The sequence below is a fragment of the Legionella jamestowniensis genome (assembly GCF_001467745.1).
Taxonomy (GTDB): Bacteria; Pseudomonadota; Gammaproteobacteria; order Legionellales; family Legionellaceae; genus Tatlockia; species Tatlockia jamestowniensis.
On sequence record NZ_LNYG01000013.1, the window covers coordinates 1,705,144 to 1,762,814 of the forward strand.

Consider the following 57,671-nt stretch of genomic DNA (forward strand, 5'->3'; position numbering starts at 1 on the left):
GTAGTGAGGATCTGCTTTGTATCAGGAGATGTCTCACTTCGTTTCATATGACGTATGTCTTTGGGAGCGTCCCAGTCCCTGTGGAGCAAACCTCAGGAAAGACTTACGTCATCCCGAACATAGTGAGGGATCTGCTTTGTATCAGGAAAAGAGGATCATTCGCCTTGTTGTTTATCATTTAGATAAAGTATGATTTTGCTTGAGTATAACCATTTAATTCTTTTTAAATTACCGTGTTCACGGTTATAATAATCCATCTTTTTTGCGTCATGTGAAGATTGTGTTGAATTTACAACGGTTTTTGCCCCCTTTAATAGTGTTTTTTTTAACAGCATGCCAGCATCCTGCAATAATAAAGACAGAATATAGCGGTTCTAATAAACTGAAACATCAAGAAGCAGCTGCTTATAATACACAATTAGGAATGGCTTATTTAAAGCAAGGTGACATGCCCAGGGCAAAACGGAAATTATTGAATGCGCTAAGTTTAGACCCGAATTCTGCTGATGTTAACGTGGCGATGGCGTATTATCTGGAAAGCACAGGCGACCTCAAGGAAGCAAAGGCTTATTATCAAAAAGCGCTAGCATTAGCACCAAAAAGTGGTGCGCAGTTGAATAATTATGGTACATTTTTGTGTCGCCTGGGTAAATACACTGAGGCTGAACAATATTTTCTTCGCGCAGTAAGTGATGTGCAATATATTCATACCGCTGCTGCCTACGAAAACGCGGGACTCTGTGCTCAAGCTATCCCTGATTATGCTAAAGCGAAAAAATATTTTGTCAGAGCGTTAGAACAAGACCCCAAGCGTCAACAATCGTTATATGAACTAGCTACAATCGAGCTTAAACAAAAACATGCTGGTAAAGCATTAATGTATCTGCAAAAATACCAGGATCAAGTCAGCCAGGATCCTGCTCTAGTCGCTTTGACTGTTGATGCAGCTCATCAGGCAGGTAAAAGAAACGTTGAGTTAGATTATAAGCAGCGTCTAAATCAGTTAAGTAAATTTACGGACTATACCGGAGCTAAAAATGAATACAACAATCGCAATGGATGAGGTTCATGAGGACAATTATGAAAAACCAGGCATGCAACTAGCGCGCGTGCGTGAAAAGAAAGGCTATAGTCAGGAATATGTAGCTGGTAAATTACATTTAAGAGTTAGAGTAATTGAATTATTAGAAGAAGACAATTATCAGCAAATGCCTGAACCTGTATTCATTAAGGGATACTTACGAGCCTATGCAAAATTATTGGGTATCCCAGCAGAACCTTTGCTCGCCACTTTTAATAGCCTGCATACCACTGAAAGAAAACCAGAAAAAGCGTTGTGGCAAAGCAAACGTGAATCTAACAAGGGTGAGCGTGCAGTTCGCTGGTTGACTGGAATAATAGCTATCGCAGCTTTAGTGGCTGTAGGCATATGGTGGCAAAAAAATAGAGATATTCAACAGGTAGTCACCTCCAAAAGCTCACAAAATGAAGCGCTAGCAAAGCAAACTGATCCTGATCTTCGATTAACTGATCTTTCTAAAATGCAAGCGATGTTTTCATCAAACAGCAGTACAGGTCAGCTAACGCCTTTGGAGAAACAAGGTGGCTGAAAAAATCCAAGCAGTGCGGGGGATGAATGATGTATTGCCCCATGAAACTCCTTTGTGGAGAGAGGTTGAAAGGCTATTTACGCAATGTATGCAACAATATGGCTATCAGGAAATCCGTTTTCCTCTTGTAGAGAGTACACAACTTTTTAAACGCTCAATTGGCGAAGTTACTGATATTGTCGAAAAGGAAATGTATACCTTTACCGATTTAAACGGCGATAGTTTAACGTTAAGACCAGAAGGAACGGCAAGCTGTTTACGTGCCTGTTTGGAGCATGGTTTGCTCCACAACCAACAACAGAAGCTTTGGTACAGGGGGCCTATGTTTCGCCATGAAAAACCCCAAAAGGGCAGGTACCGGCAGTTTCATCAATTTGGTGTAGAAGCATTAGGCATTAACGGTGTGGCTATTGAACTGGAATTAATTGCTCTTTGTTTACGCTTATGGAAGGTGTTAAAAATAGACAACCATGTCCTTTTGCAAGTTAATACGCTGGGTGAATCGGCTGAGCGTCAAAATTATCGAAATAAGCTCATTACGTATTTTAAGACTCATTATGATAAATTGGATGAGGATAGCAAACGACGCCTGGAAAGAAATCCCTTAAGGATACTAGACAGCAAAAATCCAGAAATGCAATCCCTGCTTCAAGATGCCCCTCGATTAATTGATTCCCTGGGGGAAGAGAGTAAAAAGCGTTTTACAGATCTTTGTGATGGATTGGACCGACTGGGGATTCCCTATACTGTCAATCCATTTTTAGTAAGAGGTTTAGATTACTATGGTCATGTGGTATTTGAGTGGGTAACTGACAAGTTAGGTAGCCAGGCAACTGTTTGTGCTGGTGGTCGTTATGATGTGCTTGTTGAACAATTAGGTGGCAGCCCAACACCTGCCGTAGGGTTCGCAATGGGTATAGAACGATTGCTGCTATTGTTAGAAACCTTGCAACTGGTTTCAAACCCTGTCAAATCGTCTTCTTTATTTATTATTGCTACTGGTGAAGAAGGTATGCAGCAGGCTCTTTTAATTGCAGAAAGACTACGCGATATGAATGCCAGTTGGGAAGTCATCACCAATACGGTAGGCGGAAGCTTTAAGAGCCAATTTAAAAAGGCTGATAAAAGTGGTGCGGATTTCGCGTTAATTCTTGGAGATGAAGAAGCAAAAACTCAAACAATAGGCATAAAAAACTTGCGCAAAGAAGAAGAACAAGTAACTATTCCGCAACAGGAATTAGCCAGGTTCATACAAAATTCTCTTGGAATGTAGTAGGAGATTAATAAATGTCAGTATATATGACAGAAGAAGAACAGTTGCAGGCAATAAAAAAATGGTGGCAGAAGTATAATTCTTTAATTACTGTCATTCTTTCCATAGTGCTGCTTGCCGTTGCCGGTTATAAATATTGGTCATGGCACCAATATAAAGTAAGCATGCAAGCCTCAAGCACCTATGAGCGAATGATGATTGCATTCTCAAATCAGGATAATAAAAGTGTACGGGCTTATGCCAACCAACTTATTCATGATTATGATCAGACGGTATATGCAGACGCAGCGCGTTTGACTTTAGCCAAGCTTTATATTGGCTTTGATAAATATGCGAAAGCTCGTGAAAGTCTGGAATACGTGGTCAATCATTCAAAAATGCCAGCACTAAAACAAGTGGCTAAGCTTCGTATCGCCCGCCTTTTTGCCGCTGAAAAAGCTTATGATAAAGCACTTGCCGAACTGTCGATAGTTAGCGATGAAGCGTATATGCCTGTCATTAACGAATTAAAAGGCGATATTTATGCGGCAACAGGCAAGTATCAACAAGCTATTAATTCCTATAAGGAAGCCATTACTGAGGTACGTACTCATGGGATGGGTAATCTTTTCCTTGAAATGAAAACGAATGAATTAGCTGCTCTTGCTCAATCAATGAGAAAAGAGGAAGGTAATCTCCAAGCTGCTTAAGAGGTTAATGATGACTATGAATAAGAAACTATTACTGCTCACTTTATCTGTGGTTTTGCAAGCCTGTAATCATCTGGATAATTATATGTTAGGCAAAGATAATACTCCGGCCCCGGCTGCATTGGAGCCTATAAAGACTAAAGTTGCCTTAAAGGAAAAATGGTCAGTACCCGTTAGTGCAAAAACAACCAATGCTAATCTTAAACTTAAACCTGCCATTGTAGGTAATGTCGTTTATACAGCAGATACCAGCGGCTCAATAGAGGCTGTTGAGAAAGCAAGTGGCCAGTTGCTTTGGAGTAAGAAACTACCACACAGTATAGTAAGTGGCCCGAGTGTGGCAGCAGGTTCTATCGCACTTGGAACGGATTCTTCTTCAGTGGTACTGCTAAAACAAACTGATGGCAGTGAGCTTTGGACAGCAAAAGTTTCCAGTGAAGTTCTTTCCAAACCAGTCATTACCGGCAGTAAAGTAATTGCGAAAACAATTGATGGTAATTTGTATGCCTTGGATTTAGTTACGGGGAAAACCCTTTGGGTTTCTGAACATGGTGCTCCAAGCTTAATTTTAAAAGCAAGTTCGTCCCCAGTAGTAGTTGGCAATAAACTTGTTTTAGTGGGCTATTCAGACGGTAAAATGGATGCGGTTGATCTTGAGACCGGCCGTTTGGTTTGGCAACGTAGTATTGCTTATGCGAGTGGGGCTAGTGACGTTGAACGCTTGGTCGATATCGATGCTGATCCTATCATCCGCGGTAACGTGGCCTATTTAGCAAGTTATCAGGGCTATGTAGGTGCTTTATCGTTAGTGGATGGTCAATTCTTGTGGCGTAAACCAGCATCTGTTTATAAGAACATGGCGATTGATGATAATACGCTTTATCTCACTGACAGTGATGATGTCGTTTGGGCTATTAATAGACAAAATGGTCAAGTGAACTGGAAGCAAGTTGCATTAAAAGCTCGTGGATTAACCGAGCCTGTTTTAATGGGAAATCGAGTAGTGGTGGGTGATAAAACAGGGCTTTTGCATGTACTTGCAAAAAGCAATGGGAATTTAATTTCTCGCGCACAGTTAGGGGGGGCTATCACAACTGCTCCATCTATTTCCAGTAATAATATTTATGTCATGACTAATAATGGCAAGTTAAACCGATTTTCTGTGAGCTAATGAATGATTCCTGTTATTGCCCTTGTTGGTCGCCCGAATGTAGGCAAGTCGACCTTATTTAATCGACTGACGCGTACGCAAGACGCCTTGGTTGCGGATTTCCCTGGACTAACACGCGATAGACAGTATGGACAGGCTGAGTTTGATGAAAAATCATTTATTGTCATCGACACGGGAGGGGTGGGTGTCGATGATCTAGCCGTAGATGCCTTGATGTCCAAGCAATCGGCAGTTGCTTTGGAAGAGGCTGATATTGTTTTATTCCTAGTGGATGCCCGTGCAGGTCTAACAGGAATTGATGAAAGTATTGCTCATCAGCTAAGGAAATCAAATAAACCAGTCTATCTTATCGTTAACAAAGTAGATGGTCTTCAGGAAGAAATGGCTTGTGCTGAATTTCAGGCATTAGGATTTAATGAAATTCATCCTATTTCAGCAACGCATGGCCGTGGAATGCATACTTTATTAAGCCAATTAACTGCGACATTTGAACCGATTGTCGAAGAAGAACAAACTGACAATAAAGCAATTAAAATCGCTTTTGTAGGTCGACCTAATGTAGGAAAATCGACATTGATTAACCGAATATTAGGTGAGGAGCGTGTTGTCGTTTACGACATGCCAGGCACTACTCGAGATAGTATAGCGATTCCTTTTACCAGGGAAGAAAAACCTTACGTTCTTATTGATACAGCCGGTATTCGACGTCGTGCACGCGTTGATGAGAAAATTGAAAAATTTTCTGTAATCAAAACCTTACAATCGATTAAGGAATCTCATGTTTGTATGATGCTCTTGGATGCCAGGGAAGGTCTAACTGAGCAAGATATGCATTTGCTAGGATTTATCATTGAAGCGGGTAAAGCGTTAGTCATTGCCGTGAACAAATGGGATGGGCTTACTGACGAACACAAGGAACATGTTCGCCAAGAGTTGGAGCGCCGTCTGCATTTTGTTCATTTTGCTAAAATCCGATTTATTTCCGCCTTGCATGGGAGTGGTGTAGGTTTATTGTTTAAAGATATTGAACAAGCCTATGCTTCAGCAATGCAATCATTTTCTACACCAAAATTAACTCGATTATTACAAGATTTTGTAAGCCAACACACACCGCCTTTGGTGCAGGGGCGCAGAATAAAATTGCGCTATGCACATGCGGGTGGACATAATCCACCAATTATTGTGATTCATGGAAATCAGTTAGAATCGTTACCAGATAGTTATAAACGTTATCTTACCAATGCTTTTGTTTCGCAGTTAGGTTTAATAGGGACTCCCTTAAAATTGGAATTTAAAGGGAGTGTTAACCCGTTTAAAGATAAAAAAAATAAGCTATCTGAGCGACAAATCAAGAGAAAGCGACGTTTAATGAAACATGTCAAAAAGAAATAACGTTATTTGAAGTAAGTACAGGTTTAAGCCATACAATACCACACTGTGGCAAACATCAAAAAAGACGACCGTCATCCCGAACGTCGTGAGGGGCTCTCTTTTGTATCACTACGTTCGACATGACGCACGTCTTTGGTAGCAAGAGAGAAATTTCCTCGTTTTAAGATCGAAATTTATGTGCAGGAGATCCTGAAAGCAGCGATGCTGAATTCAGGATGACGAAAATGTACACTCTCAGCGCGTCATTCTCAACCATGTTGTATACGTCATTCTGAACATAGTGAAGATCCTCCTGAATGCGGCACCAAGAATGTCTTCTTCTTTCCGATATGTGCCTAGAGGCTGGCGCGGAAGAGGCCTATTCTCATTCTGCCATGAAGGATGTCCGCAAAGTCAATACATCACAGGGAGCATGGTGAAGCATGGCATAGGCTGTACTGCCTAAAAAGGCAGGGACAGCGCTCGGTGCATGGCTGCCAAGGATAATCAAACCGCATCCCAGGGTTTTAACCTTTTCCAGAAGGTGGGTTTTAAGCGATCCAATTTCTACGTGTTGTTGCGCTGATGGAATAGTTAAGGCATCGCCCAGAAGACTCATTACTGTTTGAGCATCATCTTTAACGGGATTAGCAAGCTCAGCAAACCCAAGGCTTTGTGCTAATTGCAAACTTGCAGGAGGTTCAATCACATGAAGCAAGTGCAATTTAGCGCCAAAACTGTTAGCAATTTCAGCTGCTTTTTTACAAATATCAAAATGTTGCTCGCTTAAATCAGTGGCATGCAAAATAGAGGTATACACGATTTTCCTCGCTTAACGACAGTCCATTACGCATAATTTTAGTTGATTTTTTACAAAAAAGTGTTCGGTTTCAATAATTAATTGGTTTGATGTAGAGATTATGAAGGGGAGCTAATATAAAAGAATCATCGGAAATTAATTCAGGAGAGGCATGTGGCGAATAGCAAACACGCTACCTAGCGATTTTCTTTCCAAAAAGTTACTAACGATTTAGCTGCAGGTTTTTCATTGTTTAAGAAATATAATCTGATGCAATATGATCCGAAATGGCTATCACCCAGCCACCTTAATTATATGTTCGATAATGCTTATGCTCGAGATACATATGAACATAGTAAATAGTGAGCAATTCAAGAAACGTGGTGTAAAGCTTAAAAAAGATTGAGCATCGAGTAAGTATGTTATTTTGACGTTATATCTCTCGTGAACTATCTTTCAATTATACAGTTAGAATAAATTTTATAGCCTTGAAATATCCCAACTCAATCACCCAGCAGAATATGAATACAGTTCATGATCAATTAGGCCGTAAATTATCAACGGTTCGTATCTCGGTCACTAACCGTTGTAATTTTCGTTGTCATTATTGCATGCCACCTGATATCAAATATCATTTTTGTAATAAAAAATCACTTATGAGCTTTGATGAAATCATTTATCTCGTAAAGACTCTTGTTAACATGGGAGTGCATAAATTAAAACTCACCGGTGGTGAACCCTTGTTAAGACCAAACCTTGCGGAATTAATAGCCAAACTACAATCAATTGATGGATTAGCAGATATTTCATTAATAACCAATGGTTACCTGCTCAGTAAGTTGGCTTCTGAACTTTATGCCGCTGGATTACGACGAATTACGATTAGTATTGATGCGATTGATGATGGGCTTTATCGACAAATGAATGGTCTAAACATACCTATTGATAAAGTATTAGCGGGTATTGAAGCAGTTAAAATTGCTGGTTTTACTGAGATTAAGTTAAACGCTGTTATACAAAAGGGAGTAAACCATCAACAAATTCTTCCTTTGATAAGATTTACCCGCTCCCAAGGCCTCACTATGCGTTTTATTGAGTTTATGGATGTAGGGACACAAAATAATTGGGATATGTCAAAAGTCTACAGTGAAGAGCAAATTTTAAAAGATATCGCAGAAGAGTTTGAGTTTGCACCTCATCCCGCAAATCGAGGTAGTGACACTGCCAAGCGTTTTGAGTTTAAAGATGGTCAAGGGGAATTTGGAATTATTTCCTCAGTTAGTAATCCCTTCTGCAAACGTTGTGATCGTCTAAGAGTTTCCGCAGAGGGGGAATTTTTTACCTGTTTATTTGCAACCCATGGCCTCAAATTACTACCTACTCTTAGGGAGCATCCAGAGGAGATTGAAGAACTAATACGATCCCTGTGGAAAGCTAGAACTGATGCTTATTCAGAGCACCGTATTCAATGGATAAGGAAAAATCCGGTTAAAAGCCGTATTGAAATGTTTAAGATCGGAGGATAAGAGCGATGATGATTATTAATGTTCACTTACATGGCCCCTGGCGTGACTATTCAGAGCAGGCGGTAATGGCTATCGAAATGGACGACGGCGCTCAAATTAGTACCCTACGTAAACGACTACTTGCGGAAGTGCAAAAGCAGCATTCAGCCTTTAATCCTGAGTTAATGTCTGTTTCTGCATTTGCTGTTGATGAATCCTTAGTGACAGAGCAGTTTATTTTAAGCAATGGTATGAGCGTGCATATTTTACCCCCAGTGAATGGAGGATAAGTTATGATGACAGAGGAGGATAGTTATATTGCTATTCATGATAATTCGCCCGTATCCATTGAAGCTGCCTGGAAATTTATCAATAAGGCTGAATATGGTGGGAATGCCTTTTTGGTCGGTTCAATCCGCAATCAGAATCAAGGTAAAGAAGTAGCCAGCGTGGAATACGATGTATACGATGCACTTTTTGTTAAAACCCTAAAGGAACTGTATGTCAGCTTGCTCAATAAACACCAATGTCTATTAAAAATGTATGTTGCACACAGTAAAGGCTTAGTTCATGTAGGAGAAGCCAGTATCGTTATTGCTTTTAGTTCCCCTAAACTAAAAGAAGCACAGCTTGCCTGTAAAGAAACCTTTGAATTTATCAAGTATAAAAGTCCAGTTTGGAAAAAAGAGTTTTATGTCAAAGAGGGTGAAACCGGCTGGGTTCAGGGACATGCACTATGTCAATCTCTCTAACTAATGCCGAAATTGAGCGTTATAAACGACAGCTAGGTCTTAAGACCTTCGGACTTGAAGGCCAGAAAGCCCTAAAAAAAGCCCGCATACTTTGTATTGGGATGGGGGGCTTGGGCTGTCCACTTAGTTATTATTTAACTGCCATGGGGCTGGGAAGACTTGGTATAGTCGATGGTGACATAGTGGATTCTAGCAACTTGCCTAGGCAGATTCTTTATAAAGAACAGGATATTGGTCGTTTAAAAGTTGAAGTGGCTCAACAAAGCCTTCATGCCATCAATCATTATGTCGAGATCAAGGCTATAGCACAGAAGTTGGATTTGAAGCTTGCTTTAACCCTGTTCCCAGATTATGACTTGATCATTGATGGTACAGACAATTTTGAGGCCAAGTATCTGATTAATGATGTTTGTTCAGAACTACAAAAAACCTTTATCTACACGAGTGTTTATCAATTTGAGGGGCAACTCTCCCTTTTTTCGCCCGGACCGCAATCTCCTTGCTTAAGATGTCTATATCCTAATCCTCCAACTACTGGTCTCATTGCAAACTGTGCTGAAAATGGGATTATTGCTGTGGTCCCTGGGATTTTTGCAATGCTTCAAGTTCTTGAAATTGTTAAATGGTTAACGGGAATGAAGAATAGTTTAATAAATCAACTGCTAAATATTGATTTATTAAGTTTACATATTTCCAAATTCCATATTCGACAAGACAGGTATTGTCAATCTTGTGCCGGTCAGATGAAAGCCGATGAACTTACACGCCCTCAAAATACATCGATTGGTATTGAGTTAGAATCTGAGGGTCTGATACAAATAGCTGAACTGAAGCAATGGATGGAAGAAAAAAACTTGTTGATACTAGATGTGCGTGAACCTTGGGAATTTCAAATTGATAATTTAAAGGGAAGCCTGAATATTCCAATGAACGAGGTACAAACAAGAATGGAGCAACTGCCAAGGGATAAAAGAATTGTTGTCTTATGTCAAACGGGTAGGCGAAGTTACGTAATAATGAATTTGCTTAAAAAATATGGCTTTGTAGAAGTCAAATCCTTGGATGGTGGTTTAGTCGCTTATAGAAATAACGCATCTATTTGATTGCAATAGATAACAAGGCCTTCGCCGCTAATATGGCGGTATTTATTTTCCCTGGCATGTGAATAAGAAATTGATTTGAATCAATTGCATAAACACAGTAAGTCTCTAACCAAGCAGATGGATCTGATTTACCTAACTCTAAATGAAGAAATTGGCTAAGGCCTTCCATCCTTTTCCAAGTCAAGTGTTCTTCTGGAAGTTGATTTGAACCTTTTAGCCAGAAAATATAGTCATATTGATCATCCAACTTGGTTAGATATGACGATAAAAACTCGGCCTCTGTGATGATCTCTTCTGCTATTTTTAAATTTCTCTGGAATGCTTCTTGCAGAGCCTCCTTATCCTTATCCATCAATACTTGAGAGAATATAAACAATAGTTTTTTTTCAGAAGAGGCAGGGGGGACAATGCTAAGCTGCCTAAGAATGGGGTCCTCTTTTGACTCTGGATTGATCCACTGACCTTTTTTACCACCCGATTTATAAATCAAGTGAATATTTTCAATTCTTAATACAGGCTGCACGATTTTAGATAAATCATAAATCGCCAAGCAGGCAGCATTAACGCCTGATAAAGCTTCCATTTCTACACCTGTTTTTGCTTCAGCGCTTGCCAAACAATAGACATGTAAACAAGAGTTTTTCTCATCTATGTTTATTTGAATAGCGACATGATCTAGCATTAATGGATGGCATAAGGGTATATGTTCAAAAGTGGTCTTAGCACCATTAATCCCTGCAATTTCAGCAATTTTTAATACATCTCCTTTGATCATTGTGCCAGCTTGAATATGCTGGAGGACTAAAGGCCCTACCACCACAGTGCCTTTTGCTATAGCTGTACGAGCCGTGATTAACTTATGGCTAATATCAATCATTTTATAATAGCTTTTTTCAAACTTTTTAGCTTTATCCATGTTGATCCTTAATGAATTGCTTGATGAGAGGGGCAATATGGTACAAAATCTCTTTGATTGCAGGCGTCGAACCGGGAAGACTTATAATAAAAGTTTGACTGACCCGCACTGCTTTACATCGGCTATACCAGGCAAAGGGTGTATATTGTGATGATAGTACACGAATATACTCACCAATTTGCGGATAGTGGACTTCACCGATTTCATCTAAGGTTTCTGGCGTCATGTCATCGTTACTGCTGCCTGTTCCCCCATGTAAGACTAACAAGGTAGGTTTGGCTCTTAGTATACAATTTGAAATCGTCTGTTTTAACATACATATATCATCAGGGATCAAAGTATACTCGGAAATATGGGCACCAAGTTGTTCAAGGTACTCAACAACCAATGGACCAGTATCCTCATATTGACCATGATAAGCTCGGGTACTTAGATTTATCACCGCTGTTGCTATACCTTCTAGACTGGTCGCGATAGCTGACTTAGGCGAAGAGCTTAAAAAAACTGGTTCGGATATGCCGAAGATTTGATGTTTGGTGATCTGATAAGACAGGTTTAAAGATTGTTCAGATGGTAGGCTCTTGTATAAGGCAAGAGCAGCATGCGACAATCCTTGAAGCAGACAGAGCTCAGTTTTTTCAACGGAAGAAATGAGACTAAGACTTCCTTCAATTTGTAAGCTATTTTGTCCTCCCTTGAGTGTGAAGTTGCTATATAAATACTGCCCCTTAGAGGAAGGGTTTGTACGGATGAAGGTCGCTTTAGATTGCTGGCTGGCAATGCTAATAATCATTCCCTGCAAGATTAACATTTGGTCATGATTGATTTCTGCTAATGAAGATAATCGCAGGCTTGCAAACCCAGAAATAAGTTGATGAGTCATTTTTTTTGAATGAGGAATGAACAACATGGTTTTGCATCCCGTCAAAACATGTTACTTTTAGTATACTCAAGAAACCTAGAAATGCATAAGTTTAAGATAGTACACTGCTTCAGTCATCTCTGAGTAGCCTTGCTGCTGTAAATGTCGTGGTAACTCCTTTTGCGTAATTGAAGCAATTTTCTTAACTTGGAAAGCTTGTCCAAAGAGTTTTTCAATTTCTTTTTTGCTGACATAAAATGGAGGCTTATTACTCTCAAAGACTGTTTCAAAGGCTATGATTATCAACTGAGCTTTTGGACTATTGGCTAATAGCTTTTTCATATGGTTTACATATTTTTTACGCATCATTTCAGGGAGAGCCACTAAGGCTTTAGAGTCAAAGACTAAATCAATAGTTAGAAGCAACTCTTTACTCAAATTAAAAAAATCACCACAGTATAGGTGAAGCTGTTTGTTTTCATATATTTCAAAGCCTGATTTCTTGCTGAACTTTGGATGTATATTATGCTCTTTGAAAAAATCGTGGCAGGCTATTGTGCTTAGTTCAACCCCAAGGACCTGATAGCCCTGCTCAGCTAACCACCACATATCTATACTTTTACCAGATAAGGGAACGAAAATCCGACTTCCAATCGGCAGATTAAGAGATTCAATGCAATGTTTAAGTAAGGGGTTCACTTCTTGGGAATGGAAGCCTATATTACTTGTCTGCCATCGCTGGAGCCAAAAATTTTGATCCATACAAACTCCTAGAATTTTCTTTTTCCTGAGATATTGAACTCTTTTTATCAGAACCCCTGAGATTTTACTCTCACCTAATCAGTGGGATCAGATTGAATATGAAACAGCAGTTTTTTAAAAGGCTCATTGGTAACAGAAATAACGCCCGAAAAAGGGTAGCTCACCACGGTGACAGCTGCGACATAGAATGCAAGAAAGACGCAAAGAAAAAGATGCATTAAGAAATTAATAAAATTATCCCTAATGATATAAATCCCCATAATAATCACTGAGAATGCCCCTAAAAAAATCATAATATACCAGGCAGTAGGTATCGACAGATTTAACATGTTAAGTCGATGGTTACGATCTTCAATGGCCGCATTAAGCGCTAAAAGCGCCTCTTGATAATAAATCCTGGAAACGCTATCTTCAGGCCGATAATTTATTAAATCGTTATAAAGCTTATTTATTGCCTGATGTCCTTTGAGATTTTCTTTACCCTCTCTCATTGCCGGCCACTCATCGTTAAGAACAATGGAGATATAATTGACAAGATCATGATGAATAGTTTGGGCAACTTGTGGTGGGAAATCTTTACTGCTCTCAAAAAGAACATATAGCTTTGTAGTTTCATCAACCACAATAACCTGGGCATTTTGATAGTCGCTCCATAGTAAATAAATTACAAAACCTAAAAAAATACTATAAAACCCCGTAAGGGTGCCGACCAAAAGGCTACTTATATTTTGAGTTTTGTGCGCTTTAAATTTTCTTTTTAAATAAAAAAATACCCCGCTGATCACAAGAAAAGTGATTAGCATGATCAAGAATACGAAAGAGGGGAGAATACCATCTACTAATGTACGCATCTTAATCTCATAGTCTTTCTTTGTATAATCAGTTTAGTTTAGATTTAATTCAAGCAGCAATAAATATGTATATTTATTGCGCACCATTGCTTTGTGCATTAAAATAGTGCAATTTAAATTTTAGGTTTTTTATGAAAACGGTTTTTTACTGGCGCGGCATTGTTGGGGATGTTGATTTACTTTCAAATTACAAGCGACAAATCGACAGGTTGCTGTCGGGTGATTACAAAGGGTTATCACTTGAGAAGCTGCATGGAGTAAAAGGACCTTCTATCTTTAGTATCCGGGTCAATGATGCGACTCGTTTATTGTTCACCACTTACAAGGGCAATATTTGCTTACTGTCAGAGGTGTTAAACCACAAATATGAATCCAATCCTTTCTTAAAGGATCCTCAGGTACTCAAAGCATTTTTAGCCAAAGTAGGTGCCAGTTTTGATATCAAAATTGAAGAAAAACTGGTGTCATCTTCTTCTTCAAAGGAAGAGTTGGAAAATGAGCTGGGTAAACCGGATGGTACAGACGTTAATTTCATGCCTGTAGACTACTATAAACAACAGTTTATCACTCTCAATACACATCAAAATCAAGCCTTGCATGCCAAATTACCGGCAATAGTCTATGGTTCTGCGGGTTCAGGTAAAACGTTAGTCGCTCTGGCAATGTTGCAGGATTATCTTCTAGCTCAGGGGCATTCACTTAAAGACCCCATACTTTATGTTAGCCAATCACCACAACTCGTTAAGGAGATGCGTGATCTTTGGCAAAATACGGTGTCCCCAGGAAATGAGCATAAAGTCGTTTTTATGACCTATGAGGATATTCTAAAAAAGCAATTACCGAAAGATTATGCGTTAGCACAAGACAGTCAAACGTTTAAAAAGTGGTTTGCCCAGATTATCAAGCAGGCCAAATATAAACACGAAGCGAATATGCCCGCTTCGGAAGAGGTATGGCGTGAATTTAGGATTCTGTCAGGGTATGGCGATGAACAGGCTTATATAAAACTCGGTGGCCGCCAAAGTTCACTCATCAAAGAACAGCGATTAATAGTCTGCGAGTTATATCGTAAATATTTGGATGAATTAAAAGCAGGGCATCTGATTTCAGCTGAGTTAAGTTCTTTGCTTGCACAGGATAAATATTCTTTAGTGGTTGCCGATGAGGCGCAAGATTTTTCCTATGGGCAATTAAAAAACTTGCATGGTTTGGCTCACCACGAACAAATTGTTTACTTGCTAGGTGATCATCAGATCTTGTTTGACGGGAAATCTCGATTGTCTTATTTGCGTTATCTATTGAATACTCGGGGCAAGAAGGCACAAGAGGTGGAACTTCCCAGTACCTACCGCTGTCCACAATTGGTAGTCGAGGTAGCCAATCGATTAATTGCTTTAAAATATGCTGTCACTGGTGGCAAGGCTGATGATGTCGAAGCTTCTGAAATGAGAGTTAGCGAAGAGGTAAAAGAAAAAAAGGGTGAAATTCAATGGATAGATCCCAAAGATCTCAACTTAAAAGCACTAAGGGATGAAGCTAAAAGCGTACATTTGGCTGTCGTAACGCATCCTGAGTATGTCGAACAAGCCAAGAAGGAATTAGGCACTGCATTAGTATTTACGCCTGAAGAGATTAAAGGGCTAGAGTATGAGACCATCGTTGTATGGCGTCCTTTGGATAATCTAGATTGTGAGCGTGCTGCAAATCTTTTAAAAGATCTTGAGGAAAGGGATTTAACTACCAAGAATAATCGTCCCAAAGCAGGTCAGGGGGATGAATCCTTTCTACCTTATTTTAACCGATTGATTACTGCTGTTACTCGAACGTGTGGTAATTTGAAATGGGTGCAAGAGGAGAGGCACAATATCAAACCCATAAGTCAACCATTGCGAAAAGTGTTTAATTTAAACTTGAAAAAAGAAAAAACGCCAATGGTCAATTATGGTTCAAGTACAGAGGAATGGGAAAAAGAAGCGCGGAAATTATTGCAGCAAGGCAAGGAAACGCAAGCACGTGCTATCTTTATCGAGACCCTTAAACGCTCTGAAAAAGATTTTCAGGCCTTTTTCCAGGAAAATGTACCAGCCTCGCCCTTAGAGAATGAAACGCTACGCAAGGCCATGCCTCTAACGCCTGAAGTAAAAAAAGCTAAACAAGAGGGCAAAGCGACAAAAGCTGTTGAAGTTAGGAAAGACACCAATAAAACCCAGCCAAAAAATACACCGGTTTCCATATCGCAAGAAGAACGACAGGTCATAAAGCTCCTTGATGATTTTACCGAAAAGCGACTTACCCTTCTTTTAAAATTGTATAACACAGGAAGTATACTTTTTACGCCTATGACACTTCAAAACGGTTCAGCATTATCATTGTTTGAATATATTTTAAATGACAAAAGTAAAACAGAGGTTTTTCTACGTTGTTTAGCTAATAACGTAGTTTTGTTAAAGACAATACCTGTAGTGGCACATCTTCATCTTTCTGTCCTCAATAAACTTCCTATAAATACCGAATTGCTTGAATTGCTAAAAAAATTAGCCAAGATAGGCGTTGTATTTAAAAATTGCCCTGAAGGTGAAATACCTGTTCATCTTGCTATTGCAAAGAAAGATTTGGAGATTCTAGAAACGCTTCATAGTGCTGGCGCAGATTTCAATCAAATTTCTCCCAAAGGATCAACTCCCGCATCAGTTGCAGCGAGTCTTGAACCTGAAAAAGAATGTGTCTCCACATTAACCAAACTTCATGAATTGGGTACTAATCTTGCGCTACCAAATAGACATGGCTGGAGCTCAATTTTTATGGTAATTGACCATGGCTATTTGGATGCTGTTAAATTTTTGTTAACCCATTACAAAAAGTCTGCAGTAACAGTCTTTATGTCCAGTAAAGATAATTTATTGAAACATTATGATCGCTATGGAGAAGAAGTTAGAAACAGGCTTACAAAAAAAATCGCCCAGCGTATGAGTTTGGGAGATAAAGAGAATGAAATCAGCTTACTCCCTATTGATGTTGCTGAGGTGATGGGTTTTCAAGCGATTGTAGAGGTTTTGAAAACTGAGATGACAAAAGAAATGGTTCCTCCAGCGATGCCATTTTTTAAAAAACCTGCACTCAAGCCAATACCAGAACGACAAGAGAAGAAAGAAACCCAAAACACACTTAAGATAGTTCTAGAAGCATTTAGGGATTTCTCTGAGGAAAAATTATTACTCATTTTAAAACAGGCTCCTTCACTCCTGCACTTATCAATCAACAAAGGCAATGAATCATTATCTCTGTTTGATCACATTAAACGCGATGAATATAAAGTATCCCTGTTTATTCGTTGTTTGGTGAACGATGCAATTCTACTAAGAGAACTAGCCAAACCGCTCATTGAACTTCTTTCAAAGGGTAATTGTTCTTCTCTTGAAAAGAGATTTCTTTCTTCCCTGCAGGATTTAGTTGAAATAGATCAAAAATTTCGAACTGTAAAATATATTAACGGTGATTCCGTTGTGCACCATGCTGCTGTGAGGGGCGATATAGAGGCATTAAATATACTTATTAAATATGGGGCCGATCTTGATAAGGCTTCTTTCGGCGGCCCTCCGTCATCCATAGCAACTTTAAGCGGGCATATAGAAGTATTAGTTGCGCTTGCCAACCATGGTGTTAACCTTAAAAAGGAGATTGGCAACGGTGCTAACCTTCTTTATGCGGCGGCAGAAGGCGGTCATGATAAAGTCATTCACTTTCTTCTTGACCAAGGCCTTGAGATTAACCAAGCGAATGCACGTGGAGCGACACCTGTCTATATTGCTTGTCAAAATGGCAATCTTGCCGCACTCATGGCATTGGCTGATCGAGGTGCCGACCTTAATAAAGTTAATCAAAATGGTACAGCGCCAGCGCATATTGCCGCGTTTGGAGGTCATGTTGATATATTAGCTGAGCTTTATAAACGAGGCGCTGATTTTAAAGCACATAATAATAAAGACATGACACCACTACTTGTCGCTGCTGAAAAAAATCAAATTGCTGTTTTTGATCTCTTTAGTTCTCTTGGATTGGATCTTAATGAACGCAATAAACATGGTGATACAGCCGCTTATATCGCAGCGGAATATAATCGGGTTGAGGCTATAGAAAAGCTCTATGCTCTCAAAGCTGATCTCAATATTCCAAATATCGACGGCGATACGCCATTACATGTAGCGGTAGAAGAGGATAATGTCCTAGTCGTAAGTAAGCTTCTTCAGCTTGGCGCTCAACATTGTCAAAATGAATATGGGGAAACTCCTGCCTATCTTGCTGCCCGCCATGGTAAGGTATCTTCATTGCTTGAATTGATTAAATCAGAAGTCGACTTGAATGTACCCAACAACTTTGGGGCAACACCTATCTTTATTGCCGCACAGAATGGACATGTAGAAGCAGTCAAGATTTTGCTAAGTGGTAATGCAATACAACAGAAAGCCTATATTTCCAAGCAAGAGGATTTGCTCAAATTCTGTGATTCTCGTGATGAAAAAATAAGGGAAAGAATGCAGTTAAAGATAAACGAACGTCTGCAATGTGGGGAAAATGACGACGCAATTTCGTTGTTTCCTGTAGATATTGCTGAAGTGATGGGGTATGCAGCCATTGTTGATCTTCTAAAATCAAAAGCTGCCGAACTACTTGCCTATTCACCCTCAACATTTTTCAAACGGAATGTCATGCCAGATAGTAATACAGTGATTAGTTCCAAAGGACCTGGCGGGCTTTAAAATGTCAATTCTGGACGCAGTGAAGAGCCGCTCACATTTTTGCCAGGATCCTTCAAGCAGTTTGGACTGCTTGAAGGATGTTGTGATAAGTCAAGAAGAATCTGCCTATGCTTTATCACATTCAGTACTCCTTTTTCGAGAACCCTTTATAGTCACGCAACTTTCGTTTTTTTGAATTAACTCTGCTAGAAACTTACCATGTAATTGTATAGGCTTAGTGGCAATCTCAATTAAAGGAACAAAAACAAAATCCCTTAAGTGAAGCCGTGGATGTGGGAGTCTGAGTTCTTTTGAATTTATTTTTAAAGAGCCATAGAGTAATATATCTACATCAAGTGTTCTACTTCCCCAATGCACAGTGCGAACTCTCCCATGTTTTTTTTCTAATTTTTGACATTCTTTCAATAATTGTTGGGGTGTTAGGGACGTTTGTAACATTGCTACAGTGTTTACAAAATCCGGTTGTCTTTTCCTCCCCCATGCTTCACTTCTGTAAAGCGTGGCTACTTGCAGTAAATGAGTTGAAGGAAGCGTACGTAATGTTTGCAAGGCTTTTCGCAGCTGTCTCTCAGGGGAGTTTAGGTTACTGCCAAGGCTTAGGTAACAAAGGTTCATTGAGATGAAGTAGTAGTCGTTTTAGGTTTACGCCTTCTGCGATTTTTTTTTGGTAACGATTGTGGTGCTAAAGCTTTGACCATGATTACTTGCTCTTTTTCATCGCACTCCTGAAAAGTGGCCCACCATTGAGCAAGCTCAATGGATTCATCACCTGCCAGAGCACGGAGTGCCATAAAATCATAAGCTGCACGAAATCTTGGGTGCTGCAATAAGTTAAATGCACGTCCACCATAACGTTTCGAGAAACGAAATTGCAGCAGCCAAATTTCCCGTATAACCTGGCTGAAGCGTTTGGGAATAGTAACAACCCTGTTTTGTTCTACAATAACTTCTGACATCGCCTTTTCAAGGGCAGGAAGTGGATCCATTCCTTCCTGTGCTTGTAGGCAAACAGCGCGTGCCTTTAAGGGAAACCAAAGAAGAACAGCGAATAAAAAAGCCGGAGTGATTGGTTTATTATCACGAACCCTGGCATCCGTATTTTCCAGAGCGATACCAAGTAGAGCATTAACAGGGTATTCATTATTGGATAATAAGCTCGCTGTTTGTGCAAAAAGATGAGGGAATAACCCATGCTCTACTAGCAGGCGTTGTACGGATTCTCCTTCCCCACACTGATATAATTTAGTCATTTCATCGAACAGACGGGAACCAGAGACGTCTTTAATTAAAGGGGCTAGTTTTTGTAATGGTGCTGCTGTTTCCTTTGCAAGTTCAAAGTGCAATTTTGCACTAAAGCGAATAGCACGCAACATGCGCACTGGATCTTCCTGATATCGTGTGACGGGATCACCAATAACACGCAACAGGCGCTGTTGAACGTCAGCAACGCCTCCTGTAAAGTCAACAATAGATGAATCATCAATATTGTAATAAAGGGAGTTAACTGTAAAGTCGCGACGCCAGGCATCTTCATCTAATGTCCCATAGACATTATCACGAACCAACATTCCTCTCTCATTGATTAATTGATTCGCTTCGACAGTTTCGTTTTCCGATTCACTTGCTTTGCGAAAAGTAGCCACTTCAATAATGTCACGATGAAAAATAATATGAACCAATTTAAAGCGTCGTCCAATAATTCGTGCATTTCTAAAAAGTTTTTTAATTTGGCTAGGCGTCGCATTGGTAGCGATATCAAAGTCTTTAGGCGCCTTACCTAATAATAAATCACGGACACTGCCTCCTACCAAATAAGCTTGAAAGCCAGCACTGTTCAAACGATTTAATACTTTAAGGGCATTGATACTAATGTCTGTTTTTGAAACATTATGCTGTGTGCGTGGGATGATGTAGCTGGCATCCACAGGTAGATGGTTAGCCCTGGATTTACGTAACAGCTTTTTGATTAACTTAATGATGGTGGTCACCCTAATAGTAGCCTTCCTAAACGCCGCATTATTATAGCTCAGATCCGGGGAAATGTGAATTATTTACCTTTCACCAATTAAAGTAGACAATAGCGTTTTTAATTGAAAATAAAAGCAGAAAAATGGATATTTTAGATATTGTTGTAAGTCTTTTAGCGTTGACAATCCTGGAAGTTGTTTTGGGGATAGACAACTTAGTATTCCTGTCAATCCTTACCGAAAAACTGCCTAAAGAGCAGCGGAAAAAAGCGCGTCGATGGGGTTTGGCTTTTGCATGGATAACTCGTCTTTTATTATTAGCTTCCGCAGTATGGTTAGTAAGATTGACAACACCTTTGTTTAGTATTGCCGATTTTCATTTTTCAGGCCGTGATTTGTTCCTTTTAGCGGGTGGTGCTTTTTTAATAGCCAAGGCAACACAAGAAATCCATCTTGAGGTGGGTGAAGGACATATTGATGATTTTACCGCTTCTCGTGGTAATAAAACAGTCACATTTAAGGGAGTAGTCATTCAAGTTGCTTTAATGGATATTATTTTTTCTTTGGATAGTGTGCTTACAGCAATTGGTTTGACAAAGCATTTTTGGGTAATGGCAACGGCAATTACTTGTGCCATTTTAGTGATGATTTATGCCAGTGAGCCAGTAAGTCGTTTTATTGATAAACATCCAACCGTTAAAATGTTAGCATTAAGCTTTTTAATCCTCATTGGAATGGTTTTAGTGGCTGATGGTTTTGCTTTTCATATTCCTCGCGGTTATATCTATTTTGCAATGGGTTTTTCTTTAGGGGTAGAAATGCTTAATCTATTGAGACACTCTCGGCAGCACAAGCGTAAAAAACAGTAGGGTGTAATGATGTTAACCATAAAAGCTTTTCATATCATTGCCATGGTGGCCTGGTTCGCGGGTCTGTTTTATCTTCCGCGTCTTTTTGTTTATCATGCCCAGGCGACTGATACTATCAGTATTGAACGTTTTAAAGTAATGGAAAGGCGATTATATTACGGGATTACCTGGCCGGCTGCGATTATTACTACCATCCTGGGTTTAACGTTAATTCTCTTTAACCCTTCCTATTATTTAAAAGCAGGTTGGATGCATGCCAAACTGGGTTTGGTTGCCTTATTATGGGTTTATCATTTGACTTGTGGTCACTTCAGGAGGCTGTTTGCAAGAGAAAAAAATACAAACTCATCAAAATTTTATAGAGTATTTAATGAGTTACCTACATTATTCCTCATGGCAATCGTTTTATTGGTGGTACTTAAACCTTTTTAATCCAATAGTCTTTTAAGCGGTGATCTCCCGAGGGTACCCTGTGTAACATTTGGAGATTTCTTCACTACGTTCAGACGTTTTTTTTGCGTTATCCTGAAAGCAGAGCAGCTGCATAAGGATCCCTGAGGGTAAAGCGCAGTGTAAAAATCTGGGGATTCTTCACTGCGTTCAGAATGACGTTTGTGCGCTCAGAATGACGGTTGTACATAAAAATGACTTGGGTTAATTGATCTACTCCATTTCAACCATTTCAAAATCCTCTTTTCCGGCACCACAGTCAGGACAGAACCAGTTTTCTGGTACATCTTCCCAGCGAGTTCCAGGTTCTATACCATCTTCAGGCCATCCTTCCGCTTCATCATAAATAAAGCCACAGATGACGCAAATGTAACGTTTATACTCTTGCATGCTGTTTACTCAAATAACTAAATGGGCTAATTTAGCGATTGCTTCCCTTAATGTAAAGTCGCTTTGCCATAATTTTTGTCAGTACTGCTAAAAAACGGTAGAATATTAACATTTTCAGACGATGGAGTAGTCATGACGTATTCTCAAGAATTATTTACTCAGGCACAAACGGTAATCCCAGGCGGGGTCAATTCCCCGGTACGTGCATTTAAAGGCGTGGGTGGTAATCCTCTTTTTTTTAAACAAGGAAAGGGGGCTTATTTAGTTGATGCCGATAATAAACATTATATTGATTATGTTGGTTCTTGGGGGCCTTTAATTCTTGGTCATTGCCACCCCAATGTTGTCCAGGCTGTAAGTGAGGTCTTACAGAGTGGGATGAGTTTTGGTGCACCCACTGAACTCGAAGTAAGACTGGCGCAAAAAATAACACAACTTATGCCTGCTATTGAAAAAGTGCGTATGGTTAATTCAGGGACTGAAGCAACAATGACAGCCATACGGCTGGCGCGGGGTTTTACTGGGAAAAATAAAATAATAAAATTCAATGGCTGCTATCACGGTCATAATGATAGTTTATTGGTCAAGGCGGGATCGGGATTATTAACGTTGGGAATTCCTTCAACACCGGGCATTCCTGCCAGTATTACTGAACACACCTTAATTGCTGATTTTAACAATCTGGAACAAACAGCGACCTTATTTACTCAATATTCTGATGATATCGCTGCAATTATTTTAGAACCTGTCGCAGGTAATATGGGGTTTGTACCGCCTCAACCCGGATTTTTGGAAGGTTTACGTGATTTATGCACCGCGCATGATGCCTTATTAATTTTTGATGAAGTAATGACAGGATTTCGTGTGGCCCTAGGTGGTGCCCAAGCGTTATTTAATATAACCCCTGATATTACAACACTCGGTAAAGTTATCGGTGGAGGTATGCCTGTAGGGGCTGTGGGTGGAAAAGCCGAAATCATGAATTATTTGGCACCAGAGGGTAATGTATACCAGGCAGGGACATTATCAGGTAACCCCCTTGCTATGGCCGCTGGCTTGGCAACATTAACTGAAATAGAAAAGCCAGGTTTTTATGACAATCTTGGTAAGTTTACGAATGCTTTGGTAAAAGGACTGGCAGAGGTTGTTGAATCTTTTCAAATTCCTTTTTGCTATGACTCCATCGGGGGAATGTTTGGATTTTGCTTTAATGCCAAGAAGCAAGTAGCTGATTATAATGATGTAGCTTCTTCAGATGAACAGTTATTTAAGCAGTTTTTTCATGGTATGCTGGAAAAGGGAGTTTATTTTGCCCCTTCGATGTATGAAGCAGGTTTTGTTTCCAGTGCTCACCAGCAAGAAGAAATTCGTTTAACAATTGAAGCGGCAGAAGCAGTCTTGACCACTATCACAAAGGTTCGTGTCTAATGAAAAAATATCATGTCTACGGAATCGGTAATGCATTACTTGATAGGGATGCAAAAGTTGATGAAGCCTTGTTAAATGCTTTAAATATCGAAAAAGGGGTCATGACATTAACGGATACGGCCACCCATCAGCATTTATTAGGAGCCCTGAAAGATACTTTTTGCCACAGTGGCTGTGGTGGTTCCGCGGCCAATAGCATGATTGCCTTGAGTCAATTTGGTGGTCAAGGATTTTATAGCTGTAAGGTGGCAGATGATGAGGCGGGCCACTTATTTATAAAGGAGTTAACTGTCCTTGGCATTGATTGCAATTTAAACATTCATAATTTGCCGCAAGGAGTTACTGGACAATGTCTTGTTTTAGTTACTGACGATGCGCAACGAACGATGAACACCCATTTAGGAGTTTCTGAAACCTTATGTCCGGAAGTCCTTAACTTCGAGGCAATAGCAGCGGCTAAATACCTTTATCTTGAAGGCTATTTGGTAACTTCGCCCTCTGCGCGCCAAGCGCTGTTAATGGCAAAACGACATGCAAAACAGTCAGGAACAAAGGTAGCACTGACCTTGTCAGATCCCAATATAGTTCGCTATTTTAAAAATGAATTGTTAAGGGTAATCGATGGCCGCATTGATCTTTTATTTTGTAATGAGGAAGAAGCCCTTTTATTCACAGAAACTCACAATTTGGAAGCAGCTATCGCTTTGTTACAACCATTAACCAATCATTTAATTGTTACTTGTGGCAAATTGGGTGCTATCGTAGCTGTGGATGGCGAAATTCTTTCTGTTCCTACCATGCCTATGAACGCAGTAGATACTGTCGGTGCAGGGGATATGTTTGCCGGGGCTTATTTATATGCCATCACCCACGGTTATGCACCACAATTGGCTACTGTGCTAGCCAATAGGGCTGCGTCAGAAGTAGTAGGGCAATACGGTGCTCGCCTTAAAGTTGAACAGGTTTTGGCCATAAAAGAGGAATTTATAACCAACCATTATGGTATTATCACCCATCAACCGTTCCATACGATTAAAAATAAAATGGAAACCATTAATTAAGTTAGAGTAGATTAAGAACCATTTTTTCTACTTCCTGAGCAATTAATGCTTCTTCATCACCACGGATAACCAAGATTGGCTTGCCCTGAAGAGAAATATCCTGGCAATTTGCCTCTATTTTATTCTTATTGGCGACAAGATTTATTTCAAAGTTCATGTGCTTTAGAGGTAAGAGCACTTTTTCACGAATTAAAGACGCATTTTCACCGATACCACCTGTAAAAATAAGGGCATCAAGGTTAGCAAGCTGGGTACTATAGGCTCCTATTATTTTTTGCAATGAATAAACATACATGTCAATCGCAAGATTTGCAGATTGGTCACCCCCCAACGCACGCTCGATGAGGTGGCGCATGTCATTTTCCTGAGCAATTCCTTTAAGCCCGCTTTGTTTATTTAACAGCGTGTCAACTTCTTCCGCTGTCATGCCCTGATGTTGTAAATATAAGGGGATAGCCGGGTCAATATCACCACAGCGAGTCCCCATAATAAGGCCGGCAAGAGGGGTCATGCCCATGGTAGTATCAAAGGATTTGCCTTGTTTTATCAGGCAAGCACTTGCCCCATTCCCTAAGTGAAGGGTGATAAAATTACATTTTTCCAAAGGTTTTCCTAAATAGGCTGCTGCAGCTCGGGCAACGTACTCATGGTTAATACCGTGAAACCCATAGCGCTTTATTTGGTATTTGATACTAACCTCACTATTAATCGCATATTGGTTAATATGCGGAGGAATACTATGATGGAATCCGCTGTCAAACACAGCAACATGCAAAGCATGCTGGTAATGTTGTTGCGCAAACTGAATACCAAGGGCATTAACCGGATTGTGAATAGGTGCCAACTGAGACAAACGGGTTATTTTTTCCAATACATCAGGGGTTACAATCGTAGGTAAGTAATAATCATTCCCTCCATGTACCACACGATGGCCGACACCTTGAATGGGATATTTACCCAAATCTTTCTTGAGTTTGGCAGCCAAAGTATTAAAAGCATCTTCATGATTCTTAAATACCTGGTGCTGGGATTCTTTAATTCCCATATTGTTGGTGTGGTGCCATTGGCCTTTAGCTTCACCAATTCCCTCAATTAACCCAAATACTAGAGGGGATATTTGCTGATTATCAACCTTTAAGGCTTTATATTTAATAGAAGAACTACCGGCATTAATCGTTAAAACATGCATTCTTAATCCCCTTGTGCCTGGATCGCTGTAACAAGAATTGTATTAATAATATCTTGTGGTGTGCAGCCTCTACTCAAATCATTAACTGGCTTATTCAAACCTAATAAAACAGGTCCAATCGCTAAAGCCCCACTTTCTCGTTGCACAGCCTTGTAGGTGTTATTACCCGTGTTAAGATCAGGAAAAATGAGTACATTGGCATCTCCCTGTAACTTGGAATGGGGTAGTTTTTTAGCTGCTACCTCAGGATCCACCGCTGCATCATATTGTATAGGGCCTTCAACCAGTAAATCAGGTTGCAATTGTCTAACGATTTCTATGGCTTTAGCCACTTTTTCAACACTTTCACCCTTACCAGAATCCCCTGAGGAATAAGAGAGCAAAGCCACTTTAGCATCAATTCCTAACTTTTTAGCAATCTGAGCAGCTTGCGTTGCAATTTCTGCCAGCGTTTGACTATCTGGTTCGGGATTAATTGCACAATCACCATAAATTAATACACGAGAGGGTAAGCACATAATAAAAATAGAGGAAACCTTGTTAACTCCTGGCTTGGTTTTAATAATTTCCAGGGCTGGCCGTACGGTATCGGCGGTTGTGTGTGCTGCGCCGGAAACCATACCATCGGCATCGCCACAGTAAACCATCATGGCCGCAAAATAGTTAATGTCAGACATGCGCTCAAGAGCAATAGGGAAATTAACATTTTTATGTTGTCTTAATTCGAAATATTTTTTTGCATACAGTTCCCTGTGTTTGGATTTTTCAATATCAATAATATTCACATTAGGTAATTCAAGATCGAGGCGCTTGGCCAAAAGGTGGATTTTTTCAGGTTGGCCTAGCAATGTAATCTGGACGATATTGCGTTTTAGTAGATAATCAGCAGCAGTTAGTATGCGTGCATCATCACCCTCGGGAAGAATAATATGCTGCCGTGGTTTTTTGGCCTTATTACTGATTTCATAAAGAAAAACGGCTGGGCTTAATCGGGGTTGTTGCGGTTTATCGCTTAATAATTTCAGCACCGATTTGGCCAGATAAGGGCGCATTGCATCAATTGCTTTGGTGACCTTTGTAGGGTTTGCCGTGGTGAGGCTAAATTTGGCCGAAAATAAAACGGTTGCTGTTTCATAGGTTTTAAGGCGTGTTAAAAGGACAGGGAAGGGATGTTCAAGACCGGCAAGGATTTCCCGAATAATAGGACCTGGCATTTCACCGCCTGTTAAAATAATGCCTGCGATTTTGGGATAATAAGCAGACTGATCAGCAAGAAGGGAACCTAAAAGAATATCAATGCGATCGTCCGGCGTTATAATGAGCATCCCGTTTCTATCGAGGCGCGATTCCAAAAAATTGCTAATTGTTTTGGCAGCAATAGTGAATTGCCTAACCGGTCGGTGTAATTCTTTTTCACCACAAATAATCTCTGCACGCAATTTGGTTGCCACGTCTCGCACTGAAGGATTAGCCAGGGGTTCAAATTCAGGCATAACAGCTACAAAAGCAAGATGTGGCAACTGCTTATGAAATAATTCCAGTGCCTCTGTTTCTTGTAGACTGGCAACACGATTAATAATTACCCCTACAACACGCGCATGATTTTTTCTGCTTATCTCAAGTGCGTTTTTCAATAAAGAGAGAGTATGCTCCAAGGTTCTGTCTTTGGCAGAAACTACGAGTACCACGTCACAATTTAATTGATAAGCCAACATTAAATTAAATTGATATTCGAAAACATCGTTATCACTTTCAAAATCTGTTCCTTCAAAATAAGTAAGTGTGCTGGTAGTTGTTGTTTGAGTTGACTCAAGTACAGCTGAAACCAAATCGGCAGGTTGTGTACGCATCATTGCGATCGCCTGGTTAACATTCATTAGAGGCCTTAAAGATTCATTAGTGATTGCCTCAAGCAAAGGGATTTGTGATGCATCAGATTCGGAAAAAAGCTTAAAGCATCGAAGTGATGTTTGTTGCTCCTTGAGAAAAGACAGAAATCCCAAAGAAATAAACGATTTTCCTGGTCTTTTTTCAATCCCTGTCAAGTATATTTTTTTGTGCATCATTAACCCCTGTTTTACATGCTGTCATCCCAGCAGTTATAAGGTTGAATTTATCAATTTTAGTTCGTAATTAATTATTTGTTCAGGAATCTAAAATTTGAACATTTTCGCTTTGTAAAAAAAAAAGTCAATAACTGTTTAAAAAAGGGACCAAGAAAATGTAAAGAAAATGCATGTAGTGTAAAGAAAATGAAGGTTTTTGTAAGAAGATTATTTATTCTAAGAATTTCTCCAAAATGAGCATAGACAGGTAAAAAATAGCATGTCATAGTCAAAGAATCTTCGCTAACAAAGGATGACATCTAATGTCTACAGTTGATAGCAAAAATGCAGTTTGGAGTGGTTTGCCGCAGGCTACTATTGCACTCTTTTTCATTCAGATTTTTTCAACTTTAAGCTTTAGTGTGCTTTATTCAACGTTAGTTTTGTACATGACAAAAAAATTAGGGATATCTACTGTTTCTGCTAACAGTATTACTGGAATTTTTGTTGCCGCTAATTTTGCTTTACATCTGCTGGGTGGTTATTGCGGTGGAAGATTTCTATCAAATCGATCGCTATTTTGTTTTGGAATGATAGCGCAGATTATTGGTTGTATTTTACTAGCATTGGAGAGTGAAGTTTATCTCTATTGCGCTCTGGGATTTTTTTTAACAGGCAGTGGCCTTAATGTCACCTGTATTAACTGCATGTTAACGCAACGTTTTAATCCGAAGGATCATCGTCGTGAGATGGCATTTTTATGGAATTATGCAGGGATGAATATTGGGTTTTTAGTGGGGTTTACCTTAAGCGGATACTTTCAGTTATCCCATAATTATCAGCGACTGTTTTTACTTAGCAGTTTGGGAAACCTGATTGCTCTTTTTGTCTGTTTATATTTTTGGCATATTCTGGATGATAAAGAAACAGTCTATAGTCGTCTTTCTTCAGAGGAGAAAAAACGGGGTATTCTCGCTGGCACTGTTCTTGTCCTTACTCTGCCATTTTTGTTGAGTCGATTAATCCATTATGCGGATTGGGCCAATAAACTGATTTTAGTGATTGGTGCTTTGATGTTAGTGACAACTATTGGACTTGCAATACAACAACAATCTCGAGACGTACGTGAGAAACTACTAGCTTTTGCTGTTTTGATGATTGTAAGCACTGTATTTTGGGTGCTTTATCAGACAGGACCGATGGGTTTAACTCATTTTATTGAAAACAATGTAGAACGCCATTGGGGTAACATGATTATCGCCCCACAATGGTTTCAAAACGTTAACACCATTTGCATCATTTTGGGTGGGCCTCTGTTAAGTTATGTTCTAAACCGTATGCGTTCGCATGGGATCCAAGTGAATATACCCACTCAATTTGCTTTCGCGCTATTGTTAATTGGCTTGGCTTTTGTGTTTTTGCCTGTTGGAATTGCCAGGGCAAGCACGTCCGGTATGGTTTCTCCCGGCTGGATTATATTAAGTTATACATTGCAAAGCGTAGGGGAGTTACTTATCTCACCAATTGGCTATGCGATGGTAGGTGCTTTAGTACCCAATAGCCTGCAAGGTGTTATGATGGGTATGTGGATGTTGGCAACAGGGGTAGGTGCGACCTTATCAAGCTATAGTTCAAATTGGATGACGTCAGGCCAGGAAACCAGCTTGCCTTTGGCAACGAATAGCGGCTATAGTGATGTTTTTTTAAACTTGGGTTTATTTGCTCTTGCAGCCTCTTTATTGCTTTTCTTATTGGTACCAAAATTACGCCAATGGATTACTGACAAGAAAAATCCTTTAAACAATGAAGTGGTTTCAGCAACAGCGTAAGAGTATGATGTGAGTAGTCCTTTTATTCCTATTGAAACAGCAAAGCTATCGTGGTGTAACGGCTTGCCTGTTTCTGTTGAGTTTGACGATATTTATTTTTCGACGGAAGGCGGTTTACAAGAAACTGAACATGTTTTTATTAAAGGAAACCGCTTGCTCGAGCGTTGGCAGGTTTTGCCAGATGATAGATTTGTGATTGCTGAAACCGGCTTTGGTAGTGGGTTAAACTTTCTTTTAACCTGGTCTTTATGGATGCAACATGCTCCTGCATCTGCACGTTTATATTTTATCAGCTGTGAAAAATTTCCTTTAACAAAAGAGGATTTGGGACGTTGTCTGGATTTATGGCCTCAATTAAAAAATGAAGCCCAGGCATTGCTTGCCGAATACCCTGTATTAACCCCTGGCTTTCATCATTTAAGTTTTAACAATGGACGTATCAATTTAACATTGATGCTTGGAGAAGCCACATCCTGTTTCAATGAACTTCTCATTTGTGGGGTTGAGCCTTTAGAGAGTCAATTAAGAACGCAATACATTGATGCCTGGTTTTTAGATGGATTTGCCCCTGCTAAAAATGCTGCGATGTGGAGCGAGGATTTATTTCGTTGCATTGGCTTACTGTCCAGGTTAGGAACAACTTTGGCCACTTTTTCTGCCGCAGGGGAGGTTAAAAAGAAATTACAACAGGTGGGTTTTAATGTCCAAAAGTTAAAGGGTTTTGGACGAAAGCGGGATATGATTACTGCAGAGTATATCCATCAGCCTGATCATGTTATGGGTCCATTCCGAGTAACGCCATGGCATGCGGCTATTCCTCAAAGAATAATCAGAAAAAAAGCGATCGTTATCGGAGCCGGACTTGCAGGTTGTTACATGGCCTACGCGTTAAGCAAGCGTCAATGGGATGTGATATTAATCGATGGTCAGAATGAGGTTGGTCGGGGTGCTTCTGGAAATCAAAACGCTGTCATTTATCCCAAATTATCCTCCTATCAATCTCCTCTTACACTTTTTATGTTAATGGCCTTTTTATTTGCTACTCGGGAATATAAGAAATTACTAGGGGAACATCCTATAGGGGAATTGTGTGGAATATTACAACTGGCTTTTAATGACAAAGAACGTTTAGCACAAGCGAGCTTGGACTCATGGCTGTCCATTTACCCAGAATTGGGGTCATTGGTTGATTCTAAACAAGCCTCAAATCTTGCCGGAATTAGTCTAGATACAAATGGATTATTTATTCCTCTATCTGGATGGATAGATTCCAGGGCTTTATGTCAACTGTTAATAAATCAGCCAGGAATTCAATTTATTCCCAATACCGTAATAGATAGATTAAATCTAGAGGGAAACAGGTGGCACGCGGATAGTTATTCCGCTGAGGTCTTAGTGATTGCCAATGGCTATCAAGCGGCCCAGTTTCCAGAAACTAATTTTTTGCCACTAAAGGCAATTCGCGGGCAAATGAGTGACATAGAAAGTAACCAACATAGCCAGTGCTTAAAAATACCTGTTTGTGGTGATGGACATATTTTGCCGGCAAGAAATGGCATGCACGCGGTGGGAGCAACTTATCATCTTGGTGTAGCCCATGATCACTATGATGCAATGGATGATTTGGCCAATTTGTTACGCTTGCAAAAGATTGCTCCTCATCTAAACTGGCCTAAACAAACAAAAAATAGTTGGTGTGGGATTAGGGGAGCTATGACCGACTATTTACCTGCAGTAGGTCTTGTACCCAATGCGCTGGAATTTAACCAACAATTTGCAACTTTAAAAACAAATGCTAAACGATGGCTACCCATCGCGGGCTCTTATTATCCCGGGTTATACCTTTGTGCGGGTTTTGGCTCTAGAGGTTTAACCACGATCCCACTTGCTGCCGAATGGTTGGCTGCTTCAATCAATCAAGAGGCTTTTTTCTTGCCGAGAACACTGATTCAAGCATTATCGCCAGCACGTTTCTTGCGAAAGGCTATCATTCGAAAGAAATAAAGACTCTTCTGAAATCGTGCATGAAATATGCTTTATACCCAAGAACAAAAAATCATAACCTATACTTTTTGTGTCGAATCTAAACTACTTTTAATAAAAGAATGAGTTATAACTGTTAAGGAGAACCTATGAGTGCTATAGAAAAAATTAATCTAAGCCACCGAGCTTCCCTTTGGTATAAAACCGCCAATACAAGGATGACTGTGCCTAGCCAAGATAAAAAAAATAATCTTGATCCAATGATTAAGCATTGCTCAATTATTATGAAAACTATTAATGAGTTAGAACCTATTAAACAAGCGTTCTTGGCTCAAGAGGTTTTAAATTCATTGAGAGAAATGCAATTTTTTCAAGATAGCCTGACTAGCCAAAGAGCATTGCAACATGTTGATAATAAATTTGAAGATGCCTTGACATTGTTAGCAAAAACATTACTCGCTAATGAGTGTTTATCCAAACCGATGACGTTAGGATCTGGTTTTAAACCTATCTCTGTTAATTAAGCTGATTTTCCCTATATAGAATCAAGGGATTCCTTATAGGGCTTTCATTTTTTGCAATCTATTTTTGAAATAAACTTGTAGTTGACCTTATCTGTCTATATCCTTGATTGTTATTAAATTATTAAACGCAATATTTGCCTAGAGGTTGTCATGATAGTAGAACTATTATCACGCGCACAATTTGGCTTTAGTATTGGTTTTCATATTTTATTCCCAACGCTGAATCTTGGATTGGCACTTTTTTTGGTTTTGATGGAAATATTATGGCTAAAAACAAAGGATGAAACTTATTTAGTCATATGTAAATTCTGGACTAAAATTTTTGCACTTACATTTGGAATGGGGGTTGTCTCAGGCATTGTCCTTGCCTATCAGATAGGTACGAATTTTGGACCATTTATTGTTCAATTTGGCAATGTACTTGGTGCCTTATTTGCCTATGAAACATTGACTGCTTTCTTTTTAGAGGCGGGTTTTCTAGGGATCATGCTCTTTGGTTGGAAGCGTGTCCCACCGGTATTACATTTTACCGCGACATTACTCGTTACAATAGGTACAACCATCTCTGCTTTCTGGATTTTATCAGCTAACTCCTGGATGCAAACACCCAATGGCTATCAAATTGTTAATGCAAAATATATTGTTGATAACTGGTGGGAAGTTGTTTTTAACCCTTCTTTTGTTCCCCGTTTTATCCATATGATCCTGGCTTCTTATGTCACAACCTCTTTTGTTGTGATGGCGGTTTCGAGTTACTACTTATTGAAGAATACATCCTTACGTATCGCCAAAACGTGTTTGTCTTTTGCCTTATGGTCAGCATTAATTGTGGTACCTTTGCAAATTTATATGGGGGATGTTGTCGGTTTACGTGTCCATCAACAACAACCTTTAAAAACTGCGGCTATGGAGGGGGTTTGGGAAACTCAAAGAGGAGCTCCTTTTTTGATATTTGCCTTGCCATCCCAAACATTGCAGCAAAATAATTATGTAATTGCCATTCCCAAACTTGCAAGTCTTCTCAATACGCATAGCTGGGATGGAGAAATGTTGGGATTAAAATCAGTGCCTCCAAGTGATCAGCCGCGGGTTGCCCCTGTATTCTTTTCATTTAGGATAATGGTGGGAATTGGCTTGATAATGTTGCTTACGGCGTTTGTTGGTTTTTTTCTTAGGATAAAGGGGACTGTTTATTCGTCAACTTGGTTCCACCGTTGGTGTATCATTATATCTCCACTCGGTTTTTTAGCCACCATAGCAGGATGGTTAACTGCCGAACTTGGACGACAACCATGGGTTGTTTACAATTTGATGAAAACCCGTGATGCGGTTTCAGCAATAGGAATGGAAGAAGTCATTTTATCGTTTATTTTGCTCATTATTGCCTATGGCATTATCTTCGGATTTTATCTGTATTATCTTTTAAAATTGATACGTACAGGGCCCGTTGAAAAAGATAAAGTTGAGCATCAACATAATGCCTTCCAATACATGAAAGACTTGCCCAGGGAGAAGGAATAATGCTGCCTTTTGTCTTTGCGGTACTTTTAGCATTCATTGTAATCATGTACGTTATTCTTGATGGATTTGATTTAGGAATTGGTATTTTATTTCCTTTCTCCGGCAATGAAATCGAGCGCGACCGAATGATGAATTCTATTGCGCCGGTTTGGGACGGAAATGAAACCTGGCTTGTTTTTGGTGGTGCCATGCTTTACGGTGCTTTTCCACAAGTTTATGGGTTACTGCTGCCAATTCTGTACATGCCTTTAATGTTAATGCTTATTTCATTAATCTTTCGTGGGGTAAGTTTTGAGTTTCGGTTTAAAGCGAATAAAACCAAGGCTATATGGAATTGGCTATTTTCTATAAGTTCCTTTGCCGCGGCCTTTTTTCAGGGTGTTGTGCTTGGCTGTTTCGTGCAGGGATTCCCGATTGATGAATCAGCTATGACAATCAATGACACAGACTGGCTAACTCCATTCAGTTTACTGACCGGTGTTGCCCTGGTTAGCGGTTATGGTTTATTGGGTGCTACCTGGATGATTTTTAAAAGTGAAGGGCGCTTGCAACGAAAAATGATTCATTATGCCAAAGGGCTATTAATCATAGTTAGTTTCTTTTTGTTGATGATTAGTATATGGACGCCACTTCATGAGAGCGAAATTTTTCAGCGTTGGTACAGTTTTCCTAATGTGATTTTACTAAGTCCATTGCCTTTAATCACTTTAATCGTAATTTATTTCACCTGGAAAAATTTGTCAGCTATTCATGGAAAAGATTTGCCTTTATTGCATGAAATAAAGCCTTTTGTAGGAAGCATTATTATCTTTCTTTGTTCTTATATTGGCATAGCTATAAGTGTCTATCCTTATCTTATTCCTCATCAGGTCACTATTTGGGAAGCAGCAGCACCAAACTCGACGTTAATTTTTATTTTAATCGGTGTGATTATTCTTCTGCCGGTCTTAATCACGTATACGGGTTACGCTTATTACATATTCCGAGGTAAATCTGACGAATATTATCATCATTAACTCTTGCTTATCCTTCCCGAGATCGTTACTCTTCGCGAACCATTAGCGACTTAATGAGGAAACCGTGGACAGTATCGAAATTTTTCAAATAGATGCCTTTACTGATAAAATTTTTCACGGTAATCCGGCAGCTGTTTGTTTATTAAACGAATGGTTAAATGATGAACTTATGCAGGCCATTGCTGTTGAAAATAATCTCTCTGAAACTGCATTTGTTATTGAAGATCAAAAAGGTTTTCATATTCGGTGGTTTACCCCGCGTGGCGAAATTAATCTCTGTGGACATGCCACTTTAGCAGCAGGGTTTGTTTTGCATGAGCTTGAAAAATGCCGCGGAGATAATGTCAATTTTTCCAGTCTGAGTGGGCCATTGGCTGTTCGGCAAAAAGGCAATCGTTATACGCTCGATTTCCCTCGTCTCACTTATCAATTGCTTAAGTCTCCGGAAGCAATTATATCTTTGGTTGATCAATCTTGCCTTGAGATTTATGAGAGTGAACTCGATTACATGGCTTTAATGCCTAGTGAAGGAATCGTGTTGCAGGCACAAGTAGATATCAAAGCCTTGGCAAAACTTCCTAAAAGAGGACTTATCTTGACCGCTGCAAGCAGCGAAGCCGATTTTTATTCCCGATGTTTTTATCCGAAGCATAATATCCCTGAAGATCCCGTGACTGGCTCGGCTCACTGTGTTTTAGCGCCTTTTTGGGCTAACCGACTTAATAAAGATACGTTGAAAGCCATACAAGGCTCTTTTCGAAGAGGGGAAGTTTTGTGTGAAGTATCGGAAGAGCGCGTTTATCTTTCAGGACATTGCAAATGGTATTCAAAAGGATATCTGGTCATTTGATTAGTACTATGGTTCATTCGGTAGTGTAATTTGAGCATATAAAGAAATGACATGGCTTGCTTGCCTTGGGTTGGAAAATACATACTGATAAAGGTATCCGGCACCCAGCGTAAGCGATTTTGATGCTTGCTGATCAAGACTGATTAACATCCGATTTTGGTCGATTGTTTTTGTGTTGACCCAATCGGCTTGAGTTACATTTATAAAAAACTCGTCAAACCAAACCAGACTTAAGCTATCGGTGAGTGTTTTTTTTAGTATTAACCTCTCACGCAGACGATAACTCCATTGATTCGAATCTTCACGCGTTCTTTGTTCAAGACGTGAACGTAGCGTTAACCAGGGGGCTTGCTCGGGCGTCAATAAAATTTGCTCCCATACTCTGGATTCTTGGAGATTGGAACCTTGATTAGTTTTTGTAGTTACAGTTGTCCCCCCTAGTGACAGTGTCCATCTGGGCGAGACTTGATAGCCACCACTAAAATTAGTGAGCAATTGATCAAATAAGTAAGGCCTATTCCGGACACGCAATTGTGGTTCAATTTGAAAAACATAGTTTCCAATTTGAGTATTAAATCCTAGCGTTGACCATACTTTTTCGTTAATGATGACAGCCCCAGCTGTTTGCGAGAATAAGGATTCCAAGAAAAATAAAATAAAAAGCAAAAACCTCATTACGCTAACAACTAGTTGGTTAAAAATATAATTTACTCGTAAATCAATACATTTGTCGACCCGAATTAAGAATATTTCCGGGCAAATTATAGTAAGTGGGATGTAATTGTTTTATGCTGTTATGGCTTTGATTATTAATTTCATTTAACTAAGGATGGTAAAAAAATGAATACCTGGAACAGTGTAATTTTTATGAAAACCAATAAGTCCTGGTCTGAATTGAGCTCTATGGCCAAATGGGATGGTGTAGAAAAAATGTGGTCTACAACAGGTGATTGGGACTGGTGCATCAAGTTAAATAAAGAATCTTCTTCTCCAGAAAAAACACACGATTTCGTTAGCCGTATGCGTGACGGTCATTGGGCTACAGAAACTCAAACAAATTGGTGGAAAGAAATTTCTGCGAAGTAATTCAATTAGCCCCAATTAAAATAGGCTAAATGAGTTCTGCACGAGGTTCGTTGACAACGGTTTATAGTCTTGATGACCCACGGCGTAGGCTTCGGTTGTCATTTCACTCTTAATTCTCAATATTCCTAAATGTCTGCGCGCCGGGGGCTTATTTAGCCTTTTCTACCTACCGTGACTCGGTTCGCGGTACCCAGAATTCGAAGCCAGAAACTGGAGTTTTATGGATCTTACGGACAAGCCGCAGTGCGTAGAGATAGGAAATTTTTTTTATTATCAAAAACTTTTTATTACACTAGCTTGCCATTGGTGTAGGAGCATGATAAAAAAGCGGTTCACAATGTCAAGGAGTGAGTATTGATGTCTACTTCCATGGGAAAACACTTCCGCACCCTGGTACAAAATCATTCACCTTTACAAGTGGTAGGTACTATTAATGCTTATACGGCTATGCTCGCCGAATATGCAGGATGTGAAGCAATTTACTTGTCAGGTGCGGGGGTTGCCAATGCTTCTTATGGCCTTCCTGATTTAGGAATGACAGGGCTTGCCGAAGTCTTAGAAGATGCTCGTCGTATAACAGAAGCTTCCTCCTTGCCACTTTTAGTGGATGTTGATACAGGTTGGGGACATGCATTCAATATTGCCAGAACGCTAAAGCTTATGGAAAAAACAGGAGTCGCGGCAATTCATATAGAAGATCAGGTGCTGGCCAAACGATGTGGACATCGACCTAATAAGGCTATTGTGTCGATGCAAGAGATGGGTGATAGAATCAAGACGGCTGTGGATGCACGTACGGATGACAATTTTGTTATTATGGCGCGCACTGACGCTTATGCCGTTGAAGGAATGGAGGCTGCAATTGAAAGAGCTCAATTATGTGTTGAATTGGGTGCTGATATGCTATTCCCAGAGGCAATGACCACCATTACTGAGTACAAGGAATTTTGTAGACATTTTAAAGTCCCCGTATTAGCTAACATTACTGAATTCGGCAAAACGCCTCTCTTTACAAAAGAAGAATTAAAAGAAGCGGGGGTTCAATTAATTTTATACCCTCTAAGCGCGTTTAGAGCCATGTCTAAAGCTGCGCTTACTGTTTATCAAACAATAAAACAACAAGGAACACAACGGGACTTACTTGAGAGTATGCAAACGCGTAGCGATTTATATCAAGTTCTTGGCTACCATGAGTATGAAAAAAAATTAGACCAATTAATGGAGGGTGAGGATGGTCAATAAATCAGGAGCAGGATTGGCTGGGGTTGTTGCCGGGCAATCAGCAATAGCGACGGTAGGGCAGGAAGGTAAGGGTTTAAATTATCGTGGCTATTCCATTTATGATTTGGCAGAGCATGCAACATTTGAGGAAGTCGCTTATTTGCTCCACTACGGGGAGTTACCCACGCGGTCTGAGCTTAATGATTATACAAGAAAATTAACTGGGTTACGCCATATTCCAGAAGCTTTAAAAACGGTATTAAAATTAACTCCCAAAAACACACACCCTATGGATGTATTAAGGACAGGTTGTTCCATGCTTGGAACATTGGAACCTGAGAATGATTTCTCGCAGCAATATGACATCGCTGATCGCTTATTAGCTTTATTTCCTGGAATGATGTGTTATTGGTACGCTTATCATTTCCAAGGTAAAGAGATTTCAGGTGAGAGCGATGAGCAAACAATCGGCGGTCATTTTCTAGCCCTATTACATAACCGTAAACCCACCAAGCTTGAATCTGATATGATGAATGTCTCACTAATTCTTTATGCAGAGCACGAGTTCAATGCATCGACTTTCGCTGCTAGAGTGACGGCTGCCACTCTATCTGATTTTTATTCCGCCATTACAACCGCGATCGGTACTTTACGCGGACCTTTACATGGTGGCGCCAATGAAGCAGCAATGGAATTAATCGCAAGATTCAAAAGTCCTGACGAGGCTGAAAATGAATTGATGACGATGCTTGCACAAAAAGCAAAAATCATGGGGTTTGGGCATCGAGTTTATAAAGATTCTGATCCACGTTCAGACGTCATTAAGGCTTGGTCCCTCAAATTGGCTGAAACAAAAAATAATATGCTTTTATACAATGTATCCGAGAGGATAGAGGCTGTGATGCGTCGCGAAAAGAAGTTATTCCCTAATCTGGACTTCTATAGTGCATCTGCCTATCATTTTTGCGGTATTCCGACATCGTTGTTTACACCCATTTTTGTGATGTCGCGTACTACAGGATGGGCAGCGCACATCTTTGAACAGCGTGCTGATAATCGACTTATTAGACCTACTTCAGAATACACAGGCCCTGAACCCAGAAAGTTTACTGCTATTGAGGCAAGAGGTTAGTATGCATTCCTACGTAGAAGATAATGTTAAACCTGATTATGATTCAGTAATGATTGATATTGCTGATTATGTGTTAAATACGTCAATTGAAAGTGTTGATGCGTATGAAACGGCACGTCTGTGCTTAATGGACACACTTGGCTGTGGCATGCTGGCTTTAAATTTTCCAGAATGTACAAAGCTATTGGGTCCTGTAGTGCCTGGAGCAGTACTCTCAGGAGGTGCACGTGTCCCAGGCACCTCTTATGAACTAGATCCTGTTCAAGCAGCATTTAATATTGGCACTATGATAAGATGGCTGGACTTTAATGATACCTGGCTGGCAGCAGAGTGGGGACATCCCTCAGATAATTTAGGCGCCATTTTAGCTGTAGCTGATTACATTAGCCGCCAAAACCTTAAAAATGGGAAGGCAGCATTGACCATGCATGATGTGTTAACTGCAATGATTAAAGCCCATGAAATTCAAGGTTGTTTGGCTCTCGAAAATAGCTTCAATCGCGTTGGTCTGGATCATGTCTTTTTGGTAAAGATTGCCAGCGCTGCTGTTGCTGCCCAATTATTTGGGGCAGACAGGGACATGATGTTGCGTACCTTATCGCAGGTGTTTGTTGACGGTCAAAGTCTTAGAACCTATCGACATGCTCCGAATGCCGGTTCTCGTAAATCCTGGGCTGCGGGTGATGCAACGGCACGGGCTGTGCGTTTGGCATTAATTGCTGTGGCCGGTGAAATGGGATATCCAAGTGCATTAAGTGCACCCAAATGGGGCTTTTATGATGTTCTTTTTGGCGGAAACGCTTTTAAATTTCAGCGTCCCTATGGCAGTTATGTCATGGAAAATATTTTATTCAAATTATCTTACCCTGCTGAATTTCATGCCCAAACTGCAGTAGAATGTGCTGTGGCATTACATCCTATGGTCAAAGAACGCTTTGATGACATCGCAACGATTGAGCTGGTTACACACGAGTCCGCTATCCGTATTATCAGCAAGCAGGGGACCTTGCATAATCCTGCTGACAGAGATCATTGTCTACAATACATGGTAGCAGTCGCTTTGTTACATGGCGATTTACGTGCTGAGCATTATGAAGCTATGTCAGCAGCTGATCCACGGATTGATCAATTACGAGCAAAAATGATTGTGACTGAAAATAAACAATTTTCTAAAGACTACCATGACCCAGAAAAACGCTCTATTGCTAATAGCATTAAATTACTATTCAAGGATGGAACAGAGTCAAGACTAGTAACCGTTGAATATCCTATTGGACATAAACGGCGCCGTGAAGAAGGCATTCCTGTTCTACTTGCAAAATTTAAACATAATTTAGCTACTCGCTTTACCCCTGCAAAAGTAGACGCTATTGTTCGGGCAATGAATGATACCAGCACCTTAGCGACGATGTCCGTAGTTGACTTCATGGCAATGTGGCAGGAATGATAGAAATGGTGCAGACTTGGTCTGCACTTCATTAAAATTTTCGTTTGAGCGCGGCTGCTGCCAACACTTTGGTAGCGATTTCTTCAATAGAATAGCGGGTTGAGTTCAAATAAGGAATTTTTTCCCGTTTGTACATCGCTTCCACTTCACTGACTTCAAGTCGACATTGTTCTGCAGAGGCATATTTGCTATTCGGGCGCCTCTCTGTACGAATATGTTGTAGCCGCTCAGCATCTATTGTTAACCCAAAAAGTTTGTGTTTATAAGGCCTTAATGAATCGGGTAAGTGAAAAAAAGTTAAATCTTCTTCAGTGAATGGATAATTAGCAGCTAATACCCCAAAATGTAAAGCCATGTAAATGCAGCTTGGTGTTTTACCACAGCGCGAAACGCCAATTAAAACAATGTCCGCTTTGTCATAATCACGGATTTTAATCCCATCGTCATGAGCTAACGCATAATCCACAGCCTCAATGCGTTGCCGGTAAGATTGTGAATTAGCTACACCATGTGTTCGACCCACAGTATAGGATGATTTTGTTTGGAGTGCTTGTTCAAGGGGGCCTAAAAACGTATTAAACAAATCAAAAATACTGGCGTTTGCCTGTTGAATTGTCTTGGCAATCTCTGAATTCACCAAAGTTATAAAAACAAGTGGTTTAATACCAGTCTCTTCATAACAGTTGTTAATCCGTTGCACTGCTGCTTCTGCTTTCTTAACAGAGTCAATATAGGGAAGGGTTAGTTTTTCAAATTCAATATTTTCAAATTGGGTGATTAAGCTATTACCCAAATTTTCAGCAGTAATACCTGTACCATCGGACAACATAAAGACGTGCTGCTTCATAAAAATTCTCTATAGAGCTCTCATATAAAAGATTCTAATAGATTCGTTATCGTGCTTCCAGAAAAAGAAATAGGGCTTATCCACAATAACTTGGAAATTGTAACCTCTTCTGTTATGTTGCTTTATAGGCGATAGAATACGCTATGATTAAAGCGTAGGACCCTACTAGCAAAATAGGATTGTTAATTTGATCACGCTATTTAAAGCAGCTTAGGAAAATATAATATAAATATGCTATGTCTATTTCTTATAAAAATGCAGGATAAACGCTATGGAACGTAGTCGTTTTCAACAGAATAGCGCCCTTTTTATCATTGGTATTATTGCCTTGGTAATGAGTATCGTTTTATTTGTGTTTAGCATTTATATTATACCTTTTTTATTTTGGGACTGGATTTATGATGTGCCTGAATTTATTTCAATCTGGCGAGAATGGTTAAAAGAAGAATACAATTTTACCCATCTCGGTGCTACTTGGTCCATTTTAATAATGCTTTTAGCGCCTGCCTTTGTATGCGGTTATCTTTCTTATTTAGCATCAAATTATATTGATAATCGCATTTATAATATCTTACCTGAGAAAGTTGAAGGCGAAATGCAAGGGGAGATTAGAAGAGATTTACGAGAAACTCTGCTTGCAATTATTAAGGTACTTGGCGCAATTATTTTAGTTTTAATCATTGTTTCAATGGTTCAATGGTTCCTTGCTGTTCCTGCACCTATTGAATAAAAGGAGTTAATATGTTTTTCAAACGCTATAAAATCAGAAGATTGACAAAAAAACTAAAGGCAATGCAGCAAAACCGCATACACAACCAACCACCCGATGAAATATTAGCTAAAGAAATTGGTTATTACCATGAACTAGCAACAATCTATAAAAATTTAATAGGTCACAAAAAATATCCGTATGCGGCTGATATGGTCATTGCTTGCCTACGTGGGGCAGGAAATCTTGATGATGCAAATGCCCAGTATGAAATTGCCAAAACACAGCTTGATGAAGCTAAATTTAGAGAGCGGTTACAATTGGAAGGACTTTTTGCAAACCCAAGTAATGAGCGCCAAATGAAACAACTTTATGAAGAGGCACTGGTCTATTTGCAATCTGCCGAAAAACTTGGGCATGTCCTGGCCAAACGTCTTCATGGTCTTTGCTATATTAATGGCTGGGGTGTTAGCGCTGATAAAGAGAAAGGCTTTGAATTAGTTGTAGAGAGCATAGAACAAGAAAATAGTTGGGATCGCGTTCCACAAATATTTGCTTCGATTGGCCTTAATAAGCCAGAATTTTTTGCAGCCATTATGAAGCATCGCAAGACATCGTAATCTAATCTAATTGCGTGTATTGATAATTACTCAAAAACTTGCAATAGCGTCTTTGCGAGCGCCAGCGAAGCAATCCAATGCGATTTTATAGAGATCTATTCTTGATTACTTCACGTTGTTCGCAACGCCCCAAAAGAGATCTTAATTTTCTTTCTAATTTATTTTCTCACTGACTCACATGTCCAAAACAAAAGTGTTTAAATTATTAGCTGAACTTAATGTCGGCTCGGCTGGCATAAATAAGGTATGTCGATTACAAAATTGATGATAGCCGGTTGAGTTTTGAAGATTTCTTTTTAGCTCTTTTAAATCTTCCAACTTTGTTTTTACTCCTGACGCAACTAAATTCTGAAATTCTTGATCATTTTGACTATCGTATAACTCGCCTATTTCACTCCAAAGCTTCTCTGAAACTAAAGGCTTTAAGTCATCCCAAACATAACTCAAGTCAAATTTTAGGGAAGAAAAAAGCTGCTTTGATCTCTGAAATTCATCAGCCGTTTTAGGTTGGAGAAATTGAGCTAAATACTCATGGGCAACTTGTTCGACAACTTGATTTTTTCTATCTTCAATAGATGTTTTTAAAGCTTGTTCCAAAATAATAAAATCTTGGTGAGTCTCCTGATAAATAAAAATTTCACCTGACTCAAATTTATAAAACCACCCATGAATGGTTAATTCTTTGGATTTTAGTTTTTCGGCAATAGCGGGGTAGGTTTTTAAATGCTCTATTTGAACAAGGACATTTTGTTTAACGATATCGTCTAGCGTTAACACATCCTTTCTTTCTTTCAGTGTTGTAATTACTGTTGAGGAATGTGATAACCACGAAGCGACTGAAGGTAATTGTTGTTTTAAATCAGGCACAAGCAAGCCTTTCATAGCACCGCAGTCTGAATGCCCGCAAAGAATAATATTTTTAATCTTAAGGACATTTAACGCATACTCAATTGCTACCTCTTCGCTTGAAACCGTGGAAGTTTCCTTAGGAGGAATAATATTACCTACATTACGTACAGCAAATAAATCCCCTGGATTTGAGTGGGTAAACAAATTTGGATCTACTCGGGAATCTGAGCACGTAATAAATAAAGCATCAGGATATTGTCCATTACTTAGTATCTGAAATAGCGATTGCATCTCTTTAAATTTTTCATGACAAAATTTACGAATACCTGACATAAGCTTGATGAGCATTTTTTTCCTTGTGCATTAATTCCTGTCAAAAAATATCTTATTATTGCTAAATCATCAAGTAATATTTCAAAGTTGTTAAGATTTAATTAAAAATCAGTGTCAGGCAAAATGATCAGATTACCCCATTTCCAATAATCTTGACTGCAATGCCTACACTGTTGACGCTACTCTACAACGCAGAGTATGGACTTTTTTATTCTTTCTATGATAGGGGAGATGATTTTTTGTTGTATGTTAGGAACCCTTGCAGAACCAGCTATGCTTGGCTAATTTGAGAAAAAATTCCTATTATAACTCTATTGGACTATAAATTTGCCATAAAACACGAGTACTAAAATGTATATAACAAAATTAATTATTTATTTTTTAACTGCATTGCGATGGATTAAAAATTTAATATTAACCTTGTTAATTATTTCATTTTTATCTCAATTTTTAAATAATTTAGAGCGATATCCTACACTTAATAGATTAAATATAACGGTAAATAATTCGGCATCATTTATTACTAAAGAGATAAAAAAAATCATTCCATACCGTTATAAAAATATCGACTTTTCTATGCTTATTTTGGCCATATTGATACAAATAATCGCTTCTCAAATTTATACGCTTGAACAAAATTTAAGAAGAAAGTCATATTTAAAAGAAAACCCAGTATCCCCTAAAATGTCGACCGATACTAGAATCCCGGAACATCCAATAAGAGTAGGTAGTAAAGAAATGAATGCAACGTTGATGAATCCCTCTATTGGAGAGTCAGGTGATAGGAGGAAAATGCTCAAACAATTTGCTTCATTAAAATCAAAATTAGATGAAATGGGAAAACAATTGGCATTTTTGGCAATTGACGTGGTTGATTCAACAGGCATGAAAAAGGACGAAGATAAACACATCATTGCTTTTGCATTTGAGCGTTACAACGAACTAGTTAATGAAAGTTTGCGAGAACACGGTGTACTTAAATATTCAATGACACCAGATGGCATTATGAGCTGTTTTCGCACCGTTGATGATGCTGTTAGTGCAGCGTCCAGTTTATTAAAAAAATTAGAAAAATTTAATCAGGAAGAAAAAGTAATAAAACGAGACTTTCAAATTAGATGTGGAATTAATGCTGGATTTGTTTATTTTGACGAGGATACACCACTTGAGCAAGTAAGCGATCGTGTTATAGATATAGCAGGACACATGCAAAAATATGCAAAACCCAACTCAATTAATATTGCAGCATCAGCGATAGAACCGTTAAAAAATAGTCAGGGTTTCAAAGAAACTACGGATGTTATTGATGGAGAAAAGGTGTACCAATTTGTGAAATGAAATAAAATTCATAAACTTTTAAGTAATTTGAAAATAAATGATTTTTTATAGGTAAAAAATCATTTATTTCACTATTTCTTATTTGCATGCCTATACTCTTATATTGATATTGTAACAATCCCTTGATCAAGGATAAATTTTTATATTAATGCAGGAAACTGAATGCTTATTATTGAAAAAGTATTTCTTTTGAAATCAGTTGATCTGTTCGCTGAACTTTCTGAAGAGCGACTAGTGAGCATAGCAGAGGTAATTCAAGAAGAATTTATTAATAAAGGGCACGAAATTTTCCATAAAGGAGATAAAGGCGATAATTTGTATCTCATAAAAGAAGGGTTAATTTCTATTCATGATGGTGACAATGAATTAACACGACTAACATCAGAAGAATTTTTTGGAGAAATGTCCTTGCTTTCCAGTGAAAAAAGAACAGCATCGGCCACTGCAATAGAAGACAGTATATTATTGACGCTCAACCAGTGGCAATTTTATGAACTCCTGGAGACAGATGTTTCTATCCTAAAAGGAATTATTCAAACTCTATGTACAAGATTAATAAAACAAAATCAGTTAATTATTCAGCTAAAAAATAGTATCAACAATCAGTGTAATTATGAAGATTAGAAAGCACTTCAATACTTTATTTGAAATTGAAGATCACGAATTATCGAGGGTTTTTTATATTGTCATAATTCAATTTTTTTCTGGTGTTGCACTATCAATGTTCTTTATTGCAATAAGCGCTATATTTCTTCATGAAGTTTCTGTTTTTAATTTGTATATTGTTTTTATCGTGGCAAGTATCTTTGTGATGATTGCTAATTATTTTTATACCAATATTGAGCATCATTTTGGTGTTGCAAAAACTTATTACATCACGTTAATATTTTCTTCTCTCATCCTTGGCAGCTCTTACTTTGTACTTCATTCCCATTACGATACATTAATAGTTATTGTTTTTGCCAGTTATTATATTATTTATTTTTCAAACAACATGAGTTTCTGGGGTGTGGCGTCACAGATTTTCAATGTACGAGAAAGCAAGCGACTTTTCCCTTTAATGAGTAGTGGTGACTTGATTTCAAAATTGGTAGGGTATGCACTTGCAGGATTACTCGCCGGCATTGTCCAGTTAGAGTCGCTACTTTTTTTTAGCATGCTTTTATTTGGTTGTTCGAATGTATTTCTACACCTGATGCTAAAGAAAAATAATGACAGAATAGTAGTCAATCAAACTCATGCTCCTCAACATATTGCCCATATAGAAAATAATATTGCCAAAGATGAAAAAAAACTAATATCTTCTATTTGCAAGTTGGGTTTTTTCTGTGCTATGGCTGTAGGGTTTAGTGAGTTTTTCTTTTTAGGAGAAATTAAAGCAAGTAATAGATACAGCGAGCACTTAGCTCAGTTTTTAGGGGCGATATTCTTTGTCGGAAGATTAGTAGCTTTATTATTTAAGTTAATCTTAAGCGCCAAGATAGAAAAAAAATTAGGCTTACAAAAGATTCTATCCATTCTACCCGCATTCATTTTCATTAGCATGGTTCTTTTCTTTTTTATTAGCCCAGCTGATCATTATCTTTATGCTCTTTGTGTTTACGTCGTACTTTTTGAAGGAATAAAATTATCAACCTATGATCCATTTTATTTTGCAATGATTCAGGTGGTAAATCCTGAAAAACGGTTAAAAATACATGCAAAATCAAAAGGTTTGTTTGCGCCTTTAGGCCAGTTATTCGTGGGGGTTTCTATATTTATTTACTTTGTAATACCTCATGAATTTATTGTCAAATATTTGGCAAGTACTTTGGGGGTATTATCACTCTTTTGGATAATATATATTGTGGATGCTAATAAAAAATATTATTCATATATTCATAAGCTATTGGTTAAGTATTCGCTTTTTAATGAGAAATCCTCTTACATAATAAGTAATGAGTGTATTGAGAAATCGATAAAAGAAAAAATTGAACTTTTAAATGAAAAGGATTCTTTTTTTTCAGTGCAATATCTTTACCAAGTAAACCCAGAGTTCTCACGTCAATATTTCCTAAAATTATTAAGAAAAAATACGCCAAAGAATATTCTTTTATTTATTATGGAAAAAGCACGTGAAAATTCTTGGAATGAGTATGTTTCCCAAATAAAACCTTTCTTTAGTGAAAGTGATAGAATTCTTCAAAATAGTGCAGTAATGTTGTTGTCAAAATTTAATAAGAATGAATTTTTAAATTGTCTTTATTATTGTAGGAGCACTAATCGTCATGATTTATTAACCTCTTGTATCCATGGGGGGGTAGATAATCAGGATTATAGTGTTGTGCATATATGTCTTAATTTAATTCCCCAAAAATTACGTTCATTTTCGCCTGAGGAAAAAATAGAAGGGTTAACTCTAATTACCAAATTAGCTAATCGTGCTCTAAACAGTCGAATAATTGCAAGTATGACTCCTCTTTTAGGCACAAAAGACCCTGTAATAAAACGACATCTTATCAAGGCTATCAAATCACTTAAATCACCCTCTTATTTACCTTATTTATTCTATGAATTGCGTAATAATAAATATGCAAGCGACATTCGGGAATGTCTGGCAAACTACAGTGATTATTGGTTAGAGAAAATCCATTCAATTGGTAGCATTCATTATTCTGTTTTAATTCATATATTAACTAAATCAAACTCTAACAAGTCAAGAGAATATTTGATTGGAGTATTTTATGAGAATAATAAACTCCATGAGATAATTGTCCCTTTTTTAATAAAAATTAATTTTTTAAGTCGAGATAAAAAATTAATTCATGAGATGATAATTGCAAGAGCAAATAAACTCAATAATCTCCGTGAACTAATAAACGCTTGTAGGAATACTTGCTTAATTTCTGCTTTAGTTAATGAAAAACATAAAGACTTGTTTTTAATTATTTGTTATCTACATTTTCTTGATCCCATTCCCAACATTTATGATTTACTACGAATAGTTCAACAAAAACAAACTGAATACTATCTTTATTTGATAGAGAAAATTGAGTTTTTATTACAGAAAAACCGATTAAATAGAATTACATCTATTTTTGAAAAATCATTAATCATTAATGACAATACAATATACCCTAAAGAATCCGATGAAGTGATCGTTAAAAAAATATTATCTGAAAAACAGTATGTATATTCTCCGTGGATCATTGCGGTGGCTGTGTATTTTTATCCCAATAATAAAGACTTACTCAATGCTACTCATTATAGAGAAGAGACTTTGGTTATTGAGCTATTGCAAAAGGATGCTTCGCGCATGGATGTAATTTCATAAATCTTCTAGATATCTGAAGAAAGTTCAATCCAGTTACAATCACATCTTCGCATAAACGACATAGAAAGCTTTAAATAAGTCAAAAAAAGAAAGCCATATACCCGTTTAGAATGGCGTTTCCCCAAAATAAGGATATAAAACCTGACAGGCAAAGGAAGGGGCCAAAAGGAATGGGGGTGTCTTTTCCCTTCTTCTTTATTTTAAGGTAAATTAATCCAGTTATTGCACCTGTAAATGCGGCGATTAATAATATTAGCGGCAGTTGTGTCCATCCGAACCAGGCACCAAAGGCTGCAAACAATTTAAAATCACCATTTCCCATGCCGATTTTACCTCGGATCAAATAAAATAACTTCATAAATAACCAAAGGCTAAGATAAGCCAACGCGCTACTTAAAACCGCATCCGTCAACGAAGTAAATAAGGATTGTGTGTTAGCTATCAAGCCAAGCCATAAGAGGCTTAAGGTTAAGACATCTGGCAGGATTTGATGTTCGAGATCAATAAAAAAAAGACAGATTAGGATCCAGATAAATAATAGAACAAACACCAGTGTCAAATTGAAGCCAAATGACCAGGCAGAAAATAATGCAAATAGGCAGGCTACTAACTCTACCATTGGATAACGTATTTTTATAGCCTGACCGCAATGCTTGCAACGTCCTCGTTGCAGACAATAACTAAGAATAGGAATATTGCTGATTGCTGAAATAGTTTTTTTACAATTTGGACAAAAGGAACGTGGTAAAAACAAATTTACTGGTTGACTGACACTGTCTGAAAGCTTTAAGAAAGCACGACATTCCTCCTCAAATTCAGAGCGCAGCATAAACGGTAAGCGATAAATAATTACATTTAACAAACTTCCAACGGCTAGCGAAAAAAGTGTAAAAAAAATGTAGATTGTTGGGGAGGAAATTAGTTCAAATTGATTAAGCATAGTCATTACATAATTGAGCCAAGTTTAAAGATGGGAACATACACTGCCAGTAAAAGCGTTCCAATCACCATACCCAATATTGCCATGATAAAGGGTTCTAATAAAATATTAAGTGATTCGATAGTATTGTTTATTTCATCTTCATAGTAATCAGCAATCTTGTTCAGCATTAGTTCCAGCGTCCCTGACTCTTCACCAATAGCTATCATCTGAATAACAAACGCAGGGAAGACGCCACAATTTTCCATAGCCAAATGCATTGATTGTCCATAAGACACTGCATCTTGAATACGTGAACTTGCTAATTGATAAACCCTATTACCTGTCACATTGCCAGCAGCATGCAAAGCCTCAATTAAAGGTAACCCCGCTGAAAAAGTGATTGCCAATGTCCGTGAAAAACGAGCAATTGTCGACTTGGTCAAAAATATTCCTAACACAGGCAATTTAAGCAAAAATCCATCTATATGGTGAGAAAAAGTTACAAAAGTATTTCTTGCATAAACAATGCTTATGAGAATGAGCAAAAACATTACTAAAAAGAAACATCCATGCTCTTGAAAAAAATTGGAAAGAAAAATAACACTTCGTGTTAGTAGCGGTAGTTTTGCTCCAAACGCATTAAACAATGCAGCAAACTGAGGAATGACAAAAAATAAAAGCCCAACCGTGATTAGTAATGCCATTAGCAGAATGGTAAGTGGGTAAGCGATGATCCTTGCTATTTTTTTTCGAACCGTATCAAGTTTTTCCTGATAAGTGGCTACTTTATCAAGCATTACAGCAAGTGACCCTGATTTTTCTCCTGCATCAATTAAACTACAAAATAAGGGATTAAAATAAATTGGGTGTTTATGAAGTGCCTCGGCAAATGTGTAACTCGCTTCAATATCATATTTTATTGTTACAATCAGTTCTTTTAAGTGGCTATTTACGGTTCCTTTTCCTACAACATCAAATGCGTGTATAAGAGGCATGCCGGCAGCAATCATGGTTGCCATTTGACGACTAAATAGAGTAATGTCGGTTTTACTAATCTTTTTAAAAATCAACATGTTAATGCATTACCACCCGATTTAATTCTTCAATTGTGGTTATCCCTTCTTTCACTTTCTCAAGCCCTGATTGATAAAGTGTAAGCATTCCTTCTTCTTGCGCTTGTTTAAGAAGTTCATCGGTGCTTTTGCCTGAGAGAATAAGCTGTTCAATAGTAGGGGAGATAGCCATCACTTCGAATATACCGATACGTCCGTTATAACCATTCATGCAGTATTTACATCCTTTTGCTTTGTAAATAGAAATCGATGATGTCCTCATATCTATATCAAGTTGTTTTAATTGATACATGGTTAAGTCAGTTTGTATTTGCTTGCAATGCTGACATAACCGTCTTATCAAACGTTGAGCCATTAAAAGTGTGATTGAACCTGCGATATTAAAAGAAGAAATACCTATATTGACAAGCCGGGTTAACGTCTCGGCGGCACTATTCGTGTGTAATGTAGTCAATACCAGATGGCCTGTTTGTGCTGCTTTAATCGCCATCTCAGCGGTTTCAAAATCACGAATTTCACCAATCATAATGACATCTGGATCTTGGCGTAAAAAAGCACGCAACGTGCCCGCAAAGGTTAATCCTACTTTTGGATTAATATTCACTTGATTAATTCCTGAAAGTTTAATTTCTACAGGATCCTCTGCGGTAGAAATATTTTTTTCATGAGTATTTAACAATCGAAGCGCTGTATATAAAGAAACTGTTTTACCACTGCCAGTTGGGCCTGTTACTAATATCATTCCTTGTGGTTTTGCAATGGCATCCAAGAAAAGTTTTTCCTGCATCTTGTTAAATCCAAGGGATTCAATACTGATTTGGGGTATTTCTGAGTTAAGAATTCGGATAACTACTTTTTCACCATTAATTGTAGGACAAATGTTTACACGGCAGTCTCTTGAATATCCTTCTGAAAACTTTATGTTAAATCGACCATCCTGAGGAATACGACGCTCTGAAATATCTAAATTGGCCATAATTTTAATACGTGCAGTAATTCGTTGGGCTAAATCAATCAAAGGTGTGGCCATTTCGGTTAAAACGCCATCCATGCGATAACGAATTCGATAATAATTTTCATAAACTTCGAAATGAATATCCGATGCTTTGTTTTTAATCGCATTGAAAAGAATGTTATCGACAAAGTTAACGATAGAAGTATCTTCCTGAGAACATTCATTAACCTCTATGGGCAAATTATTTTGCATTTGCTGCATGGAATAGTCTTTAAAATTTGTGGGGCCTTCGCGGAGTTTGCGCTGACTAATCTTCTCAATAAGCTGTTTTAATTTGGAAGTTTCAGCCACAGTCAATGTTACAGCCAATCCTGTGTAGAATTGAACTTCTTTAGCAATGGATTGCTCGGGCTTATCCGTTGCTAAAATCAAATGGTTTTTTTTTATCATAAGAGGCGCAACACGAAGCTTTCGCATTAGATTGTCGGTAATAAGATGCCAGGGAGTTAATTCGATCTCCACGGAATCTAAGTCGAGATAGGGGATATCAAAATGCTCTGAAATCAATAAAGCTATTTTTAATTCAGAAATAAGATTGTTTGTAACCAGGTAATCTTGAAGTGGTTGTTCTAATTGGGCAGCATTTTGCTGATAATGTATCATTTTTTTCTTATTAATCAGATTGCTCTTGAGGATAAGTTGAGCAACAAGAGGTAATTGTTGTTCTTGCTTTGTTCTTTCCATGAGTAGACTTTGCTAATTTTTGCGGTTCAACTATAACTTAAAGAATCTTAAATAAAAAGGCATATATGCTAAACTTATAAAAAAGGAGGCGAAAAATGGAGCAAGGTGAGAAACTGGCCAATCCGATGCGCCATTATTGCAACCCTTCTGCAGTATTGGCAGATGAGGAATTAACAAAAGAAGATCGTATTATTGCCCTTAAAAATTGGCGCGACGATATTCACCTAAAATTAGTAGCTACCGAGGAAAATATGGGACCGACCTCGTGTGATGTTACATTGGTTGCTGAAATTGATAATCTTCTAAATTTTTTAGAACATGAATAATGTTCATCGCTAAAATTAAACCCTCTTATCGCCAAAGCATGATTTTTCTGTTTAAGTAGCGTAGTGCTTGCTGCTAGGGTAACTGTATGGTACAAAAAGATAATTTGCTTTTTCCCTGGGGCAGGACTTTGTCTTTTGAAAATCATAAAATTAGGTTTCAAGCCCTTCGCAATTGGTTCTTATCTGACCAAGGTCGGCATGTGGGACAAGCTTTTACAGCTGAATTGGCACCATTAGCCGAATTCCTGTATGGAGAAACACTGCTACAGTTTGGTGATTGCGGGGATAATCCGTGGCTGCATCCACTGCATTACAGCCACAAGTGGTTGGCAAGTCCTTTCTACGACTCCTCTAGCAGTGTAATCACCGCATTTAATTCCATGCCATTTGATAGAAACAGTGTTGACTGTATTATTGCACCGCTAGCAATGGAAGCATTTACTCATAAAAAAAATCCCCTCGACGAAATTGACAGGGTTTTAAAACCAATGGGTTATGCTGTTTTTCTAGGTATAAATCCTATGAGTTTATGGGGTTGGATGATGCGATTTGGCTGGCATACCTGCTTTGGTACTCTACCTACTCACTCAATGTCAGTATTTTTCATAAAACGTGCTATGCTGCATCGAGGTTATATTCAATGTCACCTATCAAGTTTTTATTTCATTCCTCCTGTATATAAAGAAAGCTGGATCCAGCGATTGGAATTTTTAAATGAAGTAGGAAAAATGATGTGGCCTTGTCCGGCTGGGTTTTATTGTTTAGTTGTACAAAAATATGAAGAGGGTTATACCGATTTTCTTCCGAAAAGGATAGACGAAGAGTTACTTGAGCGCGAAGGAATGCCTCTTCAAACACCATTTTAATAGGCGAATTTGAAGATATTTTACAAGATTGTTTGAATCGCTTTAACAACATTCGTTATAATGCTGCTGGATTTAATTTTGGGTTGCTGGCATGTCAAAAAAAACGCTCTATCGTATAACTTTTGCTAATCAAGATGCGGTTTACGAAATTTATGCGCGAAAAATATGTGAAAGTGAAATTTTTGGTTTTCTGGAAGTAGAAGAATTTGTTTTTGGTGAAAACACTTCTCTTGTGGTTGACCCCTCTGAAGAGCGATTAAAGGTAGAATTTACCAGTGTTAAACGAACTTTTATTCCAATGCATGCGGTCTTTCGTATCGATGAAGTCAGCAAGCAAGGCGTTGCCAAAGTTCGTGATAAAGTGGTGGAAGATGGTAAAGTAAGTATGTTTCCCGTCCCTAATAAGCGCAAAGATTAATTTGTTTAAATCTTAGGATTCCAGATGTCTATTCCAAGTAAAATTAAAGAAGTATATGAAAAGGCAAGTTGCCTTTTTACTACCAAAGAAGTTGAAGCGGCGCTTGATCGCATGGCTATTAATATTCATGAGAGATTGCATGATAAGAATCCGGTGATTCTTTGTGTTATGATTGGTGGTTTAGTACCTATGGGTAATTTGTTGCCTCGCCTCGATTTTCCTTTAGAAGTAGATTATGTTCATGCCACCCGTTATCGTGGAGAAATTAAGGGCGGAGAACTACAGTGGAAAGTAAGGCCAAGTCTTAATTTAGCGAATAGAACTGTTTTAGTGATTGACGATATTCTTGATGGTGGCGTTACCCTGGCTGCTATTATGAAAGAAATTAACGCCATGGGAGCAAATGAAGTTTATAGTGCAGTGTTAGTTGACAAACACCACAAACGTGTCCCTGATGGGCTGCAAAATGCTGATTTTGTTGGCTTACAAGTCGACGATCACTATATCTTTGGCTATGGCATGGATTACAATGAATATTTACGCAATGCTCCTGGCATTTTTATTGTTGACCCGGAACATGAATAGAGGATCAACTTTATTTGGTAGCCATCATCATTTTTTTATGAGTTGCAGGAAATTGATCTAATGCCGATGAAATTTGTTTATAAAGTTCAGGTAACCAACGCGGTTGAGCGAAACTAGAGGTAGCGGGTTTAGCAATACGCAAATCATTTGGTGCAATGATTACTTTTATGTGGTTTAATCCTACGCGACGAGCGAGTAAAAACAGTTGATCAATCGCTCTGTCGCCAACTGCAAGGCACCCTACAGAAAATGATTTGCCATGCAGAAAAATATTATTACCCAAATTTTTGCGTCCATCCTTTGCTGCCTGTAGGCGATCGAAATGATTTGGATAATCAATCATCATTGACAAATGCATAGAGCTAAAAGGATTAAAAGTAATTAACCGATATATACCTTCCGGAATTTGCCTATCTCTTTCTTTTAATTTTGGCCCCAACCGACCGCTAAAAGCAGTTAAAGGATAGTATTTAATAAAAGCCCAAGATTGATTGTCGTTTTTGGCCCATAATTCAACTTGCCTTTCTTTTTTAAATGCCAAAAGCGCCACTTCTTGGGGGGGGTAGGCTACTTTAGCCTGGGCGAAAGAACGCATTAAATCGGGTTCAGTTTTTAAACCATAGCGATATACGGCTTTATCAATTGCTTTATCCCAATTCAATTTAGGTGCCATACTTAAGGAGACTGAAGAAAAGAAAACTAACAGAGATAAAAGCAGGCTTCGCATGGTAATTACTTCATAATAATTTTCGATATATTAGCAAAATGCAACTAAAAAAAGAACAATTTATCAGCAACTAAACTAGCCTCCAATCATCGCATAGTAAAAAAAAGAAAGTCTATCGTCAATTTGCCTATTATCATCATGTTGAACAGAATTATGTGACTCGGCCAGAGATCTTCACTATGTTCAGAATGACGTTTTTAACAGATAATTGGTTTATAACTGAATCCCATCACGTCATTCTGAAAGCGACATCGTCGCTTGAAGAAGCTCCTAGATGTGGCACTAAAACGTCCTTGTAAGTTCATTTTTCTATAATTCTTGTTGTACCTTGGTTTGCGCTTGTTTAGGTAATTGCTTGATGACAAATTCAGGTGCAGAATCCAATTTCCCAACCGATGGCAAGAAGCCATAATGATTGGGGCACATAAATTCTACCTGACCGTTTGTATTAATTTTATAAAAAACATATTTATAGTCGCAATAGGGTGGTTTATTAAATGTGGCTACTTGAAGAACAGGTGTACCTTGCAGGCGATTTTCAATAAAATTGGCATTAATCCAGAGATTAATTAATAAAAGTAAAGAGCCAGTCACTAATAGTGCACCTATTAATCCGGTAGCATATTGCAAAAAGCTACTATCACTACCACTCAAAAACTTAAACACAAGATAAAAGATCGATGAAAGCAGAATAATCAAATTTAATGAATAAGCGGCAGCATGCAAGTAATTAAAATAACTTCCTAGAATTTCACCACCAGAGGCAAGGTATTGCAGTATCAATGTAATAAGACTAACCCACAAGGCAACTAAAATATAATTATTTCGTTTGAACTTTATTCCTAAAAGAAAAACTATTAAGCTCAAAATAGGAAGTAGTAAATGAACTCCATCTGCAATTCTAATCATTAAATTATTCCCTCTCTAAATAATGAATAAAGCCTTCTAGTGTACCTCAGACTATACAATATGTCTCCATTCCAGAACGCTCAAGTTCCCCTTTCTCTAGCACCTGCTTCACTCTAAGATCAGGTACGGTTTAGCGATCCAGGTTTATTGAGGATTCTTTAATTAAAAGTAAACTAGGCTCAACACGAACAGGTAATCTAAGTTCAATGGGTAATGGGGTTTGACGTTGTAAAAACTCAGGAAGGGCAGAACTCACATAAAACAATGAGACAGGGTGATTCGCCGGATTAGCGATACGCTTATTAGCTTCATGAGGCTTTACTAATTTTCTAGGATGAACGCTTCCAAGCCATATGGGTTGACGGAAGTTTTTAAGGTGATAATTGGAGCGCCATATGCGCAAAATCTGCACCGGGTTTCCATCCTTGGGTTGATAGGTCATCATTAAAACTGGTCGATGATTTAAATAAAGTTGAGACATTAGGGGCAAATCATGAGCCGAAGATTGACCACTCACTCGTGTCAGGAGCGAGTTAAATAAAGAATCATCAATTTTCTGCCAACCAAAATTAGTAAGAGCACGTTCTAGACTAGAGATTGAGCCTACATATTGAATGTTAAATACACTGACATAATTACCAATGCGATTAGGTCGATAAATAGGTAATAATGGTTGTGTTTGATTCCACCACAGTTCATCAGTAAAAACATATTGTGCTAAATAAGGCTGGTGATCGCGTTGTAATTGTCGATAGTTAAATATAACACTTAGACCAGTCATGAGAATGAGAACCAGTAAAATTTTTAACGGTCCATAGATTGTACAGACAATGTTTGTTTTAAAGCGTCGATAGAGCAACCAATGAATCAGGCAAAGACTAAAGCCACAAAGATAAGCTCCAATGCTATCGGTTATCCAATGGTCCCCAAGATATACTGGCGCTAATCCAGCAAGGAGCAAGCTAATTAGCAGGGTTATTTTTACAAAGCGATTAATCAGGGTTCTCGCGTAAGCACTAAGAAAAAATATCAAAGCAGAAAAGAAGGCGGTTGCATACGTTAATTCTGCCATAGGATAAGAGTAGCCTGTTTTCACCTCCAACAATCCCTGCGGTCTTGGACTTTCGATTAGCCAATGAAGAAAAAATAGAAGAAGTGTGCAGGTAATCACCAGACAGAACCAATAAGCTAAAGAGCGCCAGTCACGAAAACAAATTATTATAAAAGCTATCAAAATTACACATGCGGACAACACCAAAGGGCTGGTAATTTGGGAAACAACGATGAAAAAAGCGTCAAACGAATTGGTACGCAGGCTCTGTAAAAAAAGATGAATAGGTTGATTAATCGTATTAACCCAGTTTTGCTGAATAACCAAGGCACTTAAAATACAAAAAAATAAGGTACTTAACGCAAATAAAAGCGCTAATGCAGCCGTAGGATAATAATTAAGCTCGTCGGCTGGGGTAAGCTTTTGAAAAAGTTTTGCCAAATGAGGGTGATTTTGTGACCAGGACCAAAATCCATGTAAACTAACACGTAGTAAACGGTTTAAGCGGATAAACAACCATTTAAGCCCTACACTTAGCAGCCAAATGCCTGCTAATAATAACAGCACTAACAGGAAAAGACGCGTAGCGCTTTCATGAGATAACTCGCTACTCGCGGCGCCGATTAAAACCCCGGGCATAATGTATAAAATTGACCA

At 38.5% G+C, this 57,671-nt stretch carries 53 protein-coding genes (1 of these 53 running past the window's edge); 34 read left to right on the forward strand and 19 right to left on the reverse strand.

What is annotated here, in order from left to right:
• Positions 1-280 precede the first annotated feature (280 nt).
• From pilW to der, 6 genes are read left to right on the forward strand one after another with little or no spacing between them, the layout of a single operon-like run.
• Positions 281-1,063, forward strand: coding sequence for a type IV pilus biogenesis/stability protein PilW (gene pilW, locus Ljam_RS11910; protein ID WP_058450232.1), 783 nt, complete (start codon positions 281-283; stop codon positions 1,061-1,063).
• Entirely contained in the window at positions 1,038-1,610 is a 573-nt protein-coding gene (locus Ljam_RS11915) for a helix-turn-helix domain-containing protein (protein WP_058450233.1), read from the forward strand. The genes pilW and Ljam_RS11915 overlap by 26 nt, the downstream gene beginning before the upstream one ends.
• Positions 1,603-2,883, forward strand: a complete 1,281-nt coding sequence (hisS, locus tag Ljam_RS11920; protein WP_058450234.1) for a histidine--tRNA ligase — start codon at positions 1,603-1,605, stop codon at positions 2,881-2,883. Before Ljam_RS11915 ends, hisS begins: the two co-directional genes overlap by 8 nt.
• A 14-nt stretch (positions 2,884-2,897) precedes the next feature.
• Positions 2,898-3,572 (forward strand): YfgM family protein, encoded by a 675-nt coding sequence (locus tag Ljam_RS11925; RefSeq protein ID WP_058450235.1) that lies wholly within the window; start codon positions 2,898-2,900, stop codon positions 3,570-3,572.
• Between the two features lie 16 nt (positions 3,573-3,588).
• A complete protein-coding gene (bamB, locus tag Ljam_RS11930) occupies positions 3,589-4,743 on the forward strand; it encodes an outer membrane protein assembly factor BamB (protein WP_058450815.1) in 1,155 nt (384 codons plus the stop codon).
• A 3-nt stretch (positions 4,744-4,746) separates the two neighbouring features.
• Positions 4,747-6,135 carry a ribosome biogenesis GTPase Der gene (gene der, locus Ljam_RS11935; RefSeq protein ID WP_058450236.1) on the forward strand — a complete coding sequence of 463 codons (1,389 nt, stop codon included), beginning with the start codon at positions 4,747-4,749 and terminating at the stop codon, positions 6,133-6,135.
• Between the two features lie 364 nt (positions 6,136-6,499).
• Here the strand turns inward: der and Ljam_RS11940 are convergent, their stop codons facing one another.
• Positions 6,500-6,934, reverse strand: coding sequence for a universal stress protein (locus tag Ljam_RS11940; protein ID WP_058450237.1), 435 nt, complete (start codon positions 6,932-6,934; stop codon positions 6,500-6,502).
• Positions 6,935-7,434: 500 nt separating this feature from the next.
• On the opposite strand from Ljam_RS11940, the gene moaA reads away from it, so the two are divergent.
• Genes moaA through Ljam_RS11960 form a run of 4 tightly spaced genes read left to right on the forward strand, consistent with a single transcriptional unit; the run spans position 7,435 to position 10,273 of the window.
• Positions 7,435-8,439 carry a GTP 3',8-cyclase MoaA gene (moaA, locus tag Ljam_RS11945; protein ID WP_058450238.1) on the forward strand — a complete coding sequence of 335 codons (1,005 nt, stop codon included), beginning with the start codon at positions 7,435-7,437 and terminating at the stop codon, positions 8,437-8,439.
• Between the two features lie 5 nt (positions 8,440-8,444).
• Positions 8,445-8,708: a MoaD/ThiS family protein gene (locus Ljam_RS11950; protein ID WP_074881796.1), complete on the forward strand. Its 264-nt coding sequence runs from the start codon at positions 8,445-8,447 to the stop codon at positions 8,706-8,708.
• Positions 8,709-8,711: 3 nt separating this feature from the next.
• Entirely contained in the window at positions 8,712-9,170 is a 459-nt protein-coding gene (locus tag Ljam_RS11955; protein ID WP_058450240.1) for a molybdenum cofactor biosynthesis protein MoaE, read from the forward strand.
• Complete coding sequence (locus tag Ljam_RS11960; RefSeq protein WP_058450241.1) at positions 9,155-10,273, forward strand: HesA/MoeB/ThiF family protein; 1,119 nt, start codon at positions 9,155-9,157, stop codon at positions 10,271-10,273. The genes Ljam_RS11955 and Ljam_RS11960 overlap by 16 nt, the downstream gene beginning before the upstream one ends.
• Here Ljam_RS11960 and moaC read toward each other — a convergent pair.
• From moaC to Ljam_RS11980, 4 genes are all read right to left on the reverse strand, one after another.
• Positions 10,266-11,189 (reverse strand): cyclic pyranopterin monophosphate synthase MoaC, encoded by a 924-nt coding sequence (moaC, locus tag Ljam_RS14810; protein ID WP_065235544.1) that lies wholly within the window; start codon positions 11,187-11,189, stop codon positions 10,266-10,268. The two genes, Ljam_RS11960 and moaC, sit on opposite strands and share 8 nt — an antisense overlap.
• A complete protein-coding gene (locus Ljam_RS11970; protein ID WP_058450242.1) occupies positions 11,182-12,099 on the reverse strand; it encodes a molybdopterin-binding protein in 918 nt (305 codons plus the stop codon). Before Ljam_RS11970 ends, moaC begins: the two co-directional genes overlap by 8 nt.
• Before the next feature lie 48 nt (positions 12,100-12,147).
• On the reverse strand, positions 12,148-12,813 hold the full coding sequence (gene tmpT, locus Ljam_RS11975; protein WP_058450243.1) for a thiopurine S-methyltransferase: 666 nt from the start codon (positions 12,811-12,813) through the stop codon (positions 12,148-12,150).
• 74 nt (positions 12,814-12,887) lie between these two features.
• Positions 12,888-13,664 (reverse strand): bestrophin-like domain, encoded by a 777-nt coding sequence (locus Ljam_RS11980; protein ID WP_058450244.1) that lies wholly within the window; start codon positions 13,662-13,664, stop codon positions 12,888-12,890.
• Between the two features lie 131 nt (positions 13,665-13,795).
• Here Ljam_RS11980 and Ljam_RS11985 point away from each other — a divergent pair, with 131 nt between their 5' ends.
• Complete coding sequence (locus tag Ljam_RS11985) at positions 13,796-18,421, forward strand: ankyrin repeat domain-containing protein (protein ID WP_058450245.1); 4,626 nt, start codon at positions 13,796-13,798, stop codon at positions 18,419-18,421.
• Positions 18,422-18,526: 105 nt separating this feature from the next.
• Here the strand turns inward: Ljam_RS11985 and folK are convergent, their stop codons facing one another.
• Together folK and pcnB are read right to left on the reverse strand one after the other, a co-directional pair.
• Positions 18,527-19,036 carry a 2-amino-4-hydroxy-6-hydroxymethyldihydropteridine diphosphokinase gene (gene folK, locus Ljam_RS11990; RefSeq protein ID WP_058450246.1) on the reverse strand — a complete coding sequence of 170 codons (510 nt, stop codon included), beginning with the start codon at positions 19,034-19,036 and terminating at the stop codon, positions 18,527-18,529.
• Positions 19,033-20,379, reverse strand: a complete 1,347-nt coding sequence (pcnB, locus tag Ljam_RS11995) for a polynucleotide adenylyltransferase PcnB (RefSeq protein WP_131762449.1) — start codon at positions 20,377-20,379, stop codon at positions 19,033-19,035. Before pcnB ends, folK begins: the two co-directional genes overlap by 4 nt.
• 152 nt (positions 20,380-20,531) lie before the next feature.
• Between pcnB and Ljam_RS12000 the strand changes: the two genes are divergently transcribed.
• Both Ljam_RS12000 and hemJ read left to right on the forward strand, forming a co-directional pair.
• Complete coding sequence (locus Ljam_RS12000) at positions 20,532-21,257, forward strand: TerC family protein (RefSeq protein ID WP_058450248.1); 726 nt, start codon at positions 20,532-20,534, stop codon at positions 21,255-21,257.
• 9 nt (positions 21,258-21,266) lie between these two features.
• The gene (gene hemJ, locus Ljam_RS12005; protein WP_058450249.1) at positions 21,267-21,689 is read left to right on the forward strand and encodes a protoporphyrinogen oxidase HemJ; all 423 of its coding nucleotides are present in this window, start codon (positions 21,267-21,269) and stop codon (positions 21,687-21,689) included.
• A 231-nt stretch (positions 21,690-21,920) separates the two neighbouring features.
• Here hemJ and Ljam_RS12010 read toward each other — a convergent pair whose 3' ends face one another.
• On the reverse strand, positions 21,921-22,097 hold the full coding sequence (locus tag Ljam_RS12010; protein ID WP_058450250.1) for a rubredoxin: 177 nt from the start codon (positions 22,095-22,097) through the stop codon (positions 21,921-21,923).
• Positions 22,098-22,229: 132 nt separating this feature from the next.
• On the opposite strand from Ljam_RS12010, the gene hemL reads away from it, so the two are divergent.
• Positions 22,230-23,525: a glutamate-1-semialdehyde 2,1-aminomutase gene (gene hemL, locus Ljam_RS12015; RefSeq protein WP_058450251.1), complete on the forward strand. Its 1,296-nt coding sequence runs from the start codon at positions 22,230-22,232 to the stop codon at positions 23,523-23,525.
• Positions 23,525-24,586, forward strand: coding sequence for an adenosine kinase (locus Ljam_RS12020; RefSeq protein WP_065235545.1), 1,062 nt, complete (start codon positions 23,525-23,527; stop codon positions 24,584-24,586). Before hemL ends, Ljam_RS12020 begins: the two co-directional genes overlap by 1 nt.
• 1 nt (position 24,587) lies before the next feature.
• Here Ljam_RS12020 and Ljam_RS12025 read toward each other — a convergent pair whose 3' ends face one another.
• Positions 24,588-25,775 carry an acetate/propionate family kinase gene (locus tag Ljam_RS12025; protein ID WP_058450252.1) on the reverse strand — a complete coding sequence of 396 codons (1,188 nt, stop codon included), beginning with the start codon at positions 25,773-25,775 and terminating at the stop codon, positions 24,588-24,590.
• Positions 25,776-25,777: 2 nt separating this feature from the next.
• Positions 25,778-27,841, reverse strand: a complete 2,064-nt coding sequence (gene pta / locus Ljam_RS12030) for a phosphate acetyltransferase (protein WP_082651622.1) — start codon at positions 27,839-27,841, stop codon at positions 25,778-25,780.
• A 302-nt stretch (positions 27,842-28,143) separates the two neighbouring features.
• On the opposite strand from pta, the gene Ljam_RS12035 reads away from it, so the two are divergent.
• From Ljam_RS12035 to Ljam_RS12060, 6 genes are all read left to right on the forward strand, one after another.
• Complete coding sequence (locus Ljam_RS12035) at positions 28,144-29,649, forward strand: peptide MFS transporter (protein ID WP_058450254.1); 1,506 nt, start codon at positions 28,144-28,146, stop codon at positions 29,647-29,649.
• 9 nt (positions 29,650-29,658) lie between these two features.
• Positions 29,659-31,653: a bifunctional tRNA (5-methylaminomethyl-2-thiouridine)(34)-methyltransferase MnmC2/FAD-dependent 5-carboxymethylaminomethyl-2-thiouridine(34) oxidoreductase MnmC1 gene (gene mnmC / locus Ljam_RS12040; protein WP_058450255.1), complete on the forward strand. Its 1,995-nt coding sequence runs from the start codon at positions 29,659-29,661 to the stop codon at positions 31,651-31,653.
• 128 nt (positions 31,654-31,781) lie between these two features.
• Positions 31,782-32,156, forward strand: a complete 375-nt coding sequence (locus Ljam_RS12045; protein WP_058450256.1) for a hypothetical protein — start codon at positions 31,782-31,784, stop codon at positions 32,154-32,156.
• A gap of 150 nt (positions 32,157-32,306) precedes the next feature.
• Positions 32,307-33,677 carry a cytochrome ubiquinol oxidase subunit I gene (locus Ljam_RS12050; protein WP_058450257.1) on the forward strand — a complete coding sequence of 457 codons (1,371 nt, stop codon included), beginning with the start codon at positions 32,307-32,309 and terminating at the stop codon, positions 33,675-33,677.
• Positions 33,677-34,693, forward strand: a complete 1,017-nt coding sequence (gene cydB, locus Ljam_RS12055) for a cytochrome d ubiquinol oxidase subunit II (protein ID WP_058450258.1) — start codon at positions 33,677-33,679, stop codon at positions 34,691-34,693. The genes Ljam_RS12050 and cydB overlap by 1 nt, the downstream gene beginning before the upstream one ends.
• Positions 34,694-34,757: 64 nt before the next feature.
• Positions 34,758-35,543 carry a PhzF family phenazine biosynthesis protein gene (locus tag Ljam_RS12060; RefSeq protein ID WP_058450259.1) on the forward strand — a complete coding sequence of 262 codons (786 nt, stop codon included), beginning with the start codon at positions 34,758-34,760 and terminating at the stop codon, positions 35,541-35,543.
• 6 nt (positions 35,544-35,549) lie between these two features.
• Here the strand turns inward: Ljam_RS12060 and Ljam_RS12065 are convergent, their stop codons facing one another.
• The gene (locus tag Ljam_RS12065; RefSeq protein ID WP_082651623.1) at positions 35,550-36,218 is read right to left on the reverse strand and encodes a DUF2490 domain-containing protein; all 669 of its coding nucleotides are present in this window, start codon (positions 36,216-36,218) and stop codon (positions 35,550-35,552) included.
• A 165-nt stretch (positions 36,219-36,383) separates the two neighbouring features.
• Between Ljam_RS12065 and Ljam_RS12070 the strand changes: the two genes are divergently transcribed.
• From Ljam_RS12070 to Ljam_RS12085, 4 genes are all read left to right on the forward strand, one after another.
• On the forward strand, positions 36,384-36,629 hold the full coding sequence (locus Ljam_RS12070; protein ID WP_058450261.1) for a hypothetical protein: 246 nt from the start codon (positions 36,384-36,386) through the stop codon (positions 36,627-36,629).
• Positions 36,630-36,986: 357 nt separating this feature from the next.
• A complete protein-coding gene (prpB, locus tag Ljam_RS12075; RefSeq protein WP_058450262.1) occupies positions 36,987-37,871 on the forward strand; it encodes a methylisocitrate lyase in 885 nt (294 codons plus the stop codon).
• Positions 37,861-38,982, forward strand: coding sequence for a bifunctional 2-methylcitrate synthase/citrate synthase (gene prpC / locus Ljam_RS12080; RefSeq protein ID WP_058450263.1), 1,122 nt, complete (start codon positions 37,861-37,863; stop codon positions 38,980-38,982). Before prpB ends, prpC begins: the two co-directional genes overlap by 11 nt.
• Before the next feature lies 1 nt (position 38,983).
• Positions 38,984-40,429, forward strand: a complete 1,446-nt coding sequence (locus Ljam_RS12085; RefSeq protein ID WP_058450264.1) for a bifunctional 2-methylcitrate dehydratase/aconitate hydratase — start codon at positions 38,984-38,986, stop codon at positions 40,427-40,429.
• A 31-nt stretch (positions 40,430-40,460) separates the two neighbouring features.
• Here Ljam_RS12085 and ppsR read toward each other — a convergent pair whose 3' ends face one another.
• On the reverse strand, positions 40,461-41,276 hold the full coding sequence (gene ppsR, locus Ljam_RS12090; protein ID WP_058450265.1) for a posphoenolpyruvate synthetase regulatory kinase/phosphorylase PpsR: 816 nt from the start codon (positions 41,274-41,276) through the stop codon (positions 40,461-40,463).
• Between the two features lie 271 nt (positions 41,277-41,547).
• On the opposite strand from ppsR, the gene Ljam_RS12095 reads away from it, so the two are divergent.
• Both Ljam_RS12095 and Ljam_RS12100 read left to right on the forward strand, forming a co-directional pair.
• Positions 41,548-42,006 (forward strand): hypothetical protein, encoded by a 459-nt coding sequence (locus tag Ljam_RS12095; RefSeq protein ID WP_058450266.1) that lies wholly within the window; start codon positions 41,548-41,550, stop codon positions 42,004-42,006.
• 11 nt (positions 42,007-42,017) lie between these two features.
• Complete coding sequence (locus Ljam_RS12100; RefSeq protein ID WP_058450267.1) at positions 42,018-42,605, forward strand: SEL1-like repeat protein; 588 nt, start codon at positions 42,018-42,020, stop codon at positions 42,603-42,605.
• 174 nt (positions 42,606-42,779) lie between these two features.
• Here the strand turns inward: Ljam_RS12100 and Ljam_RS12105 are convergent, their stop codons facing one another.
• Complete coding sequence (locus tag Ljam_RS12105; protein WP_058450268.1) at positions 42,780-43,802, reverse strand: carbonic anhydrase; 1,023 nt, start codon at positions 43,800-43,802, stop codon at positions 42,780-42,782.
• 336 nt (positions 43,803-44,138) lie between these two features.
• Here Ljam_RS12105 and Ljam_RS12110 point away from each other — a divergent pair, with 336 nt between their 5' ends.
• From Ljam_RS12110 to Ljam_RS12120, 3 genes are all read left to right on the forward strand, one after another.
• Positions 44,139-45,125 (forward strand): adenylate/guanylate cyclase domain-containing protein, encoded by a 987-nt coding sequence (locus Ljam_RS12110; protein ID WP_058450269.1) that lies wholly within the window; start codon positions 44,139-44,141, stop codon positions 45,123-45,125.
• A 162-nt stretch (positions 45,126-45,287) separates the two neighbouring features.
• The gene (locus tag Ljam_RS12115) at positions 45,288-45,749 is read left to right on the forward strand and encodes a cyclic nucleotide-binding domain-containing protein (RefSeq protein ID WP_058450270.1); all 462 of its coding nucleotides are present in this window, start codon (positions 45,288-45,290) and stop codon (positions 45,747-45,749) included.
• A complete protein-coding gene (locus tag Ljam_RS12120; protein ID WP_058450271.1) occupies positions 45,739-48,438 on the forward strand; it encodes an MFS transporter in 2,700 nt (899 codons plus the stop codon). The genes Ljam_RS12115 and Ljam_RS12120 overlap by 11 nt, the downstream gene beginning before the upstream one ends.
• A gap of 79 nt (positions 48,439-48,517) precedes the next feature.
• Here the strand turns inward: Ljam_RS12120 and Ljam_RS12125 are convergent, their stop codons facing one another.
• The 3 genes from Ljam_RS12125 to pilB are packed head-to-tail and all read right to left on the reverse strand — an operon-like array spanning position 48,518 to position 52,132.
• On the reverse strand, positions 48,518-49,378 hold the full coding sequence (locus Ljam_RS12125; protein WP_058450816.1) for a prepilin peptidase: 861 nt from the start codon (positions 49,376-49,378) through the stop codon (positions 48,518-48,520).
• A gap of 5 nt (positions 49,379-49,383) precedes the next feature.
• Positions 49,384-50,433: a type II secretion system F family protein gene (locus tag Ljam_RS12130; protein WP_058450272.1), complete on the reverse strand. Its 1,050-nt coding sequence runs from the start codon at positions 50,431-50,433 to the stop codon at positions 49,384-49,386.
• Between the two features lies 1 nt (position 50,434).
• The gene (gene pilB / locus Ljam_RS12135; RefSeq protein WP_058450273.1) at positions 50,435-52,132 is read right to left on the reverse strand and encodes a type IV-A pilus assembly ATPase PilB; all 1,698 of its coding nucleotides are present in this window, start codon (positions 52,130-52,132) and stop codon (positions 50,435-50,437) included.
• A gap of 95 nt (positions 52,133-52,227) precedes the next feature.
• Between pilB and Ljam_RS12140 the strand changes: the two genes are divergently transcribed.
• From Ljam_RS12140 to Ljam_RS12155, 4 genes are all read left to right on the forward strand, one after another.
• On the forward strand, positions 52,228-52,458 hold the full coding sequence (locus tag Ljam_RS12140) for a hypothetical protein (RefSeq protein WP_058450274.1): 231 nt from the start codon (positions 52,228-52,230) through the stop codon (positions 52,456-52,458).
• An 86-nt stretch (positions 52,459-52,544) separates the two neighbouring features.
• Positions 52,545-53,324, forward strand: coding sequence for a class I SAM-dependent methyltransferase (locus Ljam_RS12145; protein ID WP_058450275.1), 780 nt, complete (start codon positions 52,545-52,547; stop codon positions 53,322-53,324).
• 91 nt (positions 53,325-53,415) lie between these two features.
• Positions 53,416-53,742 carry a DUF1820 family protein gene (locus Ljam_RS12150; RefSeq protein ID WP_058450276.1) on the forward strand — a complete coding sequence of 109 codons (327 nt, stop codon included), beginning with the start codon at positions 53,416-53,418 and terminating at the stop codon, positions 53,740-53,742.
• Positions 53,743-53,766: 24 nt separating this feature from the next.
• Complete coding sequence (locus Ljam_RS12155) at positions 53,767-54,327, forward strand: hypoxanthine-guanine phosphoribosyltransferase (RefSeq protein WP_058450277.1); 561 nt, start codon at positions 53,767-53,769, stop codon at positions 54,325-54,327.
• A 10-nt stretch (positions 54,328-54,337) separates the two neighbouring features.
• On the opposite strand, the gene Ljam_RS12160 is transcribed toward Ljam_RS12155, so the two are convergent.
• The 3 genes from Ljam_RS12160 to Ljam_RS12170 all read right to left on the reverse strand — a co-directional run.
• Positions 54,338-55,054, reverse strand: a complete 717-nt coding sequence (locus Ljam_RS12160) for a L,D-transpeptidase family protein (RefSeq protein ID WP_238583725.1) — start codon at positions 55,052-55,054, stop codon at positions 54,338-54,340.
• A 309-nt stretch (positions 55,055-55,363) separates the two neighbouring features.
• A complete protein-coding gene (locus tag Ljam_RS12165) occupies positions 55,364-55,963 on the reverse strand; it encodes a hypothetical protein (protein WP_058450278.1) in 600 nt (199 codons plus the stop codon).
• 130 nt (positions 55,964-56,093) lie between these two features.
• Positions 56,094-57,671 carry the 3' portion of a bifunctional DedA family/phosphatase PAP2 family protein gene (locus Ljam_RS12170; protein WP_058450279.1) on the reverse strand. It continues 468 nt past the right edge of the window, so the window shows 1,578 of its 2,046 coding nt (coding positions 469-2,046); its start codon lies beyond the right edge, outside the window; it ends in the stop codon at positions 56,094-56,096.

Coding starts and splice junctions, on each gene's coding strand:
- pilB (WP_058450273.1), bottom strand. CDS start 52,132: ATGGAAAGAACAAAGCAAGAACAACAATTACCTCTTGTTGCTCAACTT.
- prpC (WP_058450263.1), top strand. CDS start 37,861: ATGGTCAATAAATCAGGAGCAGGATTGGCTGGGGTTGTTGCCGGGCAA.
- Ljam_RS11980 (WP_058450244.1), bottom strand. CDS start 13,664: ATGCGTACATTAGTAGATGGTATTCTCCCCTCTTTCGTATTCTTGATC.
- Ljam_RS12100 (WP_058450267.1), top strand. CDS start 42,018: ATGTTTTTCAAACGCTATAAAATCAGAAGATTGACAAAAAAACTAAAG.
- Ljam_RS12145 (WP_058450275.1), top strand. CDS start 52,545: ATGGTACAAAAAGATAATTTGCTTTTTCCCTGGGGCAGGACTTTGTCT.
- Ljam_RS11985 (WP_058450245.1), top strand. CDS start 13,796: ATGAAAACGGTTTTTTACTGGCGCGGCATTGTTGGGGATGTTGATTTA.
- moaA (WP_058450238.1), top strand. CDS start 7,435: ATGAATACAGTTCATGATCAATTAGGCCGTAAATTATCAACGGTTCGT.
- tmpT (WP_058450243.1), bottom strand. CDS start 12,813: ATGGATCAAAATTTTTGGCTCCAGCGATGGCAGACAAGTAATATAGGC.
- Ljam_RS12105 (WP_058450268.1), bottom strand. CDS start 43,802: ATGCTCATCAAGCTTATGTCAGGTATTCGTAAATTTTGTCATGAAAAA.
- Ljam_RS12120 (WP_058450271.1), top strand. CDS start 45,739: ATGAAGATTAGAAAGCACTTCAATACTTTATTTGAAATTGAAGATCAC.
- Ljam_RS12050 (WP_058450257.1), top strand. CDS start 32,307: ATGATAGTAGAACTATTATCACGCGCACAATTTGGCTTTAGTATTGGT.
- Ljam_RS12150 (WP_058450276.1), top strand. CDS start 53,416: ATGTCAAAAAAAACGCTCTATCGTATAACTTTTGCTAATCAAGATGCG.
- Ljam_RS12095 (WP_058450266.1), top strand. CDS start 41,548: ATGGAACGTAGTCGTTTTCAACAGAATAGCGCCCTTTTTATCATTGGT.
- moaC (WP_065235544.1), bottom strand. CDS start 11,189: ATGGATAAAGCTAAAAAGTTTGAAAAAAGCTATTATAAAATGATTGAT.
- Ljam_RS12035 (WP_058450254.1), top strand. CDS start 28,144: ATGTCTACAGTTGATAGCAAAAATGCAGTTTGGAGTGGTTTGCCGCAG.
- Ljam_RS11970 (WP_058450242.1), bottom strand. CDS start 12,099: ATGTTGTTCATTCCTCATTCAAAAAAAATGACTCATCAACTTATTTCT.
- Ljam_RS12045 (WP_058450256.1), top strand. CDS start 31,782: ATGAGTGCTATAGAAAAAATTAATCTAAGCCACCGAGCTTCCCTTTGG.
- Ljam_RS12000 (WP_058450248.1), top strand. CDS start 20,532: ATGGATATTTTAGATATTGTTGTAAGTCTTTTAGCGTTGACAATCCTG.
- ppsR (WP_058450265.1), bottom strand. CDS start 41,276: ATGAAGCAGCACGTCTTTATGTTGTCCGATGGTACAGGTATTACTGCT.
- bamB (WP_058450815.1), top strand. CDS start 3,589: ATGAATAAGAAACTATTACTGCTCACTTTATCTGTGGTTTTGCAAGCC.
- prpB (WP_058450262.1), top strand. CDS start 36,987: ATGTCTACTTCCATGGGAAAACACTTCCGCACCCTGGTACAAAATCAT.
- Ljam_RS12020 (WP_065235545.1), top strand. CDS start 23,525: ATGAAAAAATATCATGTCTACGGAATCGGTAATGCATTACTTGATAGG.
- Ljam_RS12130 (WP_058450272.1), bottom strand. CDS start 50,433: ATGTTGATTTTTAAAAAGATTAGTAAAACCGACATTACTCTATTTAGT.
- hemJ (WP_058450249.1), top strand. CDS start 21,267: ATGTTAACCATAAAAGCTTTTCATATCATTGCCATGGTGGCCTGGTTC.
- Ljam_RS12160 (WP_238583725.1), bottom strand. CDS start 55,054: ATGCGAAGCCTGCTTTTATCTCTGTTAGTTTTCTTTTCTTCAGTCTCC.
- Ljam_RS12010 (WP_058450250.1), bottom strand. CDS start 22,097: ATGCAAGAGTATAAACGTTACATTTGCGTCATCTGTGGCTTTATTTAT.
- hemL (WP_058450251.1), top strand. CDS start 22,230: ATGACGTATTCTCAAGAATTATTTACTCAGGCACAAACGGTAATCCCA.
- Ljam_RS12140 (WP_058450274.1), top strand. CDS start 52,228: ATGGAGCAAGGTGAGAAACTGGCCAATCCGATGCGCCATTATTGCAAC.
- Ljam_RS11960 (WP_058450241.1), top strand. CDS start 9,155: ATGTCAATCTCTCTAACTAATGCCGAAATTGAGCGTTATAAACGACAG.
- der (WP_058450236.1), top strand. CDS start 4,747: ATGATTCCTGTTATTGCCCTTGTTGGTCGCCCGAATGTAGGCAAGTCG.
- Ljam_RS11950 (WP_074881796.1), top strand. CDS start 8,445: ATGATGATTATTAATGTTCACTTACATGGCCCCTGGCGTGACTATTCA.
- folK (WP_058450246.1), bottom strand. CDS start 19,036: ATGAACCTTTGTTACCTAAGCCTTGGCAGTAACCTAAACTCCCCTGAG.
- Ljam_RS12025 (WP_058450252.1), bottom strand. CDS start 25,775: ATGCATGTTTTAACGATTAATGCCGGTAGTTCTTCTATTAAATATAAA.
- pta (WP_082651622.1), bottom strand. CDS start 27,841: ATGATGCACAAAAAAATATACTTGACAGGGATTGAAAAAAGACCAGGA.
- Ljam_RS12155 (WP_058450277.1), top strand. CDS start 53,767: ATGTCTATTCCAAGTAAAATTAAAGAAGTATATGAAAAGGCAAGTTGC.
- Ljam_RS11955 (WP_058450240.1), top strand. CDS start 8,712: ATGATGACAGAGGAGGATAGTTATATTGCTATTCATGATAATTCGCCC.
- cydB (WP_058450258.1), top strand. CDS start 33,677: ATGCTGCCTTTTGTCTTTGCGGTACTTTTAGCATTCATTGTAATCATG.
- Ljam_RS11915 (WP_058450233.1), top strand. CDS start 1,038: ATGAATACAACAATCGCAATGGATGAGGTTCATGAGGACAATTATGAA.
- Ljam_RS12125 (WP_058450816.1), bottom strand. CDS start 49,378: ATGCTTAATCAATTTGAACTAATTTCCTCCCCAACAATCTACATTTTT.
- Ljam_RS12165 (WP_058450278.1), bottom strand. CDS start 55,963: ATGATTAGAATTGCAGATGGAGTTCATTTACTACTTCCTATTTTGAGC.
- Ljam_RS12110 (WP_058450269.1), top strand. CDS start 44,139: ATGTATATAACAAAATTAATTATTTATTTTTTAACTGCATTGCGATGG.
- Ljam_RS12065 (WP_082651623.1), bottom strand. CDS start 36,218: ATGAGGTTTTTGCTTTTTATTTTATTTTTCTTGGAATCCTTATTCTCG.
- Ljam_RS12070 (WP_058450261.1), top strand. CDS start 36,384: ATGAATACCTGGAACAGTGTAATTTTTATGAAAACCAATAAGTCCTGG.
- Ljam_RS12085 (WP_058450264.1), top strand. CDS start 38,984: ATGCATTCCTACGTAGAAGATAATGTTAAACCTGATTATGATTCAGTA.
- Ljam_RS12115 (WP_058450270.1), top strand. CDS start 45,288: ATGCTTATTATTGAAAAAGTATTTCTTTTGAAATCAGTTGATCTGTTC.
- Ljam_RS11925 (WP_058450235.1), top strand. CDS start 2,898: ATGTCAGTATATATGACAGAAGAAGAACAGTTGCAGGCAATAAAAAAA.